The organism is Streptomyces sp. BV286 (assembly GCF_019090165.1).
In the GTDB taxonomy this organism is placed as follows: Bacteria; Actinomycetota; Actinomycetes; order Streptomycetales; family Streptomycetaceae; genus Streptomyces.
The window spans coordinates 1-46,150 of record NZ_JAHRIB010000211.1 but is presented as its reverse complement, the minus strand read 5'-3'; the positions used below and the strand labels follow the sequence as shown (position 1 = coordinate 46,150).

36 protein-coding genes are annotated in these 46,150 nt (G+C 71.8%); 20 read left to right on the top strand and 16 right to left on the bottom strand.

Features of this window, described 5'->3' with window-relative positions; translation table 11 throughout:
- The 3 genes from KUF83_RS40565 to KUF83_RS40555 form a co-directional block, all read left to right on the top strand.
- On the top strand, positions 1-1,271 hold a 1,271-nt coding region (locus tag KUF83_RS40565; RefSeq protein WP_254645102.1), incomplete at its 5' end, for a S1C family serine protease.
- Between the two features lie 296 nt (positions 1,272-1,567).
- The gene (locus KUF83_RS40560) at positions 1,568-2,029 is read left to right on the top strand and encodes a sec-independent translocase (protein ID WP_217460134.1); all 462 of its coding nucleotides are present in this window, start codon (positions 1,568-1,570) and stop codon (positions 2,027-2,029) included.
- A 282-nt stretch (positions 2,030-2,311) separates the two neighbouring features.
- Positions 2,312-2,968, top strand: coding sequence for a hypothetical protein (locus tag KUF83_RS40555; protein WP_217460133.1), 657 nt, complete (start codon positions 2,312-2,314; stop codon positions 2,966-2,968).
- Positions 2,969-3,115: 147 nt separating this feature from the next.
- On the opposite strand, the gene KUF83_RS40550 is transcribed toward KUF83_RS40555, so the two are convergent.
- Genes KUF83_RS40550 through KUF83_RS40540 form a run of 3 tightly spaced genes read right to left on the bottom strand, consistent with a single transcriptional unit; the run spans position 3,116 to position 6,195 of the window.
- Positions 3,116-4,249, bottom strand: coding sequence for an Mrp/NBP35 family ATP-binding protein (locus KUF83_RS40550; protein WP_217460132.1), 1,134 nt, complete (start codon positions 4,247-4,249; stop codon positions 3,116-3,118).
- Positions 4,250-4,292: 43 nt separating this feature from the next.
- Positions 4,293-4,889, bottom strand: coding sequence for a DUF1003 domain-containing protein (locus KUF83_RS40545; protein WP_217460131.1), 597 nt, complete (start codon positions 4,887-4,889; stop codon positions 4,293-4,295).
- Entirely contained in the window at positions 4,879-6,195 is a 1,317-nt protein-coding gene (locus KUF83_RS40540; RefSeq protein WP_217460130.1) for a magnesium transporter MgtE N-terminal domain-containing protein, read from the bottom strand. Before KUF83_RS40540 ends, KUF83_RS40545 begins: the two co-directional genes overlap by 11 nt.
- A 200-nt stretch (positions 6,196-6,395) precedes the next feature.
- Between KUF83_RS40540 and KUF83_RS40535 the strand changes: the two genes are divergently transcribed.
- Positions 6,396-7,154, top strand: a complete 759-nt coding sequence (locus KUF83_RS40535; protein WP_217460129.1) for a hypothetical protein — start codon at positions 6,396-6,398, stop codon at positions 7,152-7,154.
- A 109-nt stretch (positions 7,155-7,263) separates the two neighbouring features.
- On the opposite strand, the gene KUF83_RS40530 is transcribed toward KUF83_RS40535, so the two are convergent.
- Positions 7,264-7,788, bottom strand: coding sequence for a hypothetical protein (locus KUF83_RS40530; protein ID WP_217460128.1), 525 nt, complete (start codon positions 7,786-7,788; stop codon positions 7,264-7,266).
- A 22-nt stretch (positions 7,789-7,810) separates the two neighbouring features.
- Entirely contained in the window at positions 7,811-8,920 is a 1,110-nt protein-coding gene (locus KUF83_RS40525) for a magnesium and cobalt transport protein CorA (RefSeq protein WP_217460127.1), read from the bottom strand.
- Positions 8,921-9,434: 514 nt separating this feature from the next.
- On the opposite strand from KUF83_RS40525, the gene KUF83_RS40520 reads away from it, so the two are divergent.
- On the top strand, positions 9,435-10,031 hold the full coding sequence (locus KUF83_RS40520; RefSeq protein WP_217460126.1) for a suppressor of fused domain protein: 597 nt from the start codon (positions 9,435-9,437) through the stop codon (positions 10,029-10,031).
- Between the two features lie 83 nt (positions 10,032-10,114).
- Here the strand turns inward: KUF83_RS40520 and KUF83_RS40515 are convergent, their stop codons facing one another.
- Positions 10,115-11,368, bottom strand: a complete 1,254-nt coding sequence (locus KUF83_RS40515; protein WP_217460125.1) for an MFS transporter — start codon at positions 11,366-11,368, stop codon at positions 10,115-10,117.
- Between the two features lie 173 nt (positions 11,369-11,541).
- On the opposite strand from KUF83_RS40515, the gene KUF83_RS40510 reads away from it, so the two are divergent.
- From KUF83_RS40510 to KUF83_RS40500, 3 genes are all read left to right on the top strand, one after another.
- Entirely contained in the window at positions 11,542-12,183 is a 642-nt protein-coding gene (locus tag KUF83_RS40510) for a DUF6758 family protein (RefSeq protein ID WP_217460124.1), read from the top strand.
- Positions 12,184-12,430: 247 nt separating this feature from the next.
- Entirely contained in the window at positions 12,431-13,297 is an 867-nt protein-coding gene (locus KUF83_RS40505; protein ID WP_217460136.1) for a PHP domain-containing protein, read from the top strand.
- Positions 13,298-13,480: 183 nt separating this feature from the next.
- Positions 13,481-14,086, top strand: coding sequence for a MarC family protein (locus KUF83_RS40500; protein ID WP_217460123.1), 606 nt, complete (start codon positions 13,481-13,483; stop codon positions 14,084-14,086).
- Positions 14,087-14,173: 87 nt separating this feature from the next.
- Here KUF83_RS40500 and KUF83_RS40495 read toward each other — a convergent pair whose 3' ends face one another.
- The gene (locus tag KUF83_RS40495; protein WP_007384531.1) at positions 14,174-14,326 is read right to left on the bottom strand and encodes a hypothetical protein; all 153 of its coding nucleotides are present in this window, start codon (positions 14,324-14,326) and stop codon (positions 14,174-14,176) included.
- 211 nt (positions 14,327-14,537) lie between these two features.
- On the opposite strand from KUF83_RS40495, the gene KUF83_RS40490 reads away from it, so the two are divergent.
- Positions 14,538-15,446, top strand: coding sequence for an NYN domain-containing protein (locus KUF83_RS40490; RefSeq protein ID WP_217460122.1), 909 nt, complete (start codon positions 14,538-14,540; stop codon positions 15,444-15,446).
- A gap of 14 nt (positions 15,447-15,460) precedes the next feature.
- On the opposite strand, the gene KUF83_RS40485 is transcribed toward KUF83_RS40490, so the two are convergent.
- Entirely contained in the window at positions 15,461-16,336 is an 876-nt protein-coding gene (locus KUF83_RS40485; RefSeq protein ID WP_217460121.1) for an alpha/beta fold hydrolase, read from the bottom strand.
- Between the two features lie 131 nt (positions 16,337-16,467).
- On the bottom strand, positions 16,468-18,972 hold the full coding sequence (locus tag KUF83_RS40480) for a DEAD/DEAH box helicase (RefSeq protein WP_217460120.1): 2,505 nt from the start codon (positions 18,970-18,972) through the stop codon (positions 16,468-16,470).
- 479 nt (positions 18,973-19,451) lie between these two features.
- Between KUF83_RS40480 and KUF83_RS40475 the strand changes: the two genes are divergently transcribed.
- Entirely contained in the window at positions 19,452-20,189 is a 738-nt protein-coding gene (locus KUF83_RS40475) for a ferritin-like fold-containing protein (RefSeq protein ID WP_217460119.1), read from the top strand.
- 125 nt (positions 20,190-20,314) lie between these two features.
- On the opposite strand, the gene KUF83_RS40470 is transcribed toward KUF83_RS40475, so the two are convergent.
- From KUF83_RS40470 to KUF83_RS40455, 4 genes are all read right to left on the bottom strand, one after another.
- The gene (locus KUF83_RS40470; RefSeq protein WP_217460118.1) at positions 20,315-20,584 is read right to left on the bottom strand and encodes a hypothetical protein; all 270 of its coding nucleotides are present in this window, start codon (positions 20,582-20,584) and stop codon (positions 20,315-20,317) included.
- A 248-nt stretch (positions 20,585-20,832) separates the two neighbouring features.
- Positions 20,833-21,060, bottom strand: coding sequence for a DUF3107 domain-containing protein (locus KUF83_RS40465; protein ID WP_055610545.1), 228 nt, complete (start codon positions 21,058-21,060; stop codon positions 20,833-20,835).
- Between the two features lie 162 nt (positions 21,061-21,222).
- Positions 21,223-21,861, bottom strand: coding sequence for a TetR/AcrR family transcriptional regulator (locus KUF83_RS40460; protein WP_217460117.1), 639 nt, complete (start codon positions 21,859-21,861; stop codon positions 21,223-21,225).
- A 219-nt stretch (positions 21,862-22,080) separates the two neighbouring features.
- On the bottom strand, positions 22,081-22,305 hold the full coding sequence (locus KUF83_RS40455) for a hypothetical protein (RefSeq protein ID WP_217460116.1): 225 nt from the start codon (positions 22,303-22,305) through the stop codon (positions 22,081-22,083).
- A 303-nt stretch (positions 22,306-22,608) separates the two neighbouring features.
- On the opposite strand from KUF83_RS40455, the gene KUF83_RS40450 reads away from it, so the two are divergent.
- The 7 genes from KUF83_RS40450 (at position 22,609) to moeZ (ending at position 32,532) form a co-directional block, all read left to right on the top strand.
- Entirely contained in the window at positions 22,609-23,598 is a 990-nt protein-coding gene (locus tag KUF83_RS40450) for an alpha/beta fold hydrolase (RefSeq protein ID WP_217460115.1), read from the top strand.
- A gap of 8 nt (positions 23,599-23,606) precedes the next feature.
- On the top strand, positions 23,607-25,301 hold the full coding sequence (locus KUF83_RS40445) for a DUF3152 domain-containing protein (RefSeq protein WP_217460114.1): 1,695 nt from the start codon (positions 23,607-23,609) through the stop codon (positions 25,299-25,301).
- 594 nt (positions 25,302-25,895) lie between these two features.
- Positions 25,896-27,728, top strand: coding sequence for a DUF3492 domain-containing protein (locus tag KUF83_RS40440; RefSeq protein WP_217460113.1), 1,833 nt, complete (start codon positions 25,896-25,898; stop codon positions 27,726-27,728).
- Positions 27,725-29,443 carry a hypothetical protein gene (locus KUF83_RS40435; protein ID WP_374106253.1) on the top strand — a complete coding sequence of 573 codons (1,719 nt, stop codon included), beginning with the start codon at positions 27,725-27,727 and terminating at the stop codon, positions 29,441-29,443. The genes KUF83_RS40440 and KUF83_RS40435 overlap by 4 nt, the downstream gene beginning before the upstream one ends.
- Positions 29,444-29,593: 150 nt before the next feature.
- Positions 29,594-30,553: an NAD(P)-dependent oxidoreductase gene (locus KUF83_RS40430; RefSeq protein WP_217460112.1), complete on the top strand. Its 960-nt coding sequence runs from the start codon at positions 29,594-29,596 to the stop codon at positions 30,551-30,553.
- The gene (locus KUF83_RS40425) at positions 30,541-31,290 is read left to right on the top strand and encodes a spherulation-specific family 4 protein (protein ID WP_217460111.1); all 750 of its coding nucleotides are present in this window, start codon (positions 30,541-30,543) and stop codon (positions 31,288-31,290) included. The genes KUF83_RS40430 and KUF83_RS40425 overlap by 13 nt, the downstream gene beginning before the upstream one ends.
- A 63-nt stretch (positions 31,291-31,353) precedes the next feature.
- Complete coding sequence (gene moeZ / locus KUF83_RS40420; protein WP_217460110.1) at positions 31,354-32,532, top strand: adenylyltransferase/sulfurtransferase MoeZ; 1,179 nt, start codon at positions 31,354-31,356, stop codon at positions 32,530-32,532.
- Between the two features lie 137 nt (positions 32,533-32,669).
- Here moeZ and KUF83_RS40415 read toward each other — a convergent pair whose 3' ends face one another.
- The 3 genes from KUF83_RS40415 to KUF83_RS40405 form a co-directional block, all read right to left on the bottom strand.
- Positions 32,670-34,211, bottom strand: a complete 1,542-nt coding sequence (locus KUF83_RS40415) for an alpha/beta hydrolase (RefSeq protein ID WP_217460109.1) — start codon at positions 34,209-34,211, stop codon at positions 32,670-32,672.
- Positions 34,212-34,465: 254 nt separating this feature from the next.
- Positions 34,466-36,016 (bottom strand): alpha/beta hydrolase, encoded by a 1,551-nt coding sequence (locus KUF83_RS40410; protein WP_217460108.1) that lies wholly within the window; start codon positions 36,014-36,016, stop codon positions 34,466-34,468.
- A gap of 74 nt (positions 36,017-36,090) precedes the next feature.
- Complete coding sequence (locus tag KUF83_RS40405) at positions 36,091-38,895, bottom strand: lysylphosphatidylglycerol synthase transmembrane domain-containing protein (RefSeq protein ID WP_217460107.1); 2,805 nt, start codon at positions 38,893-38,895, stop codon at positions 36,091-36,093.
- A 185-nt stretch (positions 38,896-39,080) separates the two neighbouring features.
- Between KUF83_RS40405 and KUF83_RS40400 the strand changes: the two genes are divergently transcribed.
- The 3 genes from KUF83_RS40400 to KUF83_RS40390 all read left to right on the top strand — a co-directional run.
- Entirely contained in the window at positions 39,081-39,446 is a 366-nt protein-coding gene (locus tag KUF83_RS40400; RefSeq protein WP_217460106.1) for an MGMT family protein, read from the top strand.
- A gap of 305 nt (positions 39,447-39,751) precedes the next feature.
- Positions 39,752-43,264, top strand: coding sequence for an ATP-dependent DNA helicase (locus tag KUF83_RS40395; protein ID WP_217460105.1), 3,513 nt, complete (start codon positions 39,752-39,754; stop codon positions 43,262-43,264).
- A 132-nt stretch (positions 43,265-43,396) separates the two neighbouring features.
- Positions 43,397-46,150 (top strand): ATP-dependent helicase (locus tag KUF83_RS40390; protein ID WP_308403393.1); only part of this gene is annotated, 2,754 nt, incomplete at its 3' end.

The window sequence follows — 46,150 nt, the reverse complement described above, 5'->3', positions numbered from 1 at the left end:
CCCCTCACCCCGCCCCGCCCCACGACTCCACCGACCGGCCAGCAGCCCCCGCGGCCGCCGGTCCCCCCGCTGCGCACATCCCCTGGCAGCACTACGACCCCTGGGCCGCCGCTCCCCTCCAGAACAGCGGGGCCGCCGTCGAGACACCGGGCGAGCGCCGCGGGCGGACCCGGCGCGGCCTGGTCCTCGGGGCCGCACTGCTCGCCCTCGTGTCCGGCGGCGTCGGCGGAGCCGTGGGCGCCTACCTGGAGCGGACCGGCGGGATCGAGGACGTCGAGTTGCCGCAGGCCGGCGTCGAGGCCAAGGGGCGGGCCGCGGACAGCGTGGCCGGGATCGCGGCCAGCGCACTGCCCAGCGTGGTGACCCTGCACGTGAGCGGCTCGGACGCGCAGGGCACCGGCACGGGCTTCGTGCTCGACCGGCGGGGCCACATCCTCACCAACAACCACGTCGTCGACCCGGCGGACGGCAGCGGCGAGATATCCGTGACCTTCAGCGGCGGCCAGACCGCCCGGGCCAAGATGGTGGGCCACGACAGCGGGTACGACCTCGCCGTGGTCAAGGTCAGCGGCGTCAGCGGCCTCAAACCCCTCCCGCTCGGCAACTCCGACAACGTCCAGGTCGGCGACCCCGTCGTCGCCATCGGAGCCCCCTTCGACCTGGAGAACACCGTCACCGCGGGCATCATCAGCGCCAAGGAGCGCCCCATCACGGCGGGCGGCGAGGAGGGCGACGGCAGCGACATCTCGTACGTGGACGCGCTGCAGACGGACGCCCCGATAAACCCCGGCAACTCCGGCGGCCCACTGGTCGACTCCAAGGCCCGCGTCATCGGCATCAACAGCGCCATCCGCTCCGCCGACAGCGGCTCCGACCTGGAGGGCGGCCAGTCCGGCTCGATCGGCCTCGGTTTCGCCATCCCCATCAACCAGGGCAAGCGCGTCGCCGAGGAACTCATCAACACCGGCAGGGCGACGCACCCCGTGATCGGCGTGACCCTCGACATGGAGTACAGCGGTGACGGCGCCCGGGTCGGCACCAAGAGCAACGACGGCGGCCCGCCGGTCAACCGGGGCGGCCCCGGTGCCCGGGCCGGCATCAAGGCCGGCGACGTCATCACCGAGGTCGACGGGCAGCGCGTGCACTCCGGCGAGGAGCTCATCGTCAAGACGCGTGCGCACCGGCCGGGCGACGAGCTGGAGCTGACGCTGGAGCGCGACGGCAAGGAACGGAAGGTCACCCTCGTCCTGGGCTCCGCCGACGGTGACTGACACGGGCGGTGACTGACACGGGCGAGGGCCGGCGCGGACGGTGACCGGCACGGACCGGGGCCGGCGGGCCGGTGGCCGGCGGATCCGGCAGGAACCGCCCGGGGAGAGGCAGGCGCCGTACGAAGAAGGGCCCGCACCCCCGCCCTCCAAGGCAAACATCCTGGAAAACCCGCCCTCCACACGCGGTCGGAGGACCCGGGACAGTACCGGACAGACAGGATCGCCGGGTACCGTGGACCCGGCCCGGACCACGGAATGACCTGCCGAGCGCCGAGGACATCGCAAGGAGCTGCAAGGTGTTCAATGACATAGGACCGCTCGAGCTGGTGACGCTCGTCGTCCTTGCCGTGCTCGTCTTCGGCCCGGAGAAGCTCCCGAAGATGATCCAGGACGTCACGCGCACCATCCGCAAGATCCGTGACTTCTCGGAGAGCGCCAAGGCGGACATCCGTGAGGAGCTGGGCCCGGAGTTCAAGGACTTCGAGTTCGAGGACCTCAACCCCAAGACGTTCATCCGCAAGCAGCTGGACAACGACGAGCTGGGGCTCAAGGAGATCCGGAACGGCTTCGACCTGAAGAAGGAGATGGCCGACGTCACGGACGCCGTGCACGGCCGGGAGATCGAGTCCTCCTCTTCCTCGTCCGCTTCCTCCTCCTCGTCCTCGGGGGGCTCCACCGGCGGCTCCGTCGACATGACGAAGAAGCCCGAGAAGCCCGCGGCGGTCGAGCGCCCGCCGTTCGACGCGGACGCCACCTGAGCCACGGGCGGACCCGCCCCGCGGCCCGCCCCCGGGGCGGCACGCCCGCCGACCGGAACACGTTTCACTTTCAGTCGAACGCCGTCCGTCTCCCCGTACACCGCCCGGATTCCGTCCCCTCGGGGCGGGCCGGATGCGCCGCGTACGAGGGCCAAGTGCCGACCGGTTTCCCGGCCCGCCGGAGACCTGTGGCTATCCTGCCTAGTTGTTGTGCGGACCGGAGGAACGCCCGAAGGGGGGCGGGGCGCCCGGTTCGACTAGAGCGAGGAGGCGTCCGGGCAGATGGAGACGACAAGTCGGGTAGGCGCGCAGGCGCCGGCCGCGGAGGGCGGACAGCAGGTTCCCTCCGCCCGGCGCACGGTCGACGGCTACCTGCTGGCGCCCTTCCCGTGGTACGGCCTCGATGAGGCCTTCACGGGGCCGCGCTGGCTGATGCAGGTCGGCGCCTCGGCCGACGGGGCCATCGAGCACGGCTCGATCGGACACGGCGACGAGCCTTCGGTACGCAGCGAGTCCACCGAGGACAAGGAACGGTTCGCGGTCGTGGTCACCGTCGCGGCCAACCCCGTGCGGCGCAGTGCCGACGGCACGGGACTGCTGGAGGCCACCTCGGTGTCCTCCGCGGCCTGGCTCGCCGGGGTGGGACTGCTGTCCTTCACCTGGCCCGGCCAGATGGACCACACCCTGCGCGACGACTGGCTGGACCAGCAGACCGAGACGGCATGGGTCCTCGCGGACGACCTGACGGGCTCCGACTGGTCGACGCTGTCCCTTCCCGTGGACGGGGTGCCGACGCCCTTCCACTACCGGGAGTCCGAGTTCGGCTGGGTCCTTGCGGGCTCCACCCAGGAAGGGGTCCACCTGGGCGCGTACGGGCGGGGCATGAGCGCGTACGGGCTGGCCTTCGCCGTGATCAAGGACATCGGTACGTACGCCTGACCGGCGGCACACGCCGAAGGGGGCACCGTCGAGTGACGGTGCCCCCTTCGGCGTGTGCGGTGCGTCGGGTGCGGCCGGGAGGTGGCCGGTGCTGCGGCACCGGGCGCCCCTGGAGGGTCGCCCGGCCCCCGGTGTCGCGCAGAGAGCCTAGAACTTGTTCCGCGGGGTGATTCCCAGGGACATGCCCGACAGGCCGCGCTGACGGCCGCCCAGCTTGCCCGCGATGGCACGGAGGGCGGAGCCGGCGGGGGAGTCGGGGTCGGTCAGGACCACCGGCCTGCCGTCGTCGCCGCCTTCGCGGAGGCGGACGTCGATGGGGATGGAACCGAGGACCGGGACGGTGGCGCCGGTGGTGCGGGTCAGCCCGTCGGCGACCGACTGGCCGCCGCCCGTGCCGAAGATGTCCACCATCTCGTCGCAGTGGGGGCAGGGCAGCCCCGCCATGTTCTCGACGACGCCGACGATCTTCTGGTGGGTCTGGACGGCGATCGAGCCGGCCCGCTCGGCCACCTCGGCGGCGGCCTGCTGGGGGGTCGTCACGACGAGGATCTCCGCGTTCGGGACGAGCTGCGCCACCGAGATCGCGATGTCGCCGGTGCCCGGCGGGAGGTCCAGGAGCAGCACGTCCAGGTCGCCCCAGTAGACGTCCGCGAGGAACTGCTGCAGGGCGCGGTGGAGCATCGGGCCGCGCCACACGACGGGCGCGTTGCCCGGGGTGAACATGCCGATCGAGATGACCTTCACGCCGTGCGCCGACGGCGGCATGATCATGTTCTCGACCTGGGTCGGGCGGCCGTCCGCGCCGAGCATGCGCGGCACGGAGTGGCCGTAGATGTCGGCGTCCACGACACCGACCTTGAGGCCGTCCGCGGCCATCGCCGCCGCGAGGTTGACCGTCACGGACGACTTGCCCACGCCGCCCTTGCCGGACGCGACCGCGTACACGCGTGTGAGCGAGCCCGGCTTGGCGAAGGGGACCTCGCGCTCGGCCTGGCCGCCTCGGAGCGCGGACGCCAGGTCCTTGCGCTGCTCGTCGCTCATCACGTCCAGCGTGACGTCGACGCGCGTGACGCCCTCGACCCGCGAGACCGCCTCCGTCACGTTCTTCGTGATGGTCTCGCGCATCGGGCAGCCGGAGACGGTCAGGTACACCGCGACCGCGACCGAACCGTCCGCGCCGAGCCCCACCGATTTGACCATCCCCAGCTCGGTGATGGGTCGCTGGATCTCGGGGTCGTTCACCGTCGCCAGTGCTTCACGCACCGCGTCTTCCGTAGCCATGGGGTCGATGGTACGGCGCCCGGCCGGGGGGCCGGAAAGCCTCTCACCGGTCGTCTACGTCACGTCCCCGAGGGTGTTCTGCCGGGAATACGACACGACCGTCGCCGTGCCCGCCGGAACGCCGGTCCTCCAGCTCCTTGACCAGGTCCTCCAGCTCGGAGCGGATCCAGTCGCGGGTGGCGACCTCGCCGAGGCCCACACGCAGCGCGGCGATCTCCCGGGTCAGGTACTCGGTGTCCGCGATGGACCGCTCGTTCTGCTTGCGGTCCTGTTCGAGATTGACCTTGTCGCGGTCGTCCTGCCGGTTCTGCGCGAGGAGGATCAGCGGGGCGGCGTACGAGGCCTGGAGCGAGAGCATCAGGGTCAGGAAGATGAACGGGTAATTGTCGAAACGCAGGTCACGCGGCGCCGACACGTTCCACACCACCCACAGGATGATGACGACCGTCATCCAGACGATGAACCGCCCCGTGCCGAGGAAGCGGGCGATCCGCTCGGAGAGCCGGCCGAAGGCCTCCGGGTCGTACTCGGGCAGGAAGCGGCGCCGAGGCGGCTGCGGCTGGTCGAGCCGGGTGCGCGGCCGGGTGGTGGCACTCGCCCCGGTGGCGGCCCGTTCGCGGGCCTCGCGCTCAGGAGTCATGCGGGGCCCCCTCGCCGGACGCCTGTGCGGACGGCTCCCCGTCCAGGTGGAACTCCGTCTCCCGCCAGTCCTCGGGCAGCATGTGGTCGAGCACGTCGTCCACGGTGACCGCGCCCAGCAGCGAGCCGCTCTCGTCGACGACGGGCGCCGCGACCATGTCGTACGTCGCGAAGAATCCGGCCACGACGGGCAGCACGGCCTCCGGGTCCAGCGGCCGCAGGTCGTCGTCGATCATCGAGCCCACGAGCGTGTACGGCGGATCGCGCAGGAGCCGCTGGAAGTGGACCGTTCCCAGGTACTTGCCGGTCGGCGTCTCGTCCGGCGGACGGCACACGTACACCTGGGCGGCCAGCGCGGGCGAGAGGTCGGGGTTGCGCACCCGGGCGAGCGCGTCCGCGACGGTCGCGTCGGGCCGCAGCACGATCGGTTCGGTCGTCATCAGACCACCGGCCGTGCGCTCCTCGTACGCCATCAGCCGCCGTACGTCCGCCGCGTCGTCCGGACGCATCAGCGCCAGCAGCCGTTCCTTGTCCTCCTCCGGCAGCTCGCCGAGCAGGTCGGCCGCGTCGTCGGGGTCCATGGCCTCCAGGACGTCCGCGGCGCGCTCCTCCTTGAGCTTGCCGAGGATCTCGATCTGGTCGTCCTCCGGGAGCTCCTCCAGGACGTCGGCGAGCCGGTCGTCGTCCAGGGCCGCCGCGACCTCGGCACGCCGTTTGGGGGACAGGTGGTGCAGGACGTTGGCGAGGTCGGCGGGGCGCAGCTGCTCGAAGGTCGCGAGCAGGTTCTCGGCGCCCTGCCCGTGCTCCTCCAGCGAGAACCCGGTGACGGCCGACCACTCGACGGTCAGCGTCTCCCCCCTGGCCCGCCGGAACGTGCCGCCCGGCTTCCCCTTCCGGACGAAGACCCGGTCGATCTCCCAGTCGCGGCGGGCGGGCAGCTGCTGGATGGACACGTCCAGAACGGTGACGGTCTCGGACGGTCCGCCGGTCTCGACGAGCGTGACGCGCCGGTCCAGGAGCTCGCCGAGCACGAGCCGCTCGGTGGGGCGCTGCTCGAAACGGCGGACGTTCAGCACGCCGGTGGTGATGACCTGACCCGACTCGATACCGGTCACGCGGGTCATGGGCAGGAAGATGCGGCGGCGGGTGGACAGTTCGACGACGAGGCCGAGGAGCCGAGGGGGCCGCCGTCCGACGCGCAGGATGGCGACCAGGTCGCGCACGCGTCCCACCTGGTCACCGCTCGGGTCGAAGACGGCGATGCCGGCGAGGTGCGACACGAAGATCCTGGGGGCGCCTGCCGCCATCCCAGCGCCTCCTTCCTCGTACGCGCTGCGGTACGGGTGGTATGGGGTGCCATGTCCGCTCGGGTGGGCTTCAGGCTAGCCCGTCCCGGTCGGATACGCCCTGGTGAGCGGTCCGGACGGACTGACTCCGAGCGGTGTCGCGGGCCCCGGTACGCTGCGGTACGCCGTTGAGGACAACCGCACGAGAGGCAGCGCAACCTGTGACTGCGATTCCCCAGGGACGTACCCGTAAGGCCGCGTTGACGAGTGCCGTGTGCGCGCTCGTCGTGGCGGGGACAGGGGTGACGGGGTGCGGCGGTGACGATCCGGACGCGGGGACCAACGGGGTCGGAAAGCTTCCCCCCGCCAAGATCCAGAGCAGAACCCAGTCGGCGGCCAGGGCCGCCGAGACGGTACGGCTGTCCGGAGCGGTCGTCAGCAACAAGCGCACCTACAAGCTGGACATGCAGCTCAAGGGTGACGGCGGTACCGGCTCGGTCACCTCGAAGGATGTGACGTTCCGGCTGCTGCGGGTCGACGAGCACCTCTTCATCAAGGCCGACGCGGACTTCTGGAACCACCAGGACGGCAAGAGCGACGACAGCACGTCCGACACCGAGGCGGCGGGCAAGCTCGACGGCATGTACGTGAAGGTCCCCAAGGGCGACCCCGCCTACAAGCAGCTCAGCGTCTTCACCGACAAGGACGTCCTGCTCGGCGGTCTCCTCGCCCTGCACGGCGAGCTCGCCACCGACGGCCACCACGAGCTGAACGGCGTCCGCACCATCCGCCTCACCGGCGACAAGGGCTCCGGCGGCGAGATCGACGTCTCGCTGGAGGGCAAGCCCTACCCGCTGCTCCTCGTCCGCGCCGGCGACGCGGGCACGATCCGCCTGACGGACTGGGGCAAGGACTTCGAGCTCAAGGCACCGGAAAAGGACGAGATGGTCGACTACGGACAGCAGCTCCCCACCTCCTGAGCGGCCGCTCTTGAGGGGCGCGGGGAACTGCGCGCTCAACCCTCACTCGCCCGCACCCGGGATCCGATCCGCCGCCTCCCACCCCGCCTCCGGGCGGAGCGCTCGGCGCTCAGCGCTTGCGCTTCTTGAAGAGCAGCCGCGGCAACCCGGCCGGGGCCGCCCGACGCGTGGTCGCCGACGTCGGCACGGGCGCCGCGGCCAGCGACCCGTCGGGCAGCGCCGTCGTGGAACCCGTCGGCGCGAGCCGGACCACCCGGCACTCGCGAGCCCACCGCGCCGGCATGGCCTCGCCGTCCGGCGCGTTCAGCCGCTTGCCCTTCAGCTCGCCGACGGCCACGTCCCATTCCTCGGAGCCGGGAGCCAGCTCCACGACCTTCGCGGACCAGGAGACGAGGCGACCGCCCTTGTCCTTGCTGCGGACGGTGACCACGGCGTCGCCGCCGTCCACGAGGTCCGGCAGCGGCTGTTCGCCGGGCCCGTCCCCGACCAGACACACGGCCCCGTCGTGCCACACGTGCCACAGGGCCCGGGACGACGCCCCGTCCTCCTGGCCGGGGAGTCCCCGCACCCAGACGAGCCCGGACTTCTTGGTGGCCTCCTCGACGAGGGCCTGGTCGAGCAGCTGATCCGTCATGGGGCCAGCGTAGCCGGGGCCCTCAGAGCCAGCCGTTGCGCTTCAGGGTGCGGTGGATGCCCAGGCAGAGCGCCACCGTGATGCCCATGATCACGGGGTAGCCGTACCGCCAGTGCAGCTCCGGCATGTGGTCGAAGTTCATGCCGTACACACCGCACACCATCGTCGGCACGGCGATGATCGCCGCCCACGACGTGATCTTGCGCATGTCCTCGTTCTGCGCGACGGACGCCTGGGCGAGGTTGGCCTGGAGGATCGAGTTGAGCAGCTCGTCGAAGCCGACGACCTGCTCCTGCACCCGCGCCAGGTGGTCGGCGACATCGCGGAAGTACTTCTGGATGTCGGGGTCGACCAGCCGCATCGGCCGCTCGCTCAGCAGTTGCATGGGGCGCATCAGGGGCGACACCGCACGCTTGAACTCCAGGACCTCACGCTTGAGCTGGTAGATCCGCGCGGAGTCGACACCGCGCGAGACCCCGCCCCGGCGGCCGGGCGAGAACACCTCGGTCTCGACCTCGTCGACGTCGTCCTGCAGGGCGTCCGCGACGGCGACGTACCCGTCGACGACATGGTCGGCGATGGCGTGCAGCACGGCCGAAGGACCCTTGGTGAGCAGCTCCGGGTCGTCCTGCAGCCGGTGCCGCAGCGCCCGCAGCGAGCCCTGCCCGCCGTGCCGGACGGTGATGAAGAAGTCCCGCCCGGTGAAGCACATCACCTCGCCGGTCTCCACGACCTCGCTGGTGGCGGTGAGTTCGTCGTGCTCGACGTAGTGGATGGTCTTGAAGACGGCGAACAGGGTGTCGTCGTACCGCTCCAGCTTGGGCCGCTGGTGGGCGTGGACGGCGTCCTCGACGGCCAGCGGGTGCAGCCCGAACTCGGCGGCGATACCGGCGAACTCGTCCTCGGTCGGCTCGTGAAGACCGATCCAGGCGAACCCTCCGTCGCGCCGCACCTGACGGATCGCAGCACGCGGCGTCAGGCTGTCGTCGGACGGGAGGCGGGCGCCGTCGCGGTAGACCGCGCAGTCCACGACGGCCGAACTCTCCGCGGCGGACCGGGTGGTGTCGTACGCGCCGCCGTCCTTGCGCATCGAGGGGCGGACCGCGGCACGCAGGTTGTGGATCATCGACATGGCTGGCTCCTTCGCGAACGAAGACCGCCGACGACGGATGGAACTACCCGGAATGGGGACGTCCTGACTTCGGATGTTTGGCACGTCCACAAAGCGGGGAGCACCGCACCGTCACGGTGGCAGCTTCGCTACTGATACAGATCAGAAAAACTCAGACAGATCAGGAAAAACGAAGTGCTCTTCCGTTGTGTACCGGACCGGCCATGACGCGAGTGCGTGAGGTGGCAGCCAGGAGAGCGTGAGCTCTGGAGCTGAGCGGGACTCAGCAGCCGGAAGAGCGGGTGGTACTACCTGGTCGACTTCGATCCATGGAGCCCCACCTCCTCCGGCCGGTCCCCCGTGGGGGAGGTCCATCCCCCGTGGGGGAGTCTCTTGCGTCGAGACTGTCGAGACGTGGGTCGGGACTCGAGAGCGACGCTTCTGCGTGCTGCCCCGACCGGCGGCCCAGAGTAGCAGCCGCCTGAAGTGTCAAGCCGTCCCTTTGCCCGCTACCGACGAGTTCTATGCTCGGCGCATGGCAGATGTTCTTCCTCTGGTGGAGGCCCGGTTGCGCAGCGCGCTGGGCGAACCGGACGCGCGCGCCGCGGTGACCTTCCTCGGCACGGACCGTATCGAGGTGCTCCGCTTCCCCGACGCGGGCACCGGCACGGGGATCGTCCGCTACGCGACGCTCGGCATGTCCGCCCAGCCGATGGCCGACCCCACGGCGGTCGTCGCCGACCCGGTCGCGGGCCCGCGCGCCGAGCTCGTCCTCTCGGTACGGGCCGGCGGCGCCGACACCGACAAGGTGCTCCGCCCGCTCGCCGTCCTGGCCGCCTCTCCGCAGGTGGAGGGCCTGGTCGTGGCCCCCGGCGCCTCGCTCGACGTGGGCGACCCGCTGTGGCCCGGAGCCCCCTTCACGTCCGTCCTGGTCGCCGAGCCGGGCGGCCTCGTCGAGGACCTGGAACTGGACGCGCCCCTCGATCCCGTACGGTTCCTGCCGCTGCTGCCCATGACGCCGAACGAGGCCGCCTGGAAGCGGGTGCACGGCGCGGGAGCCCTCCAGGAGCGCTGGCTCGCGAGCGGAACGGACCTGCGCGACCCCTCGCGCAGGTCCGTGACCCTGGACTGACACCCAACGGCCGCCCGGGGAGGTCCGGTTGGGAATCTCACACTCCGGCCGGCCGTCGTCCCGGCCCGCGGACGCGCAGGGCCTCAGCCCGCGAAGACGGTGACGCCGTCCTCGGCCGCGTGCCGCTCCTCCAGCTCCTCCGCCTCGTGCGTGAGGGAGTTCCGGCGGACGAGGACGACGAGCGCGCCCAGCACCGCGGTGACCGCCGCGACGACGAACGGGACGTGGATGTCGGTCCACTCCTCGATCCGCGGAGCGAAGAACGGGGCGGCGGCGGCCGCGAACCAGCGGACGAAGTTGTAGCCGGCGCTCGCCACCGGGCGGGGAGCGTCCGAGACGCCGAGGGCGAGCTCCGTGTAGACGGTGTTGTTCACGCCGATGAAGGCGCCGGAGAGGATCGTGCAGACGACGGCCGTGGTGTGGCTGCCGTATCCGAGGACGAGCACGTCCGCCGCGAGCAGCAGCAGCGAGCCGCCGAGCACCTTCAGCGAACCGAACCGGGCCTGCACACGCGGTGCCACGAGCACCGAGAACACGGCGAGCAGCAGGCCCCAGGCGAAGAAGACCGCGCCGGACCTGTACGGGCTCATGTCCAGCACGAACGGCGTGAAGGCCAGCACGGTGAAGAACGTGTAGTTGTAGAAGAACGACGAGGCGGCGACCGAGGCGAGTCCGCCGTGCCCGAGGGCCCTGACCGGGTCGAGCAGGCCCGTCTTCCGTGCCGGCTTCGGCTGCTCCTTCAGGAACACCGTGATGCACAGGAACCCGATCGCCATCAGGAACGCGGTGCCGAAGAACGGGTAGCGCCAGCTGGCGTCACCGAGCAGCGCGCCCAGCAGGGGCCCGCAGGCCATGCCGAGGCCGAGGGCGGACTCGTACAGCAGGATCGCCGCCGCGCTTCCGCCCGCCGCGGCGCCGACGATGACGGCGAGGGCCGTGGAGACGAACAGGGCGTTGCCGAGCCCCCAGCCCGCCCGGAATCCGACGAGTTCGCCGACCGAGCCGGACGTGCCGGACAGTCCGGCGAAGACCACGACCAGGGCCAGGCCGAGGAGCAGGGTCCGGCGGCCGCCGATACGGCTGGAGACGAAGCCCGTGACCAGCATCGCGAGAGCGGTGATCAGGAAGTACGAGGTGAAGAGCAGGGAGACCTGGCCGGCGGTGGCGTCCAGGCCCTTGGCGATGGACGGCAGGATCGGGTCGACGAGGCCGATGCCCATGAAGGCGACGACGGATGCCCCGGCGGTCGCCCAGACCGCCTTCGGCTGACGCAGGAGGCCGCCGGCTCCCGCGTCGAACGTGTCCCCTTCGGCGGGGCCTCCCGTGCTGCTGTTCATGTCCGCTCCTTCATTGCTCGCGGGGAGATCGTTGGCGTTTACACATAATAAGTTAGCTCGGCTAATGAATGCAAGTTACATCTAGTTTTCGGGGTGGGGGAGCGATGACAGGCACACGCCGGACGGGTGATCGTCCTTGACGCGGCGAAAGACGGAGAGGACCGTTGGGCCCTATGAGGGGCGAACCCAGTTGCCCGAAGTGTGGTGGCCGGGTCAGGGCTCCCGGCCTCTTTGCCGACTCCTGGCAGTGCGATGTGCACGGCATCGTGCATCCGCTGCAGCCCGTGATCCCGCCCAGCGTCGAGGCCCTCGGTGTGGTCGTGCACCGTGCGCGTGTACCGGTGTGGATGCCGTGGCCGCTGCCTGTCGGCTGGCTCTTCACGGGGGCGGCGTTCGCCGGGGACGACCGCACCGGCGGCCGGGCCACGGCCGTGGCGTGCTCCGGACCGGGACCGCTCGGCGGCATAGGGGAGCTGGTGCTCGTCGCCGAGGAGCTCGGCGTCGGGCTCGGCGCGCGGTACGCGGGAATGGACGGACCCGACCCGGGGCCGTACATGAACGTCGAGAAGCCCGCCCAGACGAAGGTGCTGGCCGCCGGGCGGCCCACGCCGCTGTGGCACGTCTCCGGGGCGCCCGACGACCGCGCCGTCTTCGCGGGCGAGGCGCGGGGACTGTGGCTGTGGGCCGTCGTATGGCCCGAGCAGTCCGGGCTGCTGATGTACGACGAGCTGGTGCTCACCGACCTGCGCGACGCCGGGGCCGAGGTGGACCTGCTGCCCTGCGGGGCACTGTCGCCGCGGATCCTCGAACCGTGAAGCCGCCCCCGTGGCGGGCTCGGCGGGCTCGGGAGGTCCGGCGGCCGCTGATGCAGGGCGCCTGTGGCCGGCCGGACACGCGTCGGACGCGGCCGGGCGAGCGGCCCCCACGGTCCTGAGGGGCGGGCGGAACACCGCAAGGCGGCTGTAGGGGGCACAGCCCCATTACGGGTGTGACAGAGCCGGTCGGGCGGGCCGCTATCCTTGACCGGTCCCTCTTGTTCCGTCCGTGTCTGGAGCCCGCGTCGTGCGCATCGACCTGCACTGCCACTCCACGGCCTCCGACGGTACGGACACCCCCGCCGAACTGGTACGGAACGCGGCAGCGGCCGGACTCGACGTCGTCGCGCTGACCGACCACGACACCACCCGCGGATACGCCGAGGCCATCGCGGCCATGCCCGCCGGGCTGACCCTGGTCACCGGCGCGGAGCTCTCCTGCCGCCTCGACGGCGTCGGCCTGCACATGCTCGCGTACCTCTTCGACCCCGAGGAGCCGGACCTGCTGCGTGAGCGCGAACTCGTGCGCGACGACCGGGTGCCGCGGGCCCGCGCGATGATCGGCAGGCTGCAGGACATGGGCGTGCCCGTCACCTGGGAGCAGGTGGCGCGCATCGCGGCCGGCGGGTCCGTGGGGCGGCCGCACATCGCCACCGCGCTCGTCGAGCTGGGGGTCGTGCCCACGGTGTCGGACGCGTTCACGACCGAGTGGCTCTCCGACGGCGGCCGGGCCCACATCGAGAAGCACGAGTCGGACCCCTTCGAGATGATCCGGCTGGTCAAGGCCGCGGGCGGAGTGACCGTTCTCGCGCACCCCGCCGCCGCCAAGCGGGGACGGACCGTACCGGAGTCCGCGATCGCCGAACTGGCCGCGGCGGGCCTCGACGGGATCGAGGTCGACCACATGGACCACGACCCGGCCACCCGGGCCCGGCTGCGCGGCCTCGCGGGCGAACTGGGGCTGCTGACGACCGGATCCAGCGACTACCACGGCAGCCGCAAGGCATGCGAGCTCGGGGACTTCACGACGGATCCCGAGGTCTACGGGGAGATCACCCGGCGGGCGACCGGCGCGTTCCCCGTGCCCGGCACGGGCGGGACCGCGGGCGCGTAGCGCTTCGCGGGCACAAGCCGCGACCCGAGACCGCCGCACCGGGCCGTGGGCCGATCGTGCTCCCCGCACCGGGCGGACGGGTCACCCCAGGCCGTACCCACGCGGCGGCGCCGCAACGACGCCCCGCACCGCCCCCCGAGGGGCACGCTCACCTCTCTTCCGACACTCCGCAAGGCCTCCCTCATGTTCGACCTCGCCGTCTTCGGCTCCCTCTTCCTCACGCTCTTCGTCATCATGGATCCCCCCGGGATCACCCCGATCTTCCTCGCGCTGACGGCCGGACGGCCGGCCAAGGTGCAGAAGCGCATGGCCTTCCAGGCCGTCTGCGTGGCCGGCGGTGTCATCACCGTCTTCGGGCTCCTCGGCCACCAGATCCTGAACTACCTGCACGTGTCCGTCCCCGCGCTGATGATCGCGGGCGGACTGCTGCTCCTGCTCATCGCGCTCGACCTGCTCACGGGCAAGACCGACGAACCCCAGCAGACGAAGGACGTCAACGTCGCCCTCGTACCGCTGGGCATGCCGCTGCTCGCCGGCCCCGGCGCGATCGTGTCCGTCATCCTGGCCGTGCAGAAGGCCGACAGTGCGGCGACCCGGGTGTCGGTGTGGGCGGCGATCGTCGCCATCCACGTAGTGCTGTGGGTGGTGATGCGGTACTCGCTGCTGATCATCCGGGTCATCAAGGACGGCGGCGTGGTGCTGGTCACGCGGCTCGCGGGCATGATGCTCTCCGCGATCGCCGTGCAGCAGATCATCAACGGGGTCACGATGGTCGTCCAGAACAGCTGACCACCTCGTGGAACGCGGCCGCACACGCGAAACCCCCGCCCGGCGTCGAGCCGGACGGGGGTTCCGAAGTCTGTCAGACGTCCGCTGTTATGAGGCCGAGGTGTCGGCCGGGCGGATCCAGAGGCGCTGCCCGATGGCGGCGGCCTGCTGGACGATCCGGTTGACGGAGGCGGCGTCCACGACGGTGCTGTCCACGGGCGTGCCGTCGACGTCGTCGAGTCGCATGATTTCGAAGCGCAAGGGCTTCTCCCTTCGTCTGGTCATCCTCCTGAAGGAGAACTACTGGTGGGTGGGTGAGTGGGGCGTCAGTGCCCCTCGTTCCCGTAGGAGTCAACGGGATGCTTGTTACGAACATTCCCTACGCTAAAGAAAATTTTCGAACGTCTAACTACTTGCGAGTACCGGGACCGACTGTGTTCACACGGTAACGTCCTGCGACAATGAGGCGCATATGAATGACGACTTCGCGGCAGCCGACGATCTCGCCACCCTCGGCGCGCGCATAGACCGCTCGAACGAGCTGCTCCAGCGCGTGCTCGCCGAGGTGGCGAAGACGCCGTCGACCCACGCGATCTTCGTCGACGCCGGGTATCTGTACGCGGCCGCGGGCCGCCTCGTCGCCGGCACGGAGGACCGCCGGGCCTTCGAGCTGGACGCCGAAGGGCTCATCGAGGCACTCATCGACCGGGCCCGCACGATCTTCGCGGACAGCAGGCTCCTGCGCGTCTACTGGTACGACGGGGCGCGGCGCCGCATCCACACCGCGGAACAGCAGTCCATCGCGGAGCTGCCCGACGTCAAGGTCCGGCTCGGCAACCTCAACGCAAACAACCAGCAGAAGGGCGTCGACTCCCTGATCCGTTCCGATCTGGAGTCCCTGGCCCGGCACCGCGCCATCAGCGACGCGACGCTCATCGGCGGCGACGAGGACCTGGTCTCGGCCGTCGAGGCGGCGCAGGGATACGGGGCCCGGGTCCACCTCTGGGGCATCGAGGCACCGGAGGGCCGCAACCAGGCCGAGCCGCTGCTGTGGGAGGTTGACAGCCAGCGCACCTTCGACCTGGAGTTCTTCAAGCCGTACGTCGTCCGGCGCACCTCCGCCTCGTACGACACGGCGGTGAGCAGGCCGACCCGCGAGGACGTGCGGTTCGTGGGAGCGCAGATCGTCGCGAAATGGCTGGCCGCGCGGGGACGGGAGTCGCTGGCGGAGCTGCTGCCCGGACCGTATCTGCCCGGCCCGGTCGACCAGGACCTGCTGGTGGAGGCCGAGGGGCTGCTGCAGTACTCGCTGCGGGGGCAGGCCGATCTGCGCAGGGCGCTGCGGGACGGGTTCTGGGAGCACCTGCAGGGCCAGTACTGACCCGCGCCGCCCTCTCAGCCGGCGATCACCCGGTCCCAGAACGCGGCCAGGGCCTCGGCGGTCTCCAGGGGGCGGTCGGCGTTGGGGGAGTGCTCGGCGCCCAGGACGACCGTGCGATGTGCCTCGAGGCGCACGGCCATGTCGTCGAGGAGCGGGACCGGCCAGGTGTCGTCGCGTTCGCCCGACAGGACGTGCACGGGCAGCCGTAGGGCCGCCAGCTCGGCCACCCGGTCGGGTTCCTCGCACAGCAGCCGTCCCGCGGCGGTGAGCTGGGCCGGGCTGTTGCCGAGCCAGCGCCGCCTCAGGTCCTCCTGGTCGTCGAGGCCGGCGTCCAGGTCGCCCTCGGCGTCCTCCGGCGGCTCCAGCGCCCTGATCGCGTCCCACACCTGGTCCATGTCCATCACGGCGAGCGCGTCCCGCAGGAGCTTCACCCGCTGCTGCTGGGAGGGGGAGATCTCCGCGGGCCCGGAGGCCACCAGGGTGAGCGACCGGAACCGGGCCGGGGCCAGCAGGACGGCCGCCCGGGCGACCTGGCCGCCGAACGAATGCCCCAGGAGGTGGAACCGCTCCCCGGGGCCGTCGGCCAGCGCGTCGGCCTGAGCGAGCACATCCTGCGCCAACTCGGCCTGCGCGTAAGGCGTTTCGTCGTCCCGGGGGCCCGGTGACTCGTACTGGCCGCGGCCGTCCACCGCGACGGTCCGGTACCCGGCCGCCGCCAGCGGTTCGTGCAGCGAGATGAAGTCCTCCTTGCTGCCGGTGAACCCGGGCAGCAGCACAGCGGTTCCCTTCACGGGAGTGCCCGCGTCGATCACGGCGAACTCCCCGCGCGCGGTGCCGAGGCGATACGCGCGGGCACCGGAGGGCGGGACGAAGGTGGCGGGCCTGCTCATGGGAAGGAGGCTATCCGGGGAACCTCCTGGGCGGCATACCGGGAGGGGCCGCGACGCGGTACCCACGGCGGGGCCGTGGAACGCCGACGGCCCGGCCCCCTCACGGGGGACCGGGCCGTCTGCTGTGTGCCTCAGCTGTCCGCGACCTCGACGGTCGCGGCCGTCTTGCGCGCACGGCGGGGCCTGGCCGCAGGGGCGGCCTCGGCCGGAACGGCTTCCGCGACCGCGACCGCGTCCGTGGCCTTGGCGGCCGTCTTGCGGGTGCGGCGCGGCTTGGCCGCAGCCTCGGCCGGGGCGGCCTCGGTGGCCTGCGCCGGGATGCCGGCCTCGGCGACCGCGGCCTTGGCGGCCGTCTTGCGGGTGCGGCGCGGCTTCGCCTCGGTGGCCTCGGCCGTGTCCACGGCGCTCTCAGCGGCCTGAGCGGGTGCGGCGGCCTTGCGGGTACGGCGCGGCTTGGTGGCCGTGGCCTGCGGTGCCTCGGCCGTCGTGCCCTCGGCGGTGTCCACAGCGGTCTCGGCGGCCTTGCGCGTACGCCGACGCGGCTTGGTCTCGGTGACCTCCGCCACCTCGACGGCCGTGCCCTCGGCGGTGTCCACCGCGGTCTCCGCGGCCTTGCGGGTGCGGCGCCGCGGCTTGGCCTCGGGCTCCTCGGTCGCCTGGGCGGGGATCCCGGCCTCGGCGACCGGGGCGGCCTCGGCGGCCTTACGGGTCCGGCGGCGCGGCTTGGCCTCCGCGGCCTCGGCGGTGTCCAGGGCGGCCTCGGCGGCCGGGGCGGTGGCCTTGCGGGTGCGGCGCGGCTTGGCCTCGACGGCCTCGACGGCCTCGACCGGGTCCACGACGGCTTCCACCGCGGCTTCGGCGGCCTTGCGCGTACGCCGACGCGGCTTGGTCTCGGTGACCTCCGCCACCTCGACGGCCGTGCCCTCGGCGGTGTCCACCGCGGTCTCCGCGGCCTTGCGGGTGCGACGGCGCGGCTTGGTCTCGGTGACCTCGGCGACCTGGGCCGGCTCGGCCGCGGGGGCCTCCTCGACGACGGCGGCCTCGGGCTGCGCGACCTCCGCCGTGCGACGCGTACGACGGCGACGCGGCTTGGCCTCGCCGTCCACCGCGGTCTCGGCGGCCGGTGCGGTGGCCTCGACGGCCGCGACCTCGACAGCGGTGCCCTCGGCCGTGGCGACCGCCGTCACGGCGGCCTCCGAGCCGGATCCGGCACGCGTACGGCGACGCCGGCGCGGGCTGCGCGACTCCGTGGCCGGGGCCGACTCGGTGGTGTCCTGCGTGCTCTGCGGGGCCTGCGCGCTCTGCGGTTCCGCGGCGTCCAGCGCCGTGCCGTTGCGCGTACGACGGCGGCGGCGCGGGGTGCGCGCCGGACGCTCACGCTCGCGCTCGGCGACCGGGGCGGGACCCGTGGAACGGCCACCGCGGCCGCGAGGGCCGCGCCCGCCGGTCTCGCCGAGGTCCTCGACGGCCTCGGCCGAGAGACCGGCGCGGGTGCGCTCACCGCGCGGCAGGACACCCTTGGTGCCCGCCGGGATGCTCAGCTCCTCGTAGAGGTGCGGGGACGTGGAGTACGTCTCCGGCGGGTCGCTCAGACCGAGGTCCAGCGCCTTGTTGATGAGCTGCCAGCGCGGGATGTCGTCCCAGTCGACGAGGGTGATCGCGATGCCCTTGGCGCCCGCGCGGCCCGTACGGCCGATGCGGTGCAGGTACGTCTTCTCGTCCTCGGGGGACTGGTAGTTGATGACGTGCGTGACGCCCTCGACGTCGATGCCGCGCGCGGCCACGTCGGTGCAGACGAGTACGTCCACCTTGCCGTTGCGGAAGGCGCGCAGCGCCTGCTCACGGGCACCCTGGCCGAGGTCGCCGTGGACCGCGCCGGAGGCGAAGCCGCGCTGCTGCAGCTGGTCGGCGAGGTCCGCCGCCGTCCGCTTGGTGCGGCAGAAGACCATCACGAGACCGCGGCCGTCGGCCTGCAGTATCCGCGAGACCATCTCCGGCTTGTCCATGTTGTGCGCGCGGTAGACGAACTGCTTGGTGTTGCGCACCGTCTGGCCGGCGTCGTCCGGCGAGGTGGCGTTGATGTGAGTGGGCTGCGACATGTAGCGGCGCGCGAGGCCGATGACCGCACCCGGCATGGTCGCCGAGAACAGCATCGTCTGGCGGCGGGCCGGCAGCATGTTGATGATCCTCTCGACGTCGGGCAGGAAGCCCAGGTCGAGCATCTCGTCGGCCTCGTCGAGGACGAGGGACTTGATGTGCTTGAGGTCGAGCTTCTTCTGGCCCGCGAGGTCCAGGAGACGGCCCGGGGTGCCGACGATCACGTCGACACCCTTCTTCAGGGCCTCGACCTGCGGCTCGTACGCCCGGCCGCCGTAGATGGCGAGAACGCGGACGTTGCGGACCTTGCCGGCCGTCAGCAGGTCGTTCGTGACCTGCGTGCACAGCTCGCGCGTCGGGACGACGACGAGGGCCTGCGGGGCGTCGGTGAGCTGCTCGGGCTTCGCCCGGCCCGCCTCGACGTCCGCGGGGACGGTCACGCGCTCGAGGAGCGGGAGGCCGAAGCCCAGCGTCTTGCCGGTGCCGGTCTTGGCCTGGCCGATGACGTCCGTGCCGGTGAGGGCGACGGGGAGCGTCATCTCCTGGATGGGGAAGGCGCTGGTGATACCGACGGCTTCAAGGGCTTCGGCGGTCTCGGGAAGGATTCCGAGCTCTCGGAAAGTAGTCAGGGTGCTGCCTCTTCTGTGTACGCGGTGCGAGGCGAGCGCGGGGGTCGTGTCGGGACCGTGCCGGGGACGACGGCCGCGCTTGACCAGCGGGCCGGGTGGCATGGGACCACTGCCGACGCTCGAGCGTTCGTACCGCTGAGGGTTCCCTCCGGGTGCCGTACGCAATGTGCCGTACCGACGTGGAGGGCTGTCGGGTCGGAGCCGATCGGGCCACCGACCGGGCATCCTCATTCGTGCGGCCCGTCGAGTTACGTAGATCAACTCAGCGGGCGCATTACCACCATACCCCGGAATCGCGCATATGCGATGGCCGGTTTGGTCACGTAGTCGTCGTCACACTGATTGACCAGGGCCTTCCGCCGTACGGTGAGCGGGCTATTGTGCGCTTCATGACGACCCCTGACAACGCTTCCGACGCACCCGCCGAACACACCGGAGTCGCCGCCCAGGACTGGGCGAAGGCCTCCGTCGACCCCCAGTACCGTGCCGCGGTCGTGGATCTGCTCGGGGCGCTCGCGTACGGGGAGCTGGCGGCGTTCGAGCGGCTCGCGGAGGACGCCAAGCTCGCGCCGACGCTCGCGGACAAGGCGGAGCTGGCGAAGATGGCCTCGGCGGAGTTCCACCACTTCGAGCAGCTCAGGGACCGGCTCACCGGGATCGGGGCGGAGCCGACGCAGGCGATGGAGCCCTTCGTCGCCGCGCTCGACGGGTTCCACCGGCAGACGGCCCCGTCCGACTGGCTGGAAGGGCTCGTCAAGGCGTACGTCGGCGACTCGATCGCCAGTGACTTCTACCGGGAGGTCGCGGCCCGGCTCGACTCCGACACCCGGCGGCTCGTACTGGGTGTGCTCGACGACACGGGGCACGCCTCGTTCGCCGTCGAGAAGGTGCGGGGTGCCATCGACGCGGATCCGCGGGTGGGCGGGCGGCTCGCGCTGTGGGCGCGGCGGTTGATGGGCGAGGCCCTGTCGCAGTCGCAGCGGGTGGTCGCCGACCGGGACGCGCTGTCGACGATGCTCGTCGGAGGTGTCGCCGACGGGTTCGATCTCGCCGAGGTGGGCCGGATGTTCTCGCGGATCACCGAGGCGCACACGAAGCGGATGGCGGCGCTGGGCCTGGCCGCCTGAGTCGTCCCGGCGCGGTCCGTCGTCCGCGGGTGGGCCGGAACACCCCAGGGCCGCGCTGTTTCCCGCGCGCCCTCGGGGTGTACCTCAGCCGGCGCCCGCCGGGTCGTCGCCCTCGGTGTCGTCGCTCACACCGTCGCCGAGTGGCGGTGGAGTCTTCCCGCCGGGCGCAGGAGCAGCGACACGGAGGCCGCCGAGACGGCGACCGCGCCGAGCATCACCGGCAGGAAGCCGACGGAGCCCAGAGCGGTGTGGGTCAGAAAGGCGCCGAAGAGGGCGCCCGCGATGCCCGTCGACAGGACGAGGCGACGCGCCGGCAGGCGGTGCGGCAGGCGGTGTGCCGCCGTCCAGGCCAGAGCCAGACCGAGGATCGCGGAGCCGAGCGCTTCCAAAAACATAAGGGGTCCTTCCCGCACGGCAGTGTGCACTTCGGTCGTAGCCCGTCATACCCGTGACCTGCGGAATGCAATCCCCTGTGCGGACGGCTTGTGCTCCATCCGTGAAGCCCGCGCGAGCGGAGGCGGCCGCCCGGGGGCGGCCATGCGCGGACCTGCAAGCGGAGACGGAGCGGAGACGGAGCGGGCATGGCAGCGGGCATGGAAAAGGGGCCCGGCGGCCGATGCCGCCGAGCCCCTTCTCTCATGCCCTACAGCGCGCTGAAGCCCACCTTGCGGGTCGTCGGCTCGCCGAGCTCCACGTAGGCGAGGCGGTCCGCAGGAACCAGGACCTTGCGGCCGTGGTCGTCCACGAGGCTGAGCAGCTGAGACTTGCCCGCCAGCGCCTCGGACACCGCGCGCTCGACCTCTTCAGGGGTCTGACCGCTCTCCAGAACGATCTCGCGAGGCGCGTGCTGCACGCCGATCTTGACCTCCACGGCTATGTCCCTCCGACGGTCACTGATGTGCGCGTTCCTCCGCGCCGTACGCAGCACACATTAGCCCGGTGAGGGGACGTACATGCTCCGCCCGAGAACGCCATGAGCGAACACCCTGTGGGAACAAAGTGGCCTTCGGTGATGATCCGCGGTGCTGGGCGCTCAGTGCTCGGTGCCGTGCAGGGGGAAACCGGCGATGCCGCGCCACGCCAGCGAGGTCAGCAGCTGGACGGCCTCGTCGCGGGGCACGCTGCGGTCGCTGTGCAGCCAGGAGCGGGCCACCACCTGGGCGAGGCCGCCGAGGCCGGAGGCGAGGAGCATGGACTCGGCCTTGGACAGACCCGTGTCCTCCGCGATGACCTCGCAGATGGCCTCCGCGCACTCGAACGTGACCTTGTCCACTCGCTCGCGCACCGCGGGCTCGTTCGTCAGGTCCGACTCGAAGACCAGGCGGAACGCGCCGCCGTCGTCCTCCACGTACGCGAAGTAGGCGTCCATGGTGGCCCGGACACGCAGGCTGTTGTCCGTGGTGGACGCCAGCGCGGTCCGTACGGCCTGCAGCAGTGACTCGCAGTGCTGGTCCAGCAGCGCCAGGTAGAGATCGAGCTTGCCGGGGAAGTGCTGGTAGAGAACCGGCTTGCTGACGCCCGCGCGTTCGGCGATGTCGTCCATCGCGGCCGAGTGGTATCCCTGCGCAACGAACACTTCCTGGGCGGCGCCGAGGAGCTGGTTGCGTCGGGCACGGCGCGGCAGGCGTGTGCCCCGCGGGCGTGCTGCCTCTGTCTGCTCGATGGCTGTCACGCCGCCTCCCAAAGTCGTCCACATGCGGTGAGCGCCGCGCGGCCATCGTACTTTTCGGTAACCGTGGTGTGCGCGGTGCGAGCGGAGAATTTCACGGACCGGACGCCGGTGAAATCCCGCATAACGCGCCATAAGGGGGTATGGCGGGCTCGTCGGACTCCCGGTAAGTGTCCCGGTGGGACGGCCGGAGCGGTCACCGGTGACCGCTCCGGGTCGGATTCACCGATAGTCGTCCTCGTCGAGTTCCACGACCCTCGCCTGTTCGACGAGGTCCGCCTCGCTGCCGCGGGCCGGGTCCACGCCGGTCAGCGGGTCGTCCCGCCGGGGTGCGAGATCCGTACGCTGCTCGGCGGCGTCGGCCTCGGGGGCCTCCGCGTCGAACTCGGTCCCGCCGGTGTCGTCCGTGTCCTCGAGTGCCTCGGGGTCGGTGGGGTCGGCAGTCATGTGTCCTCTTCCCGAGTGGTGCGAGTGCGCTCTTGCGTGAGTACGAGTGCCCTCGTTTACGAAGCGTATGAGAGCCGGGATGAGGGCGCTATGTGATCAGGCCCCGGCAGGATCGCTCGTCGGCGCTGCTCCGGCGGCCCTCCGGCGGCATCGCGGCGGTGCTCCCGTGGCGCCGCGACGGCGACGCGCGAGGTGCCCGGGCGGGGGCCGGCGGTCGTACGGCTGTGCTGCGGTCGGGTGTTGGACGTTCCTTGTGACGGCGAACACACGAACCACTGCGTGATCGTCTCGTAACATTGCCGCATGTCTTCGACCGAACTGCCGTCAGTACTGGCCACTTCCGTCGTGCCGAAGGTCAGTGCCGTGCGGGTGGCGGCGGGGGAACGGCTGCGCACGGTCGGCCTTCCCGGGATCACGCTGACGGTCCGGTCGAGACCGCCGGCCCGGGACGGACTGCCCCCCGCGCTGTACGTGCACGGCCTGGGCGGTTCCTCGCAGAACTGGTCGGCGCTCATGCCGCTCCTCGACGGCCTCGTGGACAGCGAGGCGGTCGACCTGCCGGGCTTCGGCGACTCGCCGCCGCCGGACGACGGCAATTATTCGGTGACCGGGCACGCGCGCGCGGTCATCCGCTATCTCGACGCGTCCGGACGCGGACCCGTGCACCTCTTCGGGAACTCGCTGGGCGGCGCCGTCACGACGCGCGTCGCCGCCGTACGGCCCGACCTCGTCCGCACCCTCACGCTGGTCTCGCCGGCTCTCCCCGAGATCCGGGTGCAGCGCACGGCGGTGCCGACGGCGCTGCTGGCCGTGCCCGGCGTGGCGGCCCTGTTCACCAGGTACACCAAGGGCTGGACCGCCGAGCAGCGCGTACGTGGCGTCACCGCGCTCTGTTACGGGGACCCCGGCGTCGTCACACCCGAGGGGTTCCGCAACGCGGTCGAGGAGATGGAACGGCGGCTCGCCCTCCCCTACTTCTGGGACGCCATGGCACGCTCGGCGCGCGGCATCGTGAACGCGTACACGCTGGGCGGCCAGCACGGACTGTGGCGCCAGGCCGAGCGTGTACTCGCGCCGACACTCCTCGTCTACGGGGGCCGCGACCAACTTGTCTCGTACCGTATGGCCCAGCGCGCCGCGCGCGCTTTCCGGGACTCCCGGTTGCTGACGTTGCCTCACGCGGGGCATGTGGCGATGATGGAGTCCCCGGAGACCGTGGCCACGGCCTTCCGCGAACTCCTCGCGGACACGGGTGAGTTGGCCGACACCGGCGCTACCAGCGCGAGGAGCTGAGGCGGGACGTGGGACGTCACAGCCGTCGCGGGCGCGCCCCCAAGGGCGACACCGCCGACCCGCCCGCGTTCCCGGCCGCCCGGCCGGACACGCGGACGACAGGGACAGGAACGGGGCGCCGCCGGCCTCCCGCGGGGCCGCAGGCTCCATCACCGCCGACAGGCGGGGCACCCGCTCGGGGGGTGCCCCGCCTGCCTGAGGGATGGGTGCCGCAAGGGCCCGGCGGCCCACCCGGACAGGGAGCGTCCCGTCCGGGTGCCGCGCCCGCGGGCGCGGCACCCCGATACGCCGGTGGGGGCCCCTCCTACTCGGACCGGACGCAGACCGGGGGAGGGCCCAGGCTTCCCGACGGCACCCCCGCGCACGGATTCCCGCGGCTGCCGGACGGGACTCCCGAGCACGGCTCCTACCGGTTCCAGGACGGGACCCCCGCGCACGGCTTCCCCCGGTTGCCCGACGGGAACGCGACGCGGGGCGGTGCACCGCGCCACGCCGACGGCACCCCGGCTCGCGGCATGCCCGGTGTCCGCGGTGGACACCCCGAGCAGCGCGAGACCGGCGGTGGCTGGGGCGAGGCGAGGGCGGGCTCCGGGTACGGCATGCCCGGCGCGGCTCCACAGGCGGCCCCGCGCGGTCCGGGGCAGGGCGTGCCCCGAGGCCGTCCGGGACCCCCGCCCCCGGGGCAGCGGTACGGGCCCTCCGCGGCGGGCGCGGGCCCCCGCCAGGCCTACGTCGACGCCTTCGGCGACGACGACCGTTTCGCGTCCCGCTCCGCCGGGACGGCGACGGCGTTCCGAGCGGATTCCTACTCCTCTGTCACCGACTGGGACGAGGAGGTCGAGCACAAGGCGCCGCCCCGCGGTCCGGAGGCCGGGCCGGAGAAGGCGAGGGGCGGCAAGGGCCGGGCCTTCACCGGTATCGCGGCCGCCGCCGTCACCACCGTGCTGGCCGTCGTCGTGGCCGGTCAGGTCGCCGGAGGGGGCGAGGACGACTCCGCCGCGCGTGCTCCGCAGGCGTCGAACGGCGTCGACCGGGAGGCCAAGGACTCCGCCTCGCGCACCGACAACCGGGCGGTCCCGTCCACGAAGCCGAGCGCGGCCACGCTCTCGTACGCACAGCAGATGACGAAGCGGTACCCCCTGGCGGCCGGGCTCAAGGGCGCCGGCGAATTCGAGGCGATCCCCGGTCTCGCCAAGGCTCCTGGCCCCGGGCAGAAATTCACCTACCGCGTCGACGTGGAGAAAGCCCTCGGTCTCGACGGGGAACTCTTCGCGCAGGCCGTGCAGAAAACCCTGAACGACGACCGGAGCTGGGCCCACGGCGGCGGCCGCACCTTCGAGCGGATCTCCTCCGGGAAGCCCGACTTCGTCATCACGCTGGCCAGTCCCGGCACCACCGCGTTCTGGTGCGCCAAATCGGGCCTCGACACCACCGAGGACAACGTCTCCTGCGACTCGGCCGCCACCGACCGCGTGATGATCAACGCGTACCGCTGGGCCCAGGGCTCCGAGACGTACGGCGACAAGATGTACGCGTACCGCCAGATGCTGATCAATCACGAGGTGGGCCACCGGCTCGGATACGGCCACGTGAGCTGCAGCGTCGACGGAGGCCTGGCGCCCGTCATGCAGCAGCAGACGAAGTTCCTCGACCACGACGGGATCAGCTGCCGGCCCAACCCCTGGCCCTTCCCCGGAAGCTGACAGAGGGCGGCGAGGGGGCGCACGGCCCACGAGGGCTCGGCCAAGGGGCGCGCGGGTCGTGGGGGCGCTCGGAGAGCCGCTCGACGTCCTTGTGCGGGACCGCAGGGGAGCCACGCGCGATCCACACCGGGCCCCATGCCGGACCCCATACAAGAACCATGCGGGACGTGGTGCCGGATCGGCGCGCGCGAATCCGTCGGTTCGGGGCCGGGGCCGGGGCGCGCCGGGACCCGTACGGCGGGTGACTGATCGTCCCCGCCTCCTCGCTCCGTGCCCGGCGCTGAACCTGTTCCCGCGGCAGATCGGGTGGCCGTGGCCGCCCGCCCCGCCATCGTCCCCGCCGCCCGCGCCGGGACTCGTCGCGGGACCCGACGCGGGGCCGTCGGCGGCTGCCCGGCGTATGACGAAACGTGTTCGGATGATCTCTTAGCGCTACGGAACGCGACCCGCACGGGAAAGTTACGACCGTTCACCCCTTTTGGTGGTGCGACGGACAACCGTCCATCGCGCAACCGCCATGTCCGCATACGTTCGTCCCGCTGCGAGCCGCCGGGTCAACGGCGGCTCCCCATACGGGAGATCGGGGGTGCGCTCGTGCGCATCGGACTGCTTACGGAGGGTGGCTATCCGTATGTGAGCGGTGAGGCCAGGCTCTGGTGCGACCGGCTCGTGCGCGGGCTCGGGCAGCACGAGTTCGACATCTACGCCCTGAGTCGCAGCGAGGAGCAGGAGGACGAGGGCTGGATCCAACTCCCGTCCCAGGTCAGCCGCGTACGCACCGCCCCGCTGTGGACGGCGGACGACGACGGCGTCGGCTACGGGCGACGGGCGCGTCGGCGATTCGCCGACTGCTACGGGGAGTTGGCGGCGGCCATATGCGCGGGCGACGCCTTGGGCGGCGCCGTGGAGAGCGGCTCCGGAAATTCCGCCGGGGCCGCGGGGCAGACCGGCACCGCTTCGACCGCCGTGGCGGACCGTTTCGGCAGCGCGCTGTACGGGCTCGCCGAACTGGCCCGCGACGAGGGCGGCCTGGTCGGCGCACTCCGTTCCGAAGGCGCCGTGCGCGCCCTTGAGCGCGCCTGCCGCGCGCCCGGCGCACTGCGTGCGGCGCGCACCGCACGCGTGCCCGATCTGCTCACCGTCGCCGCCCAGGTGGAACGCGCGCTGCGCCCCCTCTCCCTCGACTGGTACGAGGACGACGGACTCGGCTCGGTCGACCTGTGCCACGCCACCTCCGGCGGCGCGGCGGCCCTGCCGGGTCTGCTCGCCCACCACTTCTCCGGCGTACCGCTGCTGGTCACGGAGTACGGAGTGCAGCTGCGGGCGCACTACCTGGGTCCGCGGGAGGACCTGGAGGGGCGCACGGCGACGGCCTCGGCGCGGGCGCTGCTCGCCGCCTTCCACGGCAGGCTCACCGCGGAGGCGTACCGGCAGGCCACCGTCATCACCCCCGGCAACACGCACGCCCGCCGCTGGCAGGAGCGCTGCGGCGCCGACCGGTCCAGGATCCGTACGGTCTACCCGGGCATGGAGGCGTCCCGCTTCTCCGAAGTGGGCGAGCGCGCCGAATCCGCCGATCCGGACACCCTGGTGTGGGTCGGGCGCATCGAGCCCGCCAAGGACCTCGTCACCCTGCTGCACGCCTTCGCGGACATCCGCAAGGAGGAGCCGAAGGCACGGCTGCGGATCGTCGGCGCGCCGGCCGAGGGCCTGGAGGGCGCCACCTATCTGGCGCACTGCAGGGCACTGGCCGGGCAGCTCTTCCCCGACGAGGCCGACGGCGTACACGCCGTCGGCGACAACCCCGTCTCCTTCGAGGAGATCGGCGGACCTGAGGTACCGACCCTCCCGGAGGCCTACGCGGCGGGTGCCGTCGTGGTCCTTTCCAGCGTCGTCGAGGGCTTCCCCATCAGCCTTGTGGAAGCGATGTTCTCCGGACGTGCCACGGTGTCCACCGACGTCGGCGCGGTCGTTGAGGTCATCGGCGGCACGGGGCTCGTGGTCCCGCCACGCAACGCGCAAGCGCTCGCCGAGGCATGCGTCTCCCTGCTGCGCGACTCGCCACGCCGGTCGCGCCTCGGCGCCGCGGCACGCGCCCGGGCACTCGAACTCTTCACCGTCGAGCAGAACATCACGGCATTTCACAGCATTTACCTCGACATCGTCACGCGCTGTCCGGTCCCGCGGGACCTGGTCGGCGAATCCGGTGAGCCCTTGCCGTTCGCCGTACCCGCCGAGGCTCATGTGCCCGCCCGCTGGTCGGAGTCCGGGACGCGGCTGGTGGCGGGGAGGCCAGGGCCCGGCTGGGCGGCGGGACCACCGGTACGCGGCGGTTCGCTGGGCCTCGCTCCCGGATCCGCCACGGCGGCGTCCACCGCGTCCACCGCTTCGGGCGAGCCTGTGCCAGCCGGGGAGGGGGCGTGGTGAGCATCCGGCGTCGGATCGGGGACGGGCACCCGACCGACGGTGTTGACCCGGCCCACACCGCCGACCGGGCCCACACCGCTGACCTGGCCGACCGGGCCGGGACTCCGAGCGATCCCGGTGAGTGGGACGCGCGGTCTGAGGGATGGCTGCTCGGCGAACCCGAAGAGCCCGGAGAGCCCGGAGAGGGCGGAGAAGTCGGAGAACTCGAAGTGCCCGGGCGAGAAGACCGCGGAAGCGGGGAGCCGGGGGACTTCGAGGACGTGCGAGGCACGCACGCAGAGGTGGGCGAGACGCGGGTGGTGAACGTCCGGCAGGGAGAGACACGCGTCGTGGACGTGCAGTTGGGCGAGTCGAGAACCGTGGACGTGCGGTCGGGCGAGCAGGGAAACGCGGGCGTGCGGTCGGGCGAGCGGGGGAACGCGGGCGTGCGGCTGGGCAAGCCGAGGAATGCGGCGGTCCAGCCGGGCGAGCCGGGGCCCGTGGACGCTCGGCCGGGTGCGCCGAGCATCGCGGACGCCCGACCGGACCGTCCGGCCGAGCCGGAGTCCGTGAGCGCGCCGTCCCGCTCGACGCAACTCTCGGACGCCCCGCCCGGTGAACCCGCCGATCGCGAAGCCCCCGCCCGGCGCGGCGCCGCCGACCCCGTGAAGGCCCTGATGCACCGCCATCGGGAGCTGTGCGAACGCGCGGTGGACCCGCTGGAGATCGCGGCGGGCCTGGAGGCGCACGGCGTGACCGACCGGACCGCCACACGCTTCCGGCACCGGGACGTCTTCTCCCTCGCCGAGGAGATGTACGCGCGCGTGCCCCGCGCCGGCGACACGACCCCTCTCTCCGAGGTGCCCGAGACCCCCAAGGCACGCGCCGACTGGGCCGTACTCGCGCTGCTGCCGGGCGCGCTGTGCGCGGCAGTCGTCGCCGGGCTGCGGTTCACCGAAGGGCGGCCGCGCCTCGCGGTGACCGTCGTGGGTGTACTCGTCGTGGCCTTCGGTCTGCGCGCGGCACTCAGCCGCGGCCCCCTGCACGCCACACGCTCCTGGGCCCCGACACCGTCCACACGCGCGTGGACCTGCTGGCTTCTCGCCTACGCGATCCTCGGCGACGGCCTGCTCGCCGCGGGTATGGAGGGAGGGCCCACCGGGCTGCCCACCGGCGGCTCCGACAGTCCCTGGCCGATCGCCCTCGCCTCCGTCGTCGCTCTCACCGCGTCCTGCGCCCCGGCGGTGTGGTGCGTGCACCTCTTCGCCGTACGCGCCCGGCGCCGACTCGCCACCAGCCGCGCACTGGAGGAGTTCGCCGCCTCCGTAAGACCCCTCCTCCTGGGCGTGTTCGGACTGTTCCTCTGTGCCCTCTTCGGCCTGCTCGCCCTGAGCGGGGCGGTACTGGGCGAGCCCGCCGCCTACACCGGAGCCGGCGCCCTCGGCGCACTCCTCCTGCTCGCCCGGCTCCTCACCGTGCACGGATTCACCCATGCCCCCGCCGTCGTCCTCACAGCCGCGGGCGTGACCGAGGCGGCCGCGCTGCTGAGCGTCTTCGCGGCGCGCCTGCCCGGCTGCGAAACGCTGGCCGTGCCCGTCGAGACCGTGGCCGACGCCTGGGGGCCGGGCGCCGTCCCGGCCCTCGTGTGCGGTGCCGCGGCACTCGTCCTCCTGCTCCACGCGACCAGGACTCTCACCCGGGCCTCGGCCCACGCGGCACGCGGCGACACGCCGTGAACCGCCACGTCCGCCCGGCGTCCCCGCCGAGCGGACCCCTTCCCGCGGGGCGGACACCGCGAGCCTCCCGCACGACCCACGGCAACACCCTGAAGGAGAACGCCAGATGATCACCCTCCGCATCGGAGAATCCGCCCCGGGAGCCGCCCGATGAGGGTGCTGCTGATCGGAGCCAACGGATACCTGGGCCGGTTCGTCGCCGACCGCCTCCTCGCCGACCCTGCCGTGCAGCTCACCGCGCTCGGCCGGGGCGACGACGCGGACGTGCGCTTCGACCTCGCCAGCGGCAGCCCCGGAGCGCTCACCCGCTTCCTGGACGCGGTGCACCCCGGGGTCGTCGTCAACTGCGCCGGTGCCACCCGCGGCGGCGCCCGCGAGCTCACCCGGCACAACACCGTCGCCGTCGCCACCGTCTGCGAGGCCTTGCGCCGCAGCGGCTGCGGCGCCCGCCTCGTGCAGATCGGCTGCGGCGCGGAGTACGGCCCCAGCCAGCCCGGATCCTCCACGGCCGAGGACGCCGTGCCCCGCCCCGGCGGCCCGTACGGCGTCAGTAAGCTCGCCGCGACAGAGCTGGTCCTCGGATCCGGCCTGGACGCCGTCGTCCTGCGGGTGTTCTCGCCCGCAGGACCCGGCACCCCGGCGGGCTCCCCGCTCGGACGCCTCGCCGAAGCCATGCGCCGCGCCATGCAGTCCGGCGACGGCGAACTCAAACTCGCCGGCCTCGGCGTACAACGAGATTTCATCGACGTACGTGACGTCGCCCGTGCCGTCCACGCCGCCTCCCTTTCCGCCGCCCAGGGCGTCATCAACATCGGATCAGGCCGAGCCGTACGCCTGCGGGACGCCGCCTCCGTCCTCGCCCGCGTCGCCGGATACGGCGGAGCCCTCCACGAACTCGACGCACCTCCCGGCCCCACCAGGCCGTCCATCGGCCACCCCCGCTCCGAACCGGAACACACCGCCCCGGCCGCGTACCCGTACCCGGACGGCTGCGGCAGCTGGCAGCAGGCCGACGTGCGCACCGCACGCGACCGGCTCGGCTGGCGGCCCCGGATCAACCTCGAGGAATCCCTCGCCGACATCTGGATGGAGGCGGCATGCCGCATCTGACCAGCACCACGGCAGGCACCGCGAGCACGGACCTGAGGATCGGCTTCGGTGTCCCCGGCTACGCCCACCCCCTGGTCGCCCCCGTCGAATGGAGCGAACTCACCCGCCCCGGCACCCCCTTGCACTGGGTCGTCCTGAACGTCTCCGACGGCCCCGGCGCGCGCCCCGACCCGCACTGTCTGGAAGCCGCCGGACGTCTGCGCAACGCGGGCATCCGCGTACTCGGTCACCTGGACGTCACCTACGGCGCCCGCGCCTTCGGTGAACTCGTCTCCGACGCACACCGCTACCGCGACTGGTACCAGGTCGACGGCTTCCTTCTGGACCGCTGTCCCACAGAGCGGACAGCGCTTCCGGAGATCCGGCGCACCGCCGACACCCTGCGGGCCCTCATCGGCGGGGGCCACATCGTCCTCGGCCACGGCACCCATCCGTATCCCGGCTACGCCGAGACCGCCGACCAGTTGGTGACCTTCGCCGGGCCCTGGAGCGACTACCGCTGGTCGCAGGTGGCGGAGTGGACCGCCGAATACCCACCCGACCGCTTCTGCCACTTCGTGCACGGCATGCCCAGGGGCCATCTCGACGAGGCTCTGCGCATCGCCCGCTGGCAGGGCGCATCGACGATCTACTTCACCGACCGCACGGATCGCGGAGGTTCGGCCGACCCCTGGGAGAGCCTGCCCGGCTACTGGGACGAGATCGTCTCGCGGATCGGAACGGGTGTCTCGGAATGAAGAAGGGCGTGGCAGTGTTACGGGGAGAACAACTGTAGTGATTGACCGACCAACGGAGTCCCCGTGTCGCTGCCACCCCTGGTCGAGCCAGCTGCTGAGCTCACCGTAGACGAGGTCCGCAGGTACTCCCGCCACCTGATCATCCCCGATGTGGGCATGGACGGGCAGAAGCGGCTGAAGAACGCCAAGGTGCTCGCTGTAGGCGCCGGCGGTCTGGGCTCGCCGGCGCTGATGTACCTGGCCGCCGCGGGCGTGGGCACGCTCGGCATCGTGGAGTTCGACGAGGTCGACGAGTCGAACCTGCAGCGCCAGATCATCCACAGCCAGGCTGACATCGGCCGCTCCAAGGCCGAGTCCGCCCGCGACAGCGTGCTGGGCATCAACCCGTACGTGAACGTGGTCCTTCACGAAGAGCGGCTCGAAGCCGAGAACGTGATGGACATCTTCAGCCAGTACGACCTGATCGTCGACGGCACGGACAACTTCGCGACCCGCTACCTGGTCAACGACGCGTGCGTGCTGCTCAACAAGCCGTACGTCTGGGGCTCGATCTACCGCTTCGACGGTCAGGCCTCCGTCTTCTGGTCCGAGCACGGTCCGTGCTACCGCTGCCTCTACCCGGAGCCCCCGCCGCCGGGCATGGTCCCGTCCTGCGCCGAGGGCGGCGTCCTGGGCGTGCTGTGCGCGTCCATCGGCTCCATCCAGGTCAACGAGGCCATCAAGCTCCTCGCGGGCATCGGGGAGCCGCTCGTCGGCCGCCTGATGATCTACGACGCCCTGGAGATGCAGTACCGCCAGGTCAAGGTCCGCAAGGACCCGAACTGCGCGGTCTGCGGCGAGAACCCCACCGTCACCGAGCTCATCGACTACGAGGCCTTCTGCGGCGTCGTGTCCGAGGAGGCCCAGGAGGCGGCCGCCGGCGCGACGATCACTCCCAAGCAGCTCAAGGAGTGGATCGACGACGGCGAGAACATCGAGATCATCGACGTCCGCGAGATCAACGAGTACGAGATCGTCTCGATCCCCGGCGCCAAGCTGATCCCGAAGAACGAGTTCCTCATGGGCACCGCCCTGGCGACCCTGCCGCAGGACAAGAAGATCGTCCTGCACTGCAAGACGGGTGTCCGCAGCGCGGAGGTCCTCGCGGTCCTCAAGTCGGCCGGATTCTCGGACGCCGTGCACGTGGGCGGCGGCGTGATCGGCTGGGTCAACCAGATCGAACCGCAGAAGCCGGTGTACTAGCGGAAGCCTGTGTACCGACAGAAGCCGGTGCACCAGCGGAAGCCGGTGTACTGGACGTACGCCTTCTTCGGAGGAGGGGCTCGGCACCACGTGTGCCGGGCCCCTTTCCGCTGCCCGGGCCGGGACTGCCCGGGCCGCTACTCGCAGACCTTGCCGTCCTGCGGCACCTTCCCGTCCAGCAGGTAGTCGTCCACCGCGCTGTCGACGCAGTCGCTCCCGCTCCCGTACGCCCCGTGCCCCTCGCCCTTCCAGGTGAGCTGCACGCCGACGCCCTTGCCCAGCTCGTCCGCCATCTTGCGAGCCCCCTCGTACGGCGTCGCCGGGTCGCCGGTGTTGCCCACCACCAGGACGGGCTCCGCGCCCGGCGCGCTCACCTCGGGTGTCTCGTGCTGCCCGGCCACCGGCCAGTCGTGGCACCAGCCGGCTGTGTCCCAGCCCATCGAGTCCCCGAACACGGGGGAGATCTTCCGGAACTCGGAGAGCCGTGCCTTCGCCTCCGCGAGGGTCGGCCGCTCCTTGTCGTCCAAGCACGATATGACCCGTTGGGAATGGGTGGTCGTGCCGTAGCGGCCCGAGGCGTCACGGTCGTTGTAGCTGTCGGCCTGCGCGAGCAGTTCCGTACCGTCGCCGTCCTCGGCGGCCTCGAGCGCGCCGGTGAGGGCGGGCCAGGACGACTTGCTGTAGAGCGGGTAGACGATGCCCGTGAGGGCCAGCTGCTGGGTGAGGTCGCGGCCGCCCGACGTCGGCAGCGGTTCGGAGTCGATTCGCTTCAGCAGGTCCGCGATCTTCCGCGAGCCCTCCTCGGGGTCCTGACCCGTGGACTTGAGGTAGTCCTCCAGAGCGCGCTGGAAGCCCCTGGCCTGGTTCTCCGCGTGGCCGACCGTGCCCGCGCTCGGGTCGACGACCGCGTCCAGGACCAGCCGGCCCACGTTCTTCGGGAACAGGTGCGCGTACACGCCGCCCAGCTCGGTGCCGTACGAGATGCCGAGGTAGTGCGTCTTCGCGTCACCGAGGACATGTCGCATCAGATCCATGTCCCGGGCCGTGTCGGTCGTCGAGACGTGCCCCAAGAGCTCCCCTGCCGACTTCTCGCAGCCCTTGCCGAAGTCGGCGGCGTCGCTCAGGAAGGCGGTTTCCTCGCTGGAGGTGTCCGGCGTGGTGTCGACCGACTCCGCTGCCTGGATCTCCTTGTCGCTGCGGCAGCGCACGCCTTCGCTGGCGGAGACACCGCGGGGGTCCCAGCTGACCAGGTCGTACCGCTCGTGGAGCTTCGCGAACGTCGGTCCGTACGGGGGCAGATAGTCGACGCCCGAGCCGCCGGGGCCGCCGAAGTTGAACAGCAGCGAGCCGATGCGGTCGTCCGAGGAGCCACTCGACTCACTGCGGATCAGGGCCAGACCGATGGTCTCGCCCTTCGGCTTCGCCCAGTCCAGCGGCACCTTGAGCGTCGCGCACCGCCAGTCCCCGCCGGGCGCGGGGCCGGTCGCCGTGGCCTTGCAGCTGTTCCAGTCGAGCTTCTGCGAGGTGAGCGAGGCGGGCAGACCCGGCATCGTCTCGGAGGAGGGGGCCGGCGGCCTGCCGTCGTCCTTGCTCTCCTCGTCGTCCCCGGACGAGCCGCTGCAGCCGGCCACCAGCAACGCGGCGGCAGCCAGTGCCGTCCACCCTGGGATACGCGCCATGAACACTTCCCCCCTCGCATCGTCGTCCGCCGGATGTCGCGGATGACAGTCAGGCCATAGTAGGCAGATCGCCGTGAGCCCCTGCCAGGTCCTGTGGATAACCGTCTGACCTGCGGATTTGCGAGTCCGATTCGGTGTTGAGGTGTCCTGGACCTGGTCTGCTCGCCGCCCGGCCCCGGCGTGCACCACGAGCGGGCCCGGCCCTTCTCGACGGTGGGTCCCGGCCCCCTTTTCCGGCAGCAGCCCCGGTCGTCTCAGGAGCAGACCGTGCCGTTCGACGGAACCTTGCCGTTCAGCAGATAGCCGTTCACCGCGGCGCGCACGCACTTGTTTCCGCTGTCGTACGCACCGTGCCCCTGCCCCTTGTACGTCAGCTCGACCCCGACCCCCCTGCCCAGCGCCTGCGCCATCTTGCGGGCGCCCTCGTACGGGGTCGCCGGGTCGCCGGTGTTGCCGACCACGAGGATCGGGGCCGAGCCGGGCGCGCTCACGTCAGGGTGGTCGGCGGCGCCCGCCACGGCCCAGTCGGTGCAGCCGACCATGCCCCACGCCAGATAGTCACCGAAGAGCGGAGAGGCCTCTCGGAACGCCGGGAGCTTCGCCCGCACGTCGGCGGAGGTGTACCGCGGTTTGTCGTCCGCGCAGTTGACGGAGATGTTGGCGGCGCTGATGTTGCTGTACTCGCCGTCCTGATTGCGGCCGTTCATCGAGTCGGACAGCAGCATCAGATTCCTGCCGTCACCGTCGTACGCCTGCTGGAGCCCTTCGGTGAGGAACTCCCAGAAGTCCTGGGAGTACAGGGCCTGCAGGATGCCGCTGGTGGCAGCGGTCTGGGTGAGCTGCCGTGGGAAGTCCCCCGGAATCGGCCGACGGTCGAGGTCCTTCAGCAGCTTGGCGATCCGGTCCTTGACGTCCTGCGCACTGTCGCCGATCGGGCACTCCTCGGGCTTCGAGGCGCAGTCCTCGGCGAAGTTGTCCAGCGCGAGCTGGAAACCCCTGGCCTGCCCCAGGGACCCCTGCTCGGCGTTCTGTGTCGGGTCCACGACCGCGTCGAAGACGGCCCTCCCCACCTTCTTGGGGAACAGGTGCGCGTACACGCCGCCCAGTTCGGTGCCGTACGAGATGCCGAAGTAGTGCAGCTTGTCGTCGCCGAGGACCTGGCGCATCAGATCCAGGTCGCGGGCCGCGTCCGTGGTGCGCACGTGCGGGAGGACCTTCCCGGAGTTCTCCTCGCAGGCCTCGTTGAACTCCTTCGTGTTGTCCAGGAGTGTCCGCTGCTCGGCGTCGTCGTCCGGGGTGGCGTCCTGCTGGAAGTACTCGTCGAGCTGTTCGCTGTCCTCGCACGTCACGCCGGCACTGCGGCCGACACCGCGCGGGTCGAAACTGACCAGGTCGTAGCGGGTGCGCAGCTGCTCGTAGTCCTGGCCGAAGGCGGGGAGCGCCGCCACGCCAGAACCGCCGGGACCACCGAAGTTGAACAGCAGCGAACCGATGCGTTCGTCCTTGGCACCGCCGGCCTGCGCACGGATCAGCGCGAGTTCGATGGTGTCGCCCCTGGGCTTGTCCCAGTCGAGTGGCGCCTTCATCGTCGCGCACTTCCACGTGGTGCCGTCCGGCAGCGGCGAGGGGGCCTCGCCGCCGCCCTCGGACTCGGACGGTTCCGGGCAGTCCTTCCAGCTGAGCTTCTGCGCCGACAGGTCCACGTCCTTCGAGCCGCCGTCGTCCCCGCATCCGGCGAGGGCCGCGAACAGCAGGAGGGAGGCGGCGGTCAGGGCTGCGGCACGCGGCGGGGAAGGGTTCGGCATGAACCCATCCTGAGGTCGCCCGGCACGGGCCGCTCGGGGCGCGAGCCGTGCGGGTGAGACCCCCGCCTCCGCCCCTAGAGCGCGCCCTTGCGCGTCAGGTGGTTGAAGAACAGCCATCCCGGCAGCACGGGCAGCCACAGTGTGAGCAGTCGGTACAGGAGCACGGCGGGCGCCGCGACCTCACTGGGGAGCCCTACCGCGATCAGACCGACCGTGAGGGTCGCCTCCACCGCGCCCACACCGCCCGGGGTGGGCGCAGCGGAGCCGAGCGCGTTCCCGGCGAGGAAGACCACGGCGACGCTGGCGATGCTGAGCGAGGGCATGCCCTCGGTACCGAACGCCCGGACCGACGCGTCGAGACACATCACGAAGCACGCCGTCAGCAGGAGCATGCCGCCGATGCCGGTGAGGAGCTTCTGCGGCCGCTGCAGTACATCCAGCATGCGCGGCACGACACCCGCGAAGAGCGACCTCACGCGCGTGACGACGAATTTCCGCAGGAACGGCACCGAGGTCACCACAAGGACGAGGACCGCGACGGTCAGCAGCCCGGCGATGACCGTCCGGGACGGCGACAAGGAGGGCGTCTTCTCCGTACCGGTCAGATAGCCGAAGGAGAGCAGCATCAGGATGTGGCAGCCGAGCCCGAACAGCTGCGACGCGCCGACACTCGCCACCGCGAGCCCCGGCCGCACCCCCGCGCGCTGAAGGAACCGCGTGTTCAGCGCGACACCGCCCACCGCGGCCGGCGCCACGATCTTCACGAAGGACCCCGCGACCTGCGCCGCCACGGTCCGCATGAACGGCACCCGCTCGGGCACGAAACCCAGCAGGCTCATGGCCGCCGCGAAGTAGCTCAGCATCGAGAAGAGGACGGCCGCGGCGACCCAGCCCCACTCGGCGTTGTCGAAGAGCGTCGCGAACTCGATGTGCGTCAGCTGCGTCAGCAGGAAGTACGCGCCGAACGCGCCCGCGATGAAACTGATCAGCGTGCGCGGGCGGACGCGCTCGAGGCGGGCCGGCTCGACCGGTGCCAGCGGCCTGATCAGCAACACCTGATGGCGGATCTGGGTGAGCAGATCCTCCTCACGGGCCTCCTCCAGCGCCTCGTCGATCGCCCGCTTCTCGGCCCGCTGCTCGGCGCGTACGGCCTTCTTGTCGGGCTTTTCGAGGACCGGCCGCCTGGACTCCTCGGGCGTGGCCTCATGCTCCTCGGCGCGGACCAGCTTGGCCTGCCGGGACGCCTCCAGAACCGCCTCGCGCTCGCGCTCCGACCGCTCCCGGGCCAGCTTCCGCAGTGTCGCGCGGTGGGAGCGGGTGAGCGCGATGGGCTGCAGCATGGGCAGGCAGTCGGCGACCGCGTCCGGGCCGAGCACGCCGACGGCCGAGGCCACCGCGCGCTCCGCGCCGACCCGCAGGCCGAGCGTGGTCACCAGCTGGGCGACGTCCATGCGCAGCAGCAGCTCACCCGCAGCGATCTCGCCGTTGCGCAGGTCCGTGAGGATCACCGTGCCGGAACGATCCACCAGAATGGCGTCCCCCGCCAGTCTGCGGTGCGCGATGCGCCGCGACTGCAGTGCCTGCACCTGGTGCCAGGTGTCACGCAGCAGGTCGTCGGTGATGTCCTCGTCCGCCAAAGAGTCGAGGGTGCGTCCGCCCGTGTGCTCGTAGACCAGCATCACGGCGTCCGGGCCGAGCTCGGAGGTCGCGATGAGCTTCGGTGCGTTGGCACCGGCCGCGATGGCCGCGTACGCGAGGAGTGCCTCCTGCTCCAGGGCCTGACGCAGTGACTGGAGGCTGCGGCGCGTGGTGATGCCGCGCAGCGTCAGACGGCGCCACACGCGGTAGAAGAAGCCCTGCGCCTGCTGTTCCCGGTCCACCACCGTGACATCTAGTGGGGGGCCGTCCTGGAGTGTCACGAAGTATCTGCGGCCGCGGTCCCCGTCCGGGGCCTCCGGGGTCTCGTCCCGGGCCGCACTCACCGGGTGGAAGCCGACGTGCCGCAGACCAGCCATCAGCGTCCGCCCTGTGGGCCGGACGTTCGGCGAGCCGACCGCGTACAGCGTCCCGTACGCCACGCTCCAGCCGATCAGCACCGTGAGGATGATCGAGAAGGGCGTCGTGTAGCCGGTGACCAGCATCGAGAACGCGTCGAGCAGCAGCACCACCCACAGGACCGCACGCCAGCGCGGCCGCCGGGACATGCCGACGGCCGTCATGTACGCGATGACCGGCGCGAGGTAGCCGTGCACCGGGTCGGTCAGGGCCTGGATGTCAGCGGGGGAGGGCTGGGTGAGTGCCTTCTGGATGGAGTCCGGGGCGGCCTTGGCCACCCACAGGTCGGTGGCGAGCGTCACACCGTGCGCGAGGACCGCGGCCAGTACACCGTCGGCGATCCGCAGTCCGTCCCGCTTGATCAGCCGTTCGATGGCGAAGGCGACCGGTACGAGAAGGATCGCGATGCTCGACGCCAGCCCCGCGATCTTGATCAGCAGGTCGGGTGCCTCGTCGGTGCCCTTGTTGATGTCCTGCGCCAGCCCCGACGTCGTACCGTGCGCGAACGCGGCGATCGACAGCAGCAGGGCGACCGCGAGGACGCCCACCAGGAGACGCATCAGGTCGGAAGGACGGTGCACGCGCGCGGGGAGCAGCGGTTCGTCGCCCTCGACCTCTTCGGCATGGGCGTCGTCGGCCGCGCAGTCGGCCTTCTCGGCTCCGCTCTCCTTGCGCATGTCCGTCTTCTTCTGGGACGTGTCCGGGTTCTCGGGCGTCCCGGATCTCTCCGGAGGGCGCCCGTCCGTGTCGTCGCCGGTATCGGGGCGCGACGAGACCTCAGAGGTGCCCTCCGCGCCTTCGGGGTGCACACCCTGCTGTTTCATCGTCTCTTCTTGGTCTCGTATCACCAGTAACCGCCCGCACGATGGTGGCATGCCCCGCCGGGACAGGGGGGCATCAGGGTGCAATGCGGGGGCGCACAGTCTGCCCGAAGCGCTGATCCCGTGCGAGGAATACGCACAGTCGCCGCCGCGTCACGTTGTCGGCGGCGTGGGGCAGGATGGGCCGGATGAGCGAGCAGAGCCTCCCGGCGGACGCCTTGCCGGAATACGCGGAACGAGTCCTCGACGTCGCCGAGGAAATTCCGCCCGGGCGCGTCATGACGTACGGAGACGTCGCGGAATGGCTGGAGGAAGGCGGCCCGCGCCAGGTCGGCCGCGTGATGGCCCTCTACGGAGGAGCCGTTCCGTGGTGGCGGGTCGTCCGCGCGGACGGGGTGCTGCTCCCCGGCCACGAACTGAAGGCGCTGGAGCATTACCGGGCGGAAGGCACGCCCCTGAAGGGGGCGAGCAGAGCCTCCGAAGGCCATCTCCCGCGCCTCGACATGAAACAGGCCCGGTGGGAAGGCGGAGATCGCGCGGAGGGTCACACCTGACAGCTTCCGGCATGGGACCGCCGGGACAGGGACAGATGGCCCGTACGGGGGAACGCGGGCACGCCCGTGACATGCCGTACGTTCGGGAAGCGGGAGACGCCCGTGCCGGGAGGGAACACGAGGAAGCGCTCCTTCCACGTCACCCACCGGCGTAGCGTCGACGGCACGCAGCCCGTTCATCCGGCGGCCACCACCCTCCCCCTGCCGTAGCTTTCCCACCCGTCGCCCGAGCACGATCCCTCAACGACGGCGTTCCGCGCCGACTCCGACAGCCCCAAGCACACCCACCAGGACCGGCGAACCACGTGAGCTCCTCTTCCTCCACCAGGCGCCTGTCGCACCCACAGGGGCGACAAGGGGCCCGCGGCGCTTACCGACTGGTGCGTACCCCGCCGGCCCGGGTGGCCCCCCCTCTGCTGGACGCAGCACAGCGCGCCGTGGTTGACCATCAGAGCGGCCCGCTGCTCGTCCTCGCAGGTCCGGGAACCGGCAAGACGACCACGCTCGTCGAGTCAGTGGCGGCCCGCATCGCCCAGGGCACGGACCCCGAGCGGGTCCTGGTCCTGACGTTCAGCCGCAAGGCCGCCGTGGAACTGCGCGACCGCATGGCACTGCGCATAGGAGCCGCCCGAGCGCCCCAAGCGACCACGTTCCACTCCTTCTGCTACGCCCTCGTCCGCGCCCACCAGGACACCGACCTCTTCGTGGAACCGATGCGGCTGCTCTCCGGCCCCGAACAGGACGTGGCGGTAAGGGAACTGCTCGCGGGCCAGCCCGGCCTGGAGCGGCTCGGCCTCGCCCACGTGCGCTGGCCGGACGAACTGCGCGCCTGCCTGACGACACGCGGCTTCGCCGACGAGGTCCGCGCCGTCCTCGCCCGCAGCCGGGAACTGGGCCTCGGCCCCGACGCCCTCCAGACCTTCGCCCGGCGCATCGGCCGCCCCGACTGGCTCGCGGCCTCCGCCTTCCTCGCCGAGTACCTCGACGTGCTCGACATGCAGGGAGTGCTCGACTACGCGGAACTGGTGCACCGGGCAGTGATCCTCGCCCGGCGCCCGGGCGTGGCCGAACGGCTCGCCGAGCGGTACGACGCGGTCCTCGTCGACGAGTACCAGGACACCGACCCGGCGCAGCTGCGGCTCCTGGACGCGCTCGCGGGAGGCGGCCGCACCCTGGTGGCTTTCGGAGACCCCGACCAGTCGATCTACGCGTTCCGCGGCGCCGACGTGAACGGCATCCTCGACTTCCCGGACACCTTCCCGCGCGCGGACGGCCGACCGGCGCCGGTCGAGGTCCTGAGGACGTCACGCCGGTCGGGCGCGGACCTGCTGGCGGCCACCAGACTGCTCACCCAGCGGATGCCCCTGACCCGGCTCCCTGCGGACAAGGTCCGCGCCCACAGGGAACTCGCCCCCGTACGGGACGGCGGACGCGTGGAGGTCCACACGTACCCGACCCCCGGTACGGAGCTGGACAACATCGCGGACATCCTGCGCCGCGCCCATCTGGAGGACAGCGTTCCGTGGAACGAGATGGCCGTCCTCGTGCGCGCCGGCTCCCGCACCATCCCGACGATCCGCCGCACCCTCACCGCGTCCGGCGTCCCCCTCGACATCGACGGCGACGACCTGCCCCTGCGCCACGAACCGGCGGTGACACCCCTGCTGACAGCCCTCAAGGTGGTGGCCGCGGCGGAACTGGAGGAGACGGCACAGCACGCGCTGCCTGCCGACGAGGAGGAGCCCGAAGAGACCGCCGGCGAGGAACCGGCCGCCGAGCGCCCGGAACCGGTCGAGCCCCCGGAGGAAGACACACCGCCGGTCGCACCCGCACCCGGACCCGGACCCGGACCCGAAGCCACCGGACCGGCCGGCCCCCGCCCCTCCCAGGAGCCTGCCCCGGAGCAGCAGCCTGCCCTGGAGCAGCAGCCCGACCCGGAGAAGCCGTGGCTCGACACCGAGACCGCCCTCACCCTTCTCGCGTCCCCGCTGGCCGGCATGGACGCCGCCGACCTGCGCCGCCTGGGCCGCGCCCTGCGCGAGGAGGAGCGCGCCGCGGGCAACCATGTGCCACCGCCCTCCGACGAGTTGCTGGCACGGGCACTGGCCGAACCGGAGAGGCTCATCGCCCACGACCCCTCCTACGCGCGCGGGGCCCAGCGCCTGGGCGCCCTGCTGCGCAAGGCACGAGAGCGCCTGGCAGGAGGCGGCACGGCCGAGGAGGCACTCTGGGAGCTGTGGGACGGCACACCCTGGCCGCAGCGCCTGGAGCGGGCCGCCCGACGCGGCGGCGCGGCCGGGCGCAACGCGGACCGCGATCTCGACGCCGTGTGCGCACTGTTCGCGACCGCCGCCCGCGCCGAGGAACGCACCGGCGGCCGGGGCGCCCTCAACTTCCTGGAGGAGGTCGAGGCACAGGACATCGCCGCCGACACACTCACCCGAAGGGCCGTGCGCCCCGACGCCGTACGCCTGATGACCGCGCACCGCTCCAAGGGCCTGGAATGGCGCCTCGTCGTCGTCGCGGGCGTCCAGGAGGGCCTGTGGCCCGACCTGCGCCGCCGCGGCTCCCTCCTGGAGGCCGACCGCATCGGACGCGACGGCCTCGCGGAGCCCCTCACCCCCGGAGCGCTCCTCTCCGAAGAACGCCGACTGTTCTACGTGGCCGCCACGCGCGCGCGTGAGCGCCTCGTCGTCACCGCCGTGAAGGCTCCGGCCGACGACGGCGACCAGCCCTCCCGCTTCCTCACCGAACTCGGCGCGGAACCCAAGGACATAACAGGCCGCCCCCGCCGCCCCCTGTCCGTCGCCGCACTCGTCGCCGAACTGCGCGCCACGACGGTCGACCCCCGCGTCTCAAACACCCTCAGGGCGGCGGCGGCCCGCCGCCTGGGCCGGCTCGCCGCACTCGGCGACGAGGACGGCCGCCCTCTGGTCCCGTCCGCCCACCCCTACCGCTGGTGGGGCATGTACGAACCGACCGAGAGCAAGGTGCCGCTGCGCGACAGGGACCACCCCGTCGTGCTCTCCGGAAGCGCCCTCGACCAGCTCGCCAACACCTGCGCCCTGCAGTGGTTCCTCGGCCGGGAGGTCAAGGCCGACGCTCCCGCGACCGTCGCCCAGGGATTCGGCAACGTGGTGCACGTCCTGGCCGACGAGGTCGCCTCCGGCCGCACGCCCGCCGACCTCGCCGTCCTCATGGAACGCCTCGACTCCGTATGGGAGGCGCTCGCCTTCGACGCGCCCTGGAAGTCGGCGCAGGAGAAGGAACACGCGCGCGTGGCGCTCGAACGCTTCCTGAAATGGCACGTCATGGACCGCGCCGAGCGGACCCCGGTCGCCAGCGAACACGACTTCGACGTCACCCTCGAAGCGGGCTCCTACGAAGTCCGCATCCGTGGCTCCATGGACCGCGTCGTGAGGGACGCCGACGGCCGCGCCTACGTGGTCGACTTCAAGACGGGCAAACAGGCACCGAGCGCCGCCGACGTGACCCACCACCCTCAGCTCGCCGTCTACCAGCTCGCCGTCCGCGAAGGAGCCGTCGACGACGCCTTCGACGGCACACGCCCAGAGCCGGGCGGCGCCGAACTCGTCCAGCTCCGCCAGGGCGCCCCCAAGAAGGACGGCGGCGAGACCCTGCCCAAGGTGCAGGCCCAGGAGCCCCTGGAGGGGGAGTGGGTCGGTGACCTGCTCGCCACCGCCGCGGGCAAGGTCCTCGACGAACGGTTCACACCGACGACCGGCCAACACTGCACACACTGCGCGTTCCGGGCCTCCTGCAGTGCGCGACCCGAGGGACGGCACATCGTCGAGTGACCCGGGACCGGGCACCACGTCCACGAGCGGCCCCGGAGTGACGTACGGCACCACGCGTGCTGACCAGCGCATCCTCCGGCCCGGCCACCGAATCGGCACCGACTGTCAGTGGGCGCGGCTAGCCTCTCTGACGTGCCAGCCCGTATCACCGATCCCGAGCAGCTCAAGGAGCTCCTCGGCATCCCGTTCACCCCGGAGCAGACGGCCTGCATCACCGCACCGCCCGCACCGCAGGTGATCGTGGCCGGAGCCGGCTCCGGCAAGACCACGGTCATGGCCGCGCGCGTGGTCTGGCTGGTCGGCACCGGCCAGGTCGCCCCCGAACAGGTCCTCGGCCTGACCTTCACCAACAAGGCGGCAGGCGAACTCGCCGAGCGCGTACGAAAGGCACTGATCAAGGCCGGAGTCACCGACCCGGACGTGATCGACCCGGACAACCCGCCCGGCGAGCCCGTGATCTCCACCTACCACGCCTTCGCCGGCCGCCTCCTGACCGACCACGGGCTGCGCATCGGGCTCGAACCCACCGCGCGCCTCCTCGCCGACGCCACGCGCTACCAGCTCGCCGCACGCGTCCTGCGCGAGGCACCGGGCCCCTACCCCGCCCTCACCCGCTCCTTCCCCGACCTGGTCAGCGACCTCCTCAACCTCGACTCCGAGCTCGCCGAACACCTCGTACACCCGCAGGAGCTGCGCGCGTACGACGCCCGGCTGCTCAGCGACCTGGAAACCGCCAGACTCACCAACGCAGACCTGCGCAAGGTCCCCGAGACGGCCGCCACCCGGCGTGAACTGGCCGAACTGGTGAGCCGCTACAGAACCGCCAAACGCGACCGGGACCTCCTCGACTTCGGCGACCAGATCGCCCTCTCCGCGACCCTCGCGAGCACACGCCCCGAAGTCGGCGGCATCCTGCGCGACGAGTTCAAAGTGGTCCTCCTCGACGAGTACCAGGACACGTCCGTCGCCCAGCGCATCCTCCTGGCGGGTCTGTTCGGCGGCGGCACCGGCCACCCCGTGACCGCCGTCGGAGACCCCTGCCAGGCCATCTACGGCTGGCGCGGCGCCTCCGTGGCCAACCTCGACGACTTCCCCGAACACTTCGCACACGCCGACGGCCGCCCCGCGACCCGCCAGGCACTCAGCGAGAACCGCCGCAGCGGCGGCCGCCTCCTCGACCTCGCCAACGGCCTCGCCGAGCCCCTGCGTGCCATGCACGCGGGCGTGGAGGCCCTCCGCCCGGCCCCCGGCGCCGAACGCGACGGAACGGTGCGTTGCGCCCTGCTGCACACCCACGCCGACGAGATGGACTGGCTCGCCGACTCCATCGCCCACCTCGTACGCACCGGAAAGGCCCCCGGTGAGATCGCCGTCCTGTGCCGCACCGCCACCGACTTCGCCGAGATCCAGGGCGCACTCGTCGCCCGGGACGTCCCCGTCGAGGTCGTGGGCCTCTCCGGCCTGCTGCACCTGCCCGAGGTCGCCGACCTGGTCGCCGTCTGCGAGGTCCTCCAGGACCCCGGCGCCAACGCCTCACTGGTCCGCCTCCTCACCGGCCCGCGCTGGCGCATCGGCGCCCGCGACCTCGCCCTCCTGGGCCGCCGGGCCCGCACGCTCGTGTCCCACGCGCGCGTGGGAGCCGACGACGACCCCGACCGGCGGCTCGCCGCAGCCGTCGAAGGAGTCGATCCGGCCGAAGTGATCTCCCTCGCGGACGCCCTCGACACGTTCCTGGAGACACCCCTCGGCGGCGACGGCGACGACGACGGACTGCCGTTCTCGTCCGACGCGCGCGTACGGTTCGCCCGCCTCGCCACCGAGCTGCGCGACCTGCGCCGCTCGCTCGCCGACCCGCTCATGGACGTCCTGCACCGGGTCCTCGCCACCACCGGCCTGGAGGTGGAACTCTCCGCCTCCCCGCACGCCCTGGCCGCCCGCCGCCGCGAGACCCTGTCCAACTTCCTGGACGTCGCCGCCGCCTTCGCCGCCAACGACGGTGAAGCCAGCCTCCTCGCCTTCCTCGGCTACTTGCGCACCGCGGCCCAGTACGAGAAGGGCCTCGACAACGCCCTCCCGGGCGGCGAGAACACCGTCAAGGTACTCACCGCGCACAAGTCCAAGGGCCTGGAATGGGACGTCGTCGCGGTGCCCGGCCTTGTTACCGGCACGTTCCCCAGCAGCCAGGGCCGCGAGAAATGGACCGCCCAGGGCAAGGTCCTCCCCCACGAACTGCGGGGCGACGCCGACACCCTCCCCGACATCGACGCCTGGGACTCCCGCGGCATGAAGGCCTTCCACGAGGCCATGAAGGAACACCAGCACACCGAGGAACTCCGACTCGGCTACGTCACCTTCACCCGTCCCCGCTCCCTGCTGCTCGGCTCCGGCCACTGGTGGGGCCCTTCCCAGAAGAAACCCCGCGGCCCCTCCGCCTTCCTGCAGTCCCTGTACGACCACTGCGAGAGCGGACACGGCGAGATCGAAGCCTGGGCGGACGAACCCGAGGAGAACGAGGAGAACCCCGCACTCCACCGGGCCGGCGGCGACCACGCCTGGCCGCTCCCGCTCGACGACACCGCGATGGCCCGCCGCAGGGAAGCCGCACAGACCGTCCTCGCGTACCTGGAGTCCGGCCACCCGCAAGAGACCACCCACCTCACGTCCCACGACGTTCCGGACGCGTACGACGACCCGGACTGGCCGCCCCCGCCCGACGAGGACGAGCCCCCCTACGAAGAAGACGACTACGCGAACGAGACCCACCACGCGGACGGCGATCCCACGAACCCGCCCTACGAAGAGGCGACCCACGGAGAAGCCCCCCACGAAGAGACCGATCTCACAGACGGGACACCCCACGGCGACTGGGACTCGTGGACCACGCAA

Coding starts and splice junctions, on each gene's coding strand:
- KUF83_RS40410 (WP_217460108.1), bottom strand. CDS start 36,016: ATGCCGAACCCTTCCCCGCCGCGTGCCGCAGCCCTGACCGCCGCCTCC.
- KUF83_RS40525 (WP_217460127.1), bottom strand. CDS start 8,920: ATGTCGATGATCCACAACCTGCGTGCCGCGGTCCGCCCCTCGATGCGC.
- KUF83_RS40450 (WP_217460115.1), top strand. CDS start 22,609: ATGTCTTCGACCGAACTGCCGTCAGTACTGGCCACTTCCGTCGTGCCG.
- KUF83_RS40550 (WP_217460132.1), bottom strand. CDS start 4,249: ATGGCTACGGAAGACGCGGTGCGTGAAGCACTGGCGACGGTGAACGAC.
- KUF83_RS40485 (WP_217460121.1), bottom strand. CDS start 16,336: ATGAGCAGGCCCGCCACCTTCGTCCCGCCCTCCGGTGCCCGCGCGTAT.
- KUF83_RS40455 (WP_217460116.1), bottom strand. CDS start 22,305: ATGACTGCCGACCCCACCGACCCCGAGGCACTCGAGGACACGGACGAC.
- KUF83_RS40520 (WP_217460126.1), top strand. CDS start 9,435: ATGGCAGATGTTCTTCCTCTGGTGGAGGCCCGGTTGCGCAGCGCGCTG.
- KUF83_RS40475 (WP_217460119.1), top strand. CDS start 19,452: ATGACGACCCCTGACAACGCTTCCGACGCACCCGCCGAACACACCGGA.
- KUF83_RS40530 (WP_217460128.1), bottom strand. CDS start 7,788: ATGACGGATCAGCTGCTCGACCAGGCCCTCGTCGAGGAGGCCACCAAG.
- KUF83_RS40425 (WP_217460111.1), top strand. CDS start 30,541: ATGCCGCATCTGACCAGCACCACGGCAGGCACCGCGAGCACGGACCTG.
- KUF83_RS40470 (WP_217460118.1), bottom strand. CDS start 20,584: ATGTTTTTGGAAGCGCTCGGCTCCGCGATCCTCGGTCTGGCTCTGGCC.
- KUF83_RS40510 (WP_217460124.1), top strand. CDS start 11,542: ATGAGGGGCGAACCCAGTTGCCCGAAGTGTGGTGGCCGGGTCAGGGCT.
- KUF83_RS40500 (WP_217460123.1), top strand. CDS start 13,481: ATGTTCGACCTCGCCGTCTTCGGCTCCCTCTTCCTCACGCTCTTCGTC.
- KUF83_RS40490 (WP_217460122.1), top strand. CDS start 14,538: ATGAATGACGACTTCGCGGCAGCCGACGATCTCGCCACCCTCGGCGCG.
- KUF83_RS40545 (WP_217460131.1), bottom strand. CDS start 4,889: ATGACTCCTGAGCGCGAGGCCCGCGAACGGGCCGCCACCGGGGCGAGT.
- KUF83_RS40405 (WP_217460107.1), bottom strand. CDS start 38,895: ATGAAACAGCAGGGTGTGCACCCCGAAGGCGCGGAGGGCACCTCTGAG.
- KUF83_RS40555 (WP_217460133.1), top strand. CDS start 2,312: ATGGAGACGACAAGTCGGGTAGGCGCGCAGGCGCCGGCCGCGGAGGGC.
- KUF83_RS40515 (WP_217460125.1), bottom strand. CDS start 11,368: ATGAACAGCAGCACGGGAGGCCCCGCCGAAGGGGACACGTTCGACGCG.
- KUF83_RS40415 (WP_217460109.1), bottom strand. CDS start 34,211: ATGGCGCGTATCCCAGGGTGGACGGCACTGGCTGCCGCCGCGTTGCTG.
- KUF83_RS40400 (WP_217460106.1), top strand. CDS start 39,081: ATGAGCGAGCAGAGCCTCCCGGCGGACGCCTTGCCGGAATACGCGGAA.
- KUF83_RS40480 (WP_217460120.1), bottom strand. CDS start 18,972: ATGACGCTCCCCGTCGCCCTCACCGGCACGGACGTCATCGGCCAGGCC.
- KUF83_RS40540 (WP_217460130.1), bottom strand. CDS start 6,195: ATGGCGGCAGGCGCCCCCAGGATCTTCGTGTCGCACCTCGCCGGCATC.
- KUF83_RS40430 (WP_217460112.1), top strand. CDS start 29,594: ATGAGGGTGCTGCTGATCGGAGCCAACGGATACCTGGGCCGGTTCGTC.